The organism is Halobacillus sp. HZG1 (assembly GCF_035818575.1).
Lineage (GTDB): Bacteria > Bacillota > Bacilli > Bacillales > Halobacillaceae > Halobacillus > Halobacillus litoralis.
The window spans coordinates 1-57050 of record NZ_JAYLVQ010000066.1 but is presented as its reverse complement, the minus strand read 5'-3'; the positions used below and the strand labels follow the sequence as shown (position 1 = coordinate 57050).

69 protein-coding genes and 1 pseudogene (1 of these 70 running past the window's edge) are annotated in these 57050 nt (G+C 39.1%); 53 read left to right on the top strand and 17 right to left on the bottom strand.

Annotation, left to right across the window (positions count from 1 at the left end):
• The 7 genes from VKA52_RS12840 to VKA52_RS12810 all read right to left on the bottom strand — a co-directional run.
• On the bottom strand, nt 1-47 hold the 5' portion of the coding sequence (locus VKA52_RS12840; protein ID WP_326315929.1) for a tyrosine-type recombinase/integrase. 1120 nt of this gene lie to the left of the window's left edge; the window shows 47 of its 1167 coding nt (coding positions 1-47); the start codon lies at nt 45-47; its stop codon lies beyond the left edge, outside the window.
• A gap of 23 nt (nt 48-70) precedes the next feature.
• Entirely contained in the window at nt 71-568 is a 498-nt protein-coding gene (locus VKA52_RS12835; protein ID WP_220585428.1) for an ImmA/IrrE family metallo-endopeptidase, read from the bottom strand.
• A 100-nt stretch (nt 569-668) separates the two neighbouring features.
• Nucleotides 669-923: a DUF3006 domain-containing protein gene (locus VKA52_RS12830; RefSeq protein ID WP_326315928.1), complete on the bottom strand. Its 255-nt coding sequence runs from the start codon at nt 921-923 to the stop codon at nt 669-671.
• Complete coding sequence (locus tag VKA52_RS12825; protein ID WP_326315927.1) at nt 907-3033, bottom strand: cell wall-binding repeat-containing protein; 2127 nt, start codon at nt 3031-3033, stop codon at nt 907-909. The genes VKA52_RS12830 and VKA52_RS12825 overlap by 17 nt, the downstream gene beginning before the upstream one ends.
• Before the next feature lie 33 nt (nt 3034-3066).
• On the bottom strand, nt 3067-4617 hold the full coding sequence (locus tag VKA52_RS12820) for an ATP-dependent helicase (protein WP_326315926.1): 1551 nt from the start codon (nt 4615-4617) through the stop codon (nt 3067-3069).
• Nucleotides 4605-6335: an ATP-dependent nuclease gene (locus tag VKA52_RS12815; RefSeq protein ID WP_326315925.1), complete on the bottom strand. Its 1731-nt coding sequence runs from the start codon at nt 6333-6335 to the stop codon at nt 4605-4607. The genes VKA52_RS12820 and VKA52_RS12815 overlap by 13 nt, the downstream gene beginning before the upstream one ends.
• A 93-nt stretch (nt 6336-6428) precedes the next feature.
• Nucleotides 6429-6809, bottom strand: a complete 381-nt coding sequence (locus VKA52_RS12810; RefSeq protein ID WP_326315924.1) for a helix-turn-helix domain-containing protein — start codon at nt 6807-6809, stop codon at nt 6429-6431.
• A gap of 151 nt (nt 6810-6960) precedes the next feature.
• On the opposite strand from VKA52_RS12810, the gene VKA52_RS12805 reads away from it, so the two are divergent.
• The 11 genes from VKA52_RS12805 to VKA52_RS12755 all read left to right on the top strand — a co-directional run bounded on the left by VKA52_RS12805 (nt 6961) and on the right by VKA52_RS12755 (nt 12448).
• Complete coding sequence (locus VKA52_RS12805) at nt 6961-7209, top strand: helix-turn-helix domain-containing protein (RefSeq protein ID WP_326315923.1); 249 nt, start codon at nt 6961-6963, stop codon at nt 7207-7209.
• The gene (locus VKA52_RS12800) at nt 7210-7407 is read left to right on the top strand and encodes a helix-turn-helix domain-containing protein (RefSeq protein ID WP_326315922.1); all 198 of its coding nucleotides are present in this window, start codon (nt 7210-7212) and stop codon (nt 7405-7407) included.
• Nucleotides 7408-7480: 73 nt separating this feature from the next.
• A complete protein-coding gene (locus tag VKA52_RS12795) occupies nt 7481-8002 on the top strand; it encodes a helix-turn-helix domain-containing protein (protein WP_326315921.1) in 522 nt (173 codons plus the stop codon).
• Entirely contained in the window at nt 7999-8271 is a 273-nt protein-coding gene (locus VKA52_RS12790) for a hypothetical protein (RefSeq protein ID WP_326315920.1), read from the top strand. Before VKA52_RS12795 ends, VKA52_RS12790 begins: the two co-directional genes overlap by 4 nt.
• Nucleotides 8272-8377: 106 nt before the next feature.
• A complete protein-coding gene (locus VKA52_RS12785; RefSeq protein WP_326315919.1) occupies nt 8378-8635 on the top strand; it encodes an AbrB/MazE/SpoVT family DNA-binding domain-containing protein in 258 nt (85 codons plus the stop codon).
• A gap of 218 nt (nt 8636-8853) precedes the next feature.
• On the top strand, nt 8854-9066 hold the full coding sequence (locus VKA52_RS12780; protein ID WP_326315918.1) for a hypothetical protein: 213 nt from the start codon (nt 8854-8856) through the stop codon (nt 9064-9066).
• A gap of 78 nt (nt 9067-9144) precedes the next feature.
• Nucleotides 9145-10095, top strand: a complete 951-nt coding sequence (locus VKA52_RS12775) for a YqaJ viral recombinase family nuclease (RefSeq protein WP_326315917.1) — start codon at nt 9145-9147, stop codon at nt 10093-10095.
• Nucleotides 10095-10973: a recombination protein RecT gene (recT, locus tag VKA52_RS12770; protein ID WP_326315916.1), complete on the top strand. Its 879-nt coding sequence runs from the start codon at nt 10095-10097 to the stop codon at nt 10971-10973. The genes VKA52_RS12775 and recT overlap by 1 nt, the downstream gene beginning before the upstream one ends.
• Entirely contained in the window at nt 10973-11155 is a 183-nt protein-coding gene (locus VKA52_RS12765; RefSeq protein WP_326315915.1) for a hypothetical protein, read from the top strand. Before recT ends, VKA52_RS12765 begins: the two co-directional genes overlap by 1 nt.
• A gap of 4 nt (nt 11156-11159) precedes the next feature.
• Nucleotides 11160-12251 carry a Lin1244/Lin1753 domain-containing protein gene (locus VKA52_RS12760; protein ID WP_326315914.1) on the top strand — a complete coding sequence of 364 codons (1092 nt, stop codon included), beginning with the start codon at nt 11160-11162 and terminating at the stop codon, nt 12249-12251.
• Nucleotides 12252-12262: 11 nt separating this feature from the next.
• Nucleotides 12263-12448, top strand: a complete 186-nt coding sequence (locus VKA52_RS12755) for a hypothetical protein (protein WP_326315913.1) — start codon at nt 12263-12265, stop codon at nt 12446-12448.
• A 38-nt stretch (nt 12449-12486) separates the two neighbouring features.
• Here VKA52_RS12755 and VKA52_RS12750 read toward each other — a convergent pair whose 3' ends face one another.
• The 3 genes from VKA52_RS12750 to VKA52_RS12745 form a co-directional block, all read right to left on the bottom strand.
• A complete protein-coding gene (locus tag VKA52_RS12750) occupies nt 12487-12732 on the bottom strand; it encodes a DUF2164 domain-containing protein (protein ID WP_326315912.1) in 246 nt (81 codons plus the stop codon).
• Nucleotides 12733-13120: 388 nt separating this feature from the next.
• Nucleotides 13121-13252: an aspartyl-phosphate phosphatase Spo0E family protein gene (locus VKA52_RS20795; protein WP_442788849.1), complete on the bottom strand. Its 132-nt coding sequence runs from the start codon at nt 13250-13252 to the stop codon at nt 13121-13123.
• Nucleotides 13253-13450: 198 nt separating this feature from the next.
• Nucleotides 13451-13807, bottom strand: coding sequence for a response regulator (locus VKA52_RS12745; RefSeq protein ID WP_326315911.1), 357 nt, complete (start codon nt 13805-13807; stop codon nt 13451-13453).
• A gap of 169 nt (nt 13808-13976) precedes the next feature.
• Here VKA52_RS12745 and VKA52_RS12740 point away from each other — a divergent pair, with 169 nt between their 5' ends.
• The 33 genes and pseudogenes from VKA52_RS12740 (at nt 13977) to VKA52_RS12580 (ending at nt 40265) form a co-directional block, all read left to right on the top strand.
• The gene (locus VKA52_RS12740) at nt 13977-14183 is read left to right on the top strand and encodes an XtrA/YqaO family protein (RefSeq protein ID WP_326315910.1); all 207 of its coding nucleotides are present in this window, start codon (nt 13977-13979) and stop codon (nt 14181-14183) included.
• Complete coding sequence (locus tag VKA52_RS12735; RefSeq protein WP_326315909.1) at nt 14180-14995, top strand: HNH endonuclease; 816 nt, start codon at nt 14180-14182, stop codon at nt 14993-14995. The genes VKA52_RS12740 and VKA52_RS12735 overlap by 4 nt, the downstream gene beginning before the upstream one ends.
• Nucleotides 14988-15656 carry a hypothetical protein gene (locus VKA52_RS12730; RefSeq protein ID WP_326315908.1) on the top strand — a complete coding sequence of 223 codons (669 nt, stop codon included), beginning with the start codon at nt 14988-14990 and terminating at the stop codon, nt 15654-15656. Before VKA52_RS12735 ends, VKA52_RS12730 begins: the two co-directional genes overlap by 8 nt.
• A 118-nt stretch (nt 15657-15774) precedes the next feature.
• The gene (locus tag VKA52_RS12725) at nt 15775-16494 is read left to right on the top strand and encodes a hypothetical protein (RefSeq protein WP_326315907.1); all 720 of its coding nucleotides are present in this window, start codon (nt 15775-15777) and stop codon (nt 16492-16494) included.
• 222 nt (nt 16495-16716) lie between these two features.
• Entirely contained in the window at nt 16717-17148 is a 432-nt protein-coding gene (locus VKA52_RS12720; protein WP_326315906.1) for a helix-turn-helix transcriptional regulator, read from the top strand.
• A 501-nt stretch (nt 17149-17649) separates the two neighbouring features.
• Nucleotides 17650-18636, top strand: coding sequence for a cell wall-binding repeat-containing protein (locus VKA52_RS12715; protein WP_326315905.1), 987 nt, complete (start codon nt 17650-17652; stop codon nt 18634-18636).
• Nucleotides 18637-18721: 85 nt separating this feature from the next.
• Nucleotides 18722-19174 carry a terminase small subunit gene (locus VKA52_RS12710; protein ID WP_326315940.1) on the top strand — a complete coding sequence of 151 codons (453 nt, stop codon included), beginning with the start codon at nt 18722-18724 and terminating at the stop codon, nt 19172-19174.
• A complete protein-coding gene (locus tag VKA52_RS12705) occupies nt 19164-20453 on the top strand; it encodes a PBSX family phage terminase large subunit (RefSeq protein ID WP_326315904.1) in 1290 nt (429 codons plus the stop codon). The genes VKA52_RS12710 and VKA52_RS12705 overlap by 11 nt, the downstream gene beginning before the upstream one ends.
• 11 nt (nt 20454-20464) lie before the next feature.
• Entirely contained in the window at nt 20465-21901 is a 1437-nt protein-coding gene (locus VKA52_RS12700; RefSeq protein ID WP_326315903.1) for a phage portal protein, read from the top strand.
• 9 nt (nt 21902-21910) lie between these two features.
• A complete protein-coding gene (locus VKA52_RS12695) occupies nt 21911-22864 on the top strand; it encodes a minor capsid protein (protein ID WP_326315902.1) in 954 nt (317 codons plus the stop codon).
• Nucleotides 22865-23048: 184 nt separating this feature from the next.
• The gene (locus tag VKA52_RS12690; protein WP_326315901.1) at nt 23049-23669 is read left to right on the top strand and encodes a DUF4355 domain-containing protein; all 621 of its coding nucleotides are present in this window, start codon (nt 23049-23051) and stop codon (nt 23667-23669) included.
• A 20-nt stretch (nt 23670-23689) separates the two neighbouring features.
• The gene (locus VKA52_RS12685) at nt 23690-24631 is read left to right on the top strand and encodes a phage major capsid protein (RefSeq protein WP_326315900.1); all 942 of its coding nucleotides are present in this window, start codon (nt 23690-23692) and stop codon (nt 24629-24631) included.
• Nucleotides 24632-24651: 20 nt separating this feature from the next.
• Entirely contained in the window at nt 24652-24969 is a 318-nt protein-coding gene (locus VKA52_RS12680) for a hypothetical protein (RefSeq protein ID WP_326315899.1), read from the top strand.
• 4 nt (nt 24970-24973) lie between these two features.
• On the top strand, nt 24974-25309 hold the full coding sequence (locus VKA52_RS12675; protein ID WP_326315898.1) for a phage head-tail connector protein: 336 nt from the start codon (nt 24974-24976) through the stop codon (nt 25307-25309).
• Nucleotides 25309-25620: a hypothetical protein gene (locus VKA52_RS12670; RefSeq protein WP_326315897.1), complete on the top strand. Its 312-nt coding sequence runs from the start codon at nt 25309-25311 to the stop codon at nt 25618-25620. The genes VKA52_RS12675 and VKA52_RS12670 overlap by 1 nt, the downstream gene beginning before the upstream one ends.
• Nucleotides 25611-25958 (top strand): HK97-gp10 family putative phage morphogenesis protein, encoded by a 348-nt coding sequence (locus VKA52_RS12665; RefSeq protein ID WP_326315896.1) that lies wholly within the window; start codon nt 25611-25613, stop codon nt 25956-25958. Before VKA52_RS12670 ends, VKA52_RS12665 begins: the two co-directional genes overlap by 10 nt.
• 8 nt (nt 25959-25966) lie before the next feature.
• Nucleotides 25967-26356, top strand: coding sequence for a hypothetical protein (locus VKA52_RS12660; protein WP_326315895.1), 390 nt, complete (start codon nt 25967-25969; stop codon nt 26354-26356).
• 11 nt (nt 26357-26367) lie between these two features.
• Nucleotides 26368-26916 (top strand): phage major tail protein, TP901-1 family, encoded by a 549-nt coding sequence (locus tag VKA52_RS12655; protein ID WP_326315894.1) that lies wholly within the window; start codon nt 26368-26370, stop codon nt 26914-26916.
• A 61-nt stretch (nt 26917-26977) separates the two neighbouring features.
• A complete protein-coding gene (locus VKA52_RS12650) occupies nt 26978-27367 on the top strand; it encodes a tail assembly chaperone (RefSeq protein WP_326315893.1) in 390 nt (129 codons plus the stop codon).
• 41 nt (nt 27368-27408) lie between these two features.
• The gene (locus VKA52_RS12645; RefSeq protein WP_326315892.1) at nt 27409-27732 is read left to right on the top strand and encodes a hypothetical protein; all 324 of its coding nucleotides are present in this window, start codon (nt 27409-27411) and stop codon (nt 27730-27732) included.
• 4 nt (nt 27733-27736) lie between these two features.
• A complete protein-coding gene (locus tag VKA52_RS12640) occupies nt 27737-30355 on the top strand; it encodes a phage tail protein (protein WP_326315891.1) in 2619 nt (872 codons plus the stop codon).
• 13 nt (nt 30356-30368) lie between these two features.
• Nucleotides 30369-31868 carry a distal tail protein Dit gene (locus VKA52_RS12635; protein ID WP_326315890.1) on the top strand — a complete coding sequence of 500 codons (1500 nt, stop codon included), beginning with the start codon at nt 30369-30371 and terminating at the stop codon, nt 31866-31868.
• 106 nt (nt 31869-31974) lie between these two features.
• The gene (locus VKA52_RS12630; RefSeq protein ID WP_326315889.1) at nt 31975-32211 is read left to right on the top strand and encodes a hypothetical protein; all 237 of its coding nucleotides are present in this window, start codon (nt 31975-31977) and stop codon (nt 32209-32211) included.
• A gap of 204 nt (nt 32212-32415) precedes the next feature.
• Nucleotides 32416-33084, top strand: a complete 669-nt coding sequence (locus VKA52_RS12625; RefSeq protein WP_326315888.1) for a hypothetical protein — start codon at nt 32416-32418, stop codon at nt 33082-33084.
• Between the two features lie 11 nt (nt 33085-33095).
• Nucleotides 33096-33245, top strand: coding sequence for a hypothetical protein (locus VKA52_RS12620; RefSeq protein ID WP_326315887.1), 150 nt, complete (start codon nt 33096-33098; stop codon nt 33243-33245).
• A gap of 89 nt (nt 33246-33334) precedes the next feature.
• Nucleotides 33335-34396: pseudogene (locus tag VKA52_RS12615) on the top strand (phage tail spike protein); the annotation flags it as partial.
• Nucleotides 34397-35713: 1317 nt separating this feature from the next.
• Nucleotides 35714-37321: a tail fiber domain-containing protein gene (locus VKA52_RS12610; protein ID WP_326315939.1), complete on the top strand. Its 1608-nt coding sequence runs from the start codon at nt 35714-35716 to the stop codon at nt 37319-37321.
• Nucleotides 37322-37351: 30 nt separating this feature from the next.
• Nucleotides 37352-37504, top strand: coding sequence for a hypothetical protein (locus VKA52_RS12605; RefSeq protein WP_326315886.1), 153 nt, complete (start codon nt 37352-37354; stop codon nt 37502-37504).
• A gap of 214 nt (nt 37505-37718) precedes the next feature.
• Nucleotides 37719-38063, top strand: coding sequence for a hypothetical protein (locus tag VKA52_RS12600; RefSeq protein WP_326315885.1), 345 nt, complete (start codon nt 37719-37721; stop codon nt 38061-38063).
• Nucleotides 38064-38065: 2 nt separating this feature from the next.
• Entirely contained in the window at nt 38066-38311 is a 246-nt protein-coding gene (locus VKA52_RS12595) for a phage holin (protein ID WP_326315884.1), read from the top strand.
• Nucleotides 38312-39451, top strand: a complete 1140-nt coding sequence (locus tag VKA52_RS12590) for an N-acetylmuramoyl-L-alanine amidase (protein ID WP_326315883.1) — start codon at nt 38312-38314, stop codon at nt 39449-39451. It abuts the gene before it with no gap.
• A 155-nt stretch (nt 39452-39606) separates the two neighbouring features.
• Nucleotides 39607-39804 (top strand): helix-turn-helix transcriptional regulator, encoded by a 198-nt coding sequence (locus VKA52_RS12585; RefSeq protein ID WP_326315938.1) that lies wholly within the window; start codon nt 39607-39609, stop codon nt 39802-39804.
• Complete coding sequence (locus VKA52_RS12580; protein ID WP_326315882.1) at nt 39804-40265, top strand: hypothetical protein; 462 nt, start codon at nt 39804-39806, stop codon at nt 40263-40265. Before VKA52_RS12585 ends, VKA52_RS12580 begins: the two co-directional genes overlap by 1 nt.
• Before the next feature lie 64 nt (nt 40266-40329).
• Here VKA52_RS12580 and VKA52_RS12575 read toward each other — a convergent pair whose 3' ends face one another.
• The 6 genes from VKA52_RS12575 to VKA52_RS12550 form a co-directional block, all read right to left on the bottom strand.
• Nucleotides 40330-40929 (bottom strand): hypothetical protein, encoded by a 600-nt coding sequence (locus tag VKA52_RS12575; protein ID WP_326315881.1) that lies wholly within the window; start codon nt 40927-40929, stop codon nt 40330-40332.
• Nucleotides 40930-41534: 605 nt separating this feature from the next.
• Complete coding sequence (locus VKA52_RS12570) at nt 41535-41747, bottom strand: hypothetical protein (RefSeq protein ID WP_326315880.1); 213 nt, start codon at nt 41745-41747, stop codon at nt 41535-41537.
• Nucleotides 41748-42644: 897 nt separating this feature from the next.
• Entirely contained in the window at nt 42645-43037 is a 393-nt protein-coding gene (locus VKA52_RS12565) for a (deoxy)nucleoside triphosphate pyrophosphohydrolase (protein WP_326315879.1), read from the bottom strand.
• Between the two features lie 54 nt (nt 43038-43091).
• Nucleotides 43092-44216 carry an HNH endonuclease gene (locus VKA52_RS12560; protein WP_326315878.1) on the bottom strand — a complete coding sequence of 375 codons (1125 nt, stop codon included), beginning with the start codon at nt 44214-44216 and terminating at the stop codon, nt 43092-43094.
• A gap of 383 nt (nt 44217-44599) precedes the next feature.
• On the bottom strand, nt 44600-44785 hold the full coding sequence (locus VKA52_RS12555) for an aspartyl-phosphate phosphatase Spo0E family protein (protein ID WP_326315877.1): 186 nt from the start codon (nt 44783-44785) through the stop codon (nt 44600-44602).
• 482 nt (nt 44786-45267) lie between these two features.
• Nucleotides 45268-45657, bottom strand: coding sequence for a thiol-disulfide oxidoreductase DCC family protein (locus VKA52_RS12550; protein ID WP_326315876.1), 390 nt, complete (start codon nt 45655-45657; stop codon nt 45268-45270).
• A 374-nt stretch (nt 45658-46031) separates the two neighbouring features.
• On the opposite strand from VKA52_RS12550, the gene VKA52_RS12545 reads away from it, so the two are divergent.
• Complete coding sequence (locus VKA52_RS12545) at nt 46032-46205, top strand: hypothetical protein (protein WP_326315941.1); 174 nt, start codon at nt 46032-46034, stop codon at nt 46203-46205.
• Nucleotides 46206-46287: 82 nt separating this feature from the next.
• Here VKA52_RS12545 and sda read toward each other — a convergent pair whose 3' ends face one another.
• Nucleotides 46288-46434 carry a sporulation histidine kinase inhibitor Sda gene (gene sda / locus VKA52_RS12540; protein WP_202412530.1) on the bottom strand — a complete coding sequence of 49 codons (147 nt, stop codon included), beginning with the start codon at nt 46432-46434 and terminating at the stop codon, nt 46288-46290.
• Between the two features lie 352 nt (nt 46435-46786).
• On the opposite strand from sda, the gene VKA52_RS12535 reads away from it, so the two are divergent.
• The 8 genes from VKA52_RS12535 (at nt 46787) to VKA52_RS12500 (ending at nt 56568) form a co-directional block, all read left to right on the top strand.
• A complete protein-coding gene (locus tag VKA52_RS12535) occupies nt 46787-47767 on the top strand; it encodes a tetratricopeptide repeat protein (RefSeq protein WP_326315875.1) in 981 nt (326 codons plus the stop codon).
• 146 nt (nt 47768-47913) lie between these two features.
• A complete protein-coding gene (gene tig, locus VKA52_RS12530; RefSeq protein WP_206945841.1) occupies nt 47914-49200 on the top strand; it encodes a trigger factor in 1287 nt (428 codons plus the stop codon).
• A 334-nt stretch (nt 49201-49534) separates the two neighbouring features.
• A complete protein-coding gene (gene clpX, locus VKA52_RS12525) occupies nt 49535-50812 on the top strand; it encodes an ATP-dependent protease ATP-binding subunit ClpX (protein WP_089652698.1) in 1278 nt (425 codons plus the stop codon).
• A gap of 257 nt (nt 50813-51069) precedes the next feature.
• Nucleotides 51070-53400: an endopeptidase La gene (gene lon, locus VKA52_RS12520; protein WP_326315874.1), complete on the top strand. Its 2331-nt coding sequence runs from the start codon at nt 51070-51072 to the stop codon at nt 53398-53400.
• Nucleotides 53390-53977, top strand: coding sequence for a ribosome biogenesis GTP-binding protein YihA/YsxC (yihA, locus tag VKA52_RS12515; RefSeq protein ID WP_160915500.1), 588 nt, complete (start codon nt 53390-53392; stop codon nt 53975-53977). The genes lon and yihA overlap by 11 nt, the downstream gene beginning before the upstream one ends.
• A gap of 256 nt (nt 53978-54233) precedes the next feature.
• The gene (locus VKA52_RS12510; protein ID WP_326315873.1) at nt 54234-55064 is read left to right on the top strand and encodes a transporter substrate-binding domain-containing protein; all 831 of its coding nucleotides are present in this window, start codon (nt 54234-54236) and stop codon (nt 55062-55064) included.
• Nucleotides 55065-55201: 137 nt separating this feature from the next.
• Complete coding sequence (locus VKA52_RS12505) at nt 55202-55816, top strand: amino acid ABC transporter permease (RefSeq protein WP_326315937.1); 615 nt, start codon at nt 55202-55204, stop codon at nt 55814-55816.
• Between the two features lie 29 nt (nt 55817-55845).
• The gene (locus VKA52_RS12500) at nt 55846-56568 is read left to right on the top strand and encodes an amino acid ABC transporter ATP-binding protein (protein WP_160915610.1); all 723 of its coding nucleotides are present in this window, start codon (nt 55846-55848) and stop codon (nt 56566-56568) included.
• Nucleotides 56569-57050 lie beyond the last annotated feature (482 nt).

Here is a 57050-nt window from a genome sequence, read left to right as displayed (position 1 = left end):
ACGGAGAGTCTAAATGATCCTTTACCTCGCTTTTCAATGCTACCCATAGATACCACCTCCATATTTTATTTTAATAGCTGACATAAAACTGGTTGGTACAATTTGAACGTCGTTTTATTTGGTCAAGTCTTTCCTCGCATAGCTCATAAGACACCTTAAAATCATGAGACCACCGGTCCAGGATTTCAGGATCATCAAGATCATATCGTCTAATCATGTGATAGGGGAGAGCAGCGTATAGCGTAAAATGCCTTGCATCACGTTCTTGCAATTCTCGGAATGCTTCCGGCATCATAGATTGTTTTCCAACATGCCTCATAGCATGACAGAATTCATGAAAGAACTGTTCGCGTTGTTGTAAGGGGTCCAATGAAGTATTGAGAACGATTTCCTTATACCGTCCAAAGCGGACGTAGCCACTTTGCATGGGTTTGTAGTGAATAAAGATTTCGTATTTCATGGCTATTTTTTTTAGTTTTAGGTCTATTGGATATTGGAATTTGTGCTTTATGTACCAATTAGATACCCAATCTTCAAGTGCAGTTGTAGTGTATTGTGGGAACTTCATACTATCACCATCCTCGACAGTATTATACGAACAAATGTTCTTGTTTTCAATTCATAAACACAAAAAAAGAAGTGCCTGGAATTATCCAGACACTTTTTTGTCACTTTTTATTTCGTAATTTGTTTAAAAGGTTTTCTGCTTTCTCTCTAGCTTTCTTTGTTTCATCTTCTAGAATGGTTGCATCTTTCAGCGAACCATCTTTTGCAAACTGCACGTCTAAGATGTCGCCTTCTTTAGCATTAGCTGGCAAGTTATCTTTTTCGGCATTTACAATGACTGTTTCATCAGGTCTATACAAAAGTACAGCATAATTTCCCTCGAATCGATCGAGTGTGTATTTACCGTTTGAACTCATCAATTAATCCCCCTTGAGGATCATAAAGTCTAGCAGTATCACCATTATTATCCCAAAGATAAGCTCGAGACCACTGCAATACGCTTGGTCGATTCTCATATGAGCTTCTTCCGGAGGTCACTGTGACACTAGCGCCTTCCTTCAGTGTGTAATCGCTAGGGAAGTTAAACGTTTGGTTGCCATCGACACTTACTAATCTCCAACCATCCATGGAAATATCTCGATTATCAATATTCTTAATCTTAACCGTTTCTGCATCAAGATCTAAGTTAGTAATATCAAGCTTTCCTGTCGTTGGTTCAGGGTCTGGTTCTGGATCAGGCTCAGGAGTAGGTTCATCCGTACCGCAAGCTGAAGGAGAGGAACTTGCTGAAAGTGATGAATCTCCTTTATTAGTAAATACCACATCTTCACCATTTAGCTCCCATATCATATAGTCGCTAACTCCAGCCCTCTTAAGCCTGTTAATTACTTCACTATCCGGGTGGCCATATTGGTTATCAATACCGGCAGAAATAACCGCGAAGTCCGGAGAAACTTCATCTAAGAATACTTGAGTAGAGCTAGAGTCTGAACCGTGGTGTCCAACTTTGTACACTTCGGATTGTAGATCAAAGTTTTGAACCATATTCATTTCTGCTTCTGCAGCGGCATCTCCAGTTAGAAGGTAATCATTCTCACCATAAGAGACTTTTAACGCTACGGAAGCGTTGTTGTTATCTGAATATCCATCCCCATTATTCAGTACTTGGATATCCACAAGAGGATCTACATTAAGATAGGATCCCACTTCAGGAACATCGAATGGAATATCCTTTTGATCTACAAGGTTAAGATAATCCATGTAAGTTTGAGATGTATGTGATTTTCCACTGTCTATAACCTGTTTCACAGGGAACTCATTCATTACATCAATTAAGCCGCCGATATGGTCAGCATCTGGATGTGTAGCGACTACCATGTCTAAAGATTCCACTCCGTGATCTTCTAAATAACAAATCACATCATCACCAGCACTACGTTTACCAGCATCAATAAGAATGTTTTTTCCATTCGGGGTTTGAATTAAAGTGCTATCCCCTTGACCTACATAGATGAAATGTACCTTCATATCTCCAATAGTAAGGAGGTTAGTGACAACTTTTTGAGAAATAGCGTTGGTGCCACCCAAGATTACTGCTTTACCATCTACAGTCGAAAGGTATTCTTTAGTTTCTAAGATTGTAGAAGTAGGGTGGGACAAAACAATGTCCATACCAAGCTTATTAGCAAGTCCAGAAGCAGCAACTGCATCTGGGTAATCTTCAGTAGACTTACTTACAGATGTTCCTCGAACAAGAATGAAGTCATCGCTTGAAGTATTTAACTCCTTAGCAGCCTGAATGTTTGTAGTATAGCGGTTCTTGCCAGATATACGTTCAACTGTAATTCCCTTTTGTTTAAGGGAAGTCTCAATACTAGGGCTTACTACACCTGTACCACCATAGATTGTTACCTTGTCGATATTACTAGGCAAACTCGCTGGGATTTTGTCTTTAGTAGATAAGTAGATTGGGACTTCATTAATAGCTGAATTACTGGATGCAGATAATGCGTCAGCTACAGTTAACCCGTTAACAAGAATTGCTTCTGAGTTGTTATTTGTTCCTGCTTCTTCATTGATAGCAGAAGCCGTTTCGAAGCGGTTCTTTCCACTTACGCGTTCCACGGAATACCCTTTCACCTTTAAATCGGAAATGACTCCGTTGCTGATGGCGTTGGTTCCACCAAGAGCATAGACCTTTTCTGCTCCAAGTCTTTTTAGCTCATTATGTACAGAACTAGGAAGACTGTTGGTACTTGTGAGCAAAATCGGTGCATCTTTAACACCTGCAAGGCTTGCAGAGGCTAAGGCGTCAGCTGGGTTATCAGCTCTGGCTAAAACAACAGCTTTTTCACTAGTTTCTAAGCCATTAGGCCATCCTTTCTTTGATATAGCAATAGCTGTTTCATATCGGTTGTCACCTTTTACACGTTCAGAACCATTAGCTGCGTCAACAGTAGAAGGAGATTGATACACTAATGATAAAGATAGTAGGAAAATAGTTAAAAAACTAAAAATATTTTTCATCAAAAAAACCTCCCTAATATATCTATACTATATTTACAAACCTTTTGGTTTTAACCTTTTAATAACATCATTTAATTCAATGTTAAAACCAACAGCATTGGTTTGTTTAAGAGAATTATTAAGCTCGTTGTAGTACCTTTGATGATCACCATTGAACAAGAGTATCAATAATCTTGTTTTTGGACGTGAAACTGCTACGTAATGTAAATACCTATCATCTTCACTTGAAAAGTTATAATCATTACCAACTATTATGACTTGATCAAATTCTAACCCTTTAGAAGAATGTATGGTAGAAACTGTGTAGTTATATTTTCCCGAGTTGTAAAAAGGTACATATTGTTCATCATTTATAACATCAAAGAGTAGAGCTAATTCTTCAACTATATTTTCGCTGTTTTGATATCCTAGATAATCATATAAGTCTTTTGCTTTTTCTATGAAGAGCTTTTTATTACTTCTATTTTCTGATAAATTATTTAAATGATCTTGGATAACCTTAAATTTAAATGCTTCAGGAAAAGGTATTTCTGAATATACATCATACTCGTTGTACCTTTCTTCCAAGAAGAAAGATGCTATTAGTCTTGCTATCCATATATGTTCGCTCTCATGCTCACTAAATTCTAGAGGTGAAGGAGGGATGTACACAAATTGTAATCCGTCATTATTTAAAAGTGCGCTCCATTCTTGAGCACTAGCTCTTCTATAGTTTAGGAATGAGCAAGTTAATTCTTCATTTAACCAACTTTTTATATAATTTGTAGCTTGTCCTTCATCATCAAATCTATAAGAAGTCACTTCATCCGAAAACTCTGTTTCTTGAAAATATTTTCTCGCATTCTCCATGAAGATATTTGAATAGTTTTGGATAGGTTTATTAGACCTGAAATTGTGAAAAAGCTCAAAGCTATTAAAGTCATCACTACCAATTAATTCGTTAAACCCTTCACTATAGGCCCCCCTCCATCTATATATTGACTGCTTTGTGTCTCCTACAATAAACAGAGGAATATTTAGGACTAAACATATATATTTAAATAATTTATGCATGTCTTGGTCACTGTCTTGATATTCATCTATGTATATACGAAAGTACTTAGATTTTAAATATCTTCTTGCCGCTTTTGAATTTTTCACAATTTCATGTGCTAATTCAAAAGCGAAATTTCTTCTTATGTTTCTATACTTGCAAACACTATCTAATTCTAGTAGTTTATTTAAACCCTCTTGAAAGTCATCAATAGCATTCTCATTGCTGAAGTCTTGTTTGAAATCTCTTTTATATTCTCTTCCATAGACATCTTTTATGAAGGGATTAATAATCTCCATTAGAACAAAAGTGTCATTAGTACCAATGAAGCTATCTGAAGTGACGAATCCTATTCTTTCTTTTATTTCTTTAGCTGCTTTTCTTGTGAAAGTTATAGCAGCAAATGTTTGGTGGGTGTTGATTTTTTCTAAGTCCTTGTTTATTCGTTTTACAGTAGTATAAGTTTTACCAGTTCCAGCGCTTGCACTAATTGAGATATTTCCTTCTGTTTCCAAGATTTCTTCTCTAATAGAGTTATCTAATGGGAACACGATTCTACCAACTCCTTAATGCCTTTAAACAAATGATGATTAAGTATTTTTTCACAGTCCTCTGAGTCAAGCATATTACAAAGTTTAATCATGTTAATTAACTTGGATGTTTGTAAATAATCAATACCGTTTTTGGAACTTCCATTGTCTAATGCAACTTGATCCATTTTTTCAGAAATTACGCAGTAAAGATCGTTTTCTAAATCAACTCTAGATAGATATACATTATTTTCTTGTAAAGTATTCACCTCATCATTATAAGTTGTATCGAAGATTTCCTTTTGGAGGTTAATTTTATATTCATTTTCGCCTTTATATTCTTTAATATCGATATTAGGGAGGTTACTTCGCATATCTTCATTAATTAGTCTTAAACCTCTATTAAGTCCCAGCAAATTCACTTCTTTTTTACCTTCATTCAGCTTTAAATCGTTATCAGTTTTAATTATCACTTTAATCCCTAGGTTTTTCAAAACACTGTTATAGGTTTTAAAATCAATACCATCAACCTCTAGCATATAACCTCCTTGACTTTCATACTTTTTGTGTTTTTCAAATAAAATTCTTTCGAACAAAGTCTTTTCCGATGGACCTTCAATTAGTAAGACAGTATCCGCAAAAATAGCTTCTGCTAACTTTTCATTTAGTTTTTGTTTTAGTTTTTTGTATTCTAAAGGGACTATATAATTATAAGATTTTCCTGTTATTTTTTCATCTTTGAACAGTTTTATTAAGTTTACATTATCCATTTGGCTAACAATCAGAGAAGAGTGTGTAGTAATGAAAAGGTGCTTAAATATTTCGTCCCCAAACAATTGGTATGAAAGGGCAATTTGCATTGATCGATGGAGATGATTCTCAAGCTCCTCAACCAAGAAGATATTAATCTTCTTTTCTTCCAATTCTCGATTCTCCAAAGTCATTATTGTATAAGCTAGTATCTTTTTTCTTCCATCCCCTGAGGTAGGGTAAATGCCTGAATCCCCATTTAATATATATGGGGTTAGTTTTGTGTGTAGGTTGTTCAATTCGATCTCTGATCTTACTGATATCTTTAAATCATTCTCATCTCTAAAGTTTTTATATTCAGTTACTAAGTCATTCTCAAAATTCTTTATGTTTTCCAAGTCACCGACTTTTTGATTTAATTCGTCTATAATAGTGTTAACTGAATCCCTCTCAATTTCACTTAAACTAGTGTTACCACGAAGGATATCTTTAGTGTACCTTTTAAATTCATTTTCCAAGCTAATGGAGGAATCTATATAAATGACATTGAATAACTTGTCTATCTCAAAGAACGTTTGACTGCTTGGTATTTCCTCTAAATCCTCTTCATTTGTACCCCAAAATAATTCAGGTTCCCCCATAAGAGTAACATCATTATATTTAGATATTAGTCTGATATGTATGTTTTTGGCGTCACTGGAAATAGCGCCTTTCATTCTTGAGTAAATTTTTTTATTGTCTTCATCATTCTCATCCTCAATATTAATAGTTAAGGTTATTGAAATTGTTGATTGTATATTTCTATTATAAAAATCAGTATCAATAAAACCTTTCATCCTAAATCTTCTATCTAACAAAAATCTTAGTGCACATAATAAGTTGGTTTTACCAATATCGTTTAAACCGAAAATTATGTTTTTATTAGTTAAGTCTATGTCTATCTCTTCAAAGTTCCTAAAATTACTGATATGTAACGATTTTAAAATCATCTTATTCCCTCCGCTTTTCTACAATTTATATAATAAGTAAAATATTACCTCAACATTCAAAAAAGAATACGCTGCTATATCAGCGTACTTTTTTTATTTCTTTGATTTTTGGATTAAATACTGAAAGTAACTTTCTAGTTCTTTAATTTGCTCGGGGCTCATTGACTTCCACTTATCAATATCGAAGAAAGCCATATCATCGATTTCGTACTTATCAAGTAATCTATTTATTTCTGCGATAGAACCATTTGTGCTTTCTGGCTGAGAACTGGGTATATTAGATCTTCCTAATAAGTAATCTGTAGTGACATCGAAGTAGTCAGACATCTTATCTAGGGTTTTAAAATCAGGTTCTCTTGTACCACTCTCATACTTGGAAATAGTGGAATAGGAAACTCCTATGGTCTGTGCTAACTGTTCTCTGCTAAGTTTATGTCTATTTCTAAGTTGCTTTAATCTGTCACTAAAAGCCATATACACCCCTCCATATGTTTATATTTTATACTATTTGTCCAATTACTAATATATTTTTGGACGAAAAGGGTAATTACATGTTGACTTTGGACGTATCGTCCACTATTATTTAATTGTAAGGACGAAGTGTCCAAGTATTGGAGGTGAAAATATGAGAACCAATTTGAGAAATGTAAGAATCGAGAAAGGGTTTAAAGACGTAGATGAACTGGCTGATTTATTGGGAATTTCTGCATCTTATTACTATAAAATTGAGCAAGGAAAAAGGACACCGAGTATTAATCTTGCCAAAAGTATAGCCGACGAGCTTAATCATACTGTGGATGAACTTTTTTTTAACAATAAATTGGACGAATCGTCCAGGAGTCAGGACCGATCTACCACTAAGGAGGTGATCTAAATGAATAGAAGAACAATGACAGTCAACGAAGCAGCCGAATATCTGGGTGTATGCAAGGACACCATCTACACGATGGTACGGACTAATGAGATCCCGCATTTTAGATTGCGCCGTAGGATTTTCTTTTCACAAGAGACCATCGACGCTTGGATTAATGAACAAGAACAAAACCTAATGCAAGAATCAGAAGCTATGTGATATATCAACTTTAGATTAGCACCATGACAACTAAATAATGGTACCTCTTTAGGTACAAAAGGAGTGCTAGGAAATGAACAAGAGCAAAGCTGCTCGGATGATGAAGGAAGCCAGAGTTCAGAGTGGGAAGACACAGCAACAACTTTCCATGGACATGTTCCAGTCACGTGAGTATGTAGCTAAACAGGAGAACGGAGAGAGGAAGCTCACTCCTTCAACAGTTCAACATTTCACAGAGTCAAATAACTATCCATGGATAGCGTTAGAAGCAGCATTTGAATACACAGGATGGGGAGTGACTCGCTTGGATGGTCCGGCAGTTGATCTCCACCGATCAGCGGTTAGGGAGAAAGCGCTGGAAGAGTTAAGGGAGGCTATCGATGCTATGGAAAAAGTGAAACTTACGAAAAATCCTTCCTTTACTCAGTCATTTGAGCTTCAGGATATTGAACGATCTGCAAGAGAACACATTGATGTTATTGGAGCTTCCATTATTTACGTTGCCACACTTTGTGAAGAGTATGGCTTGAGCTGGAATCAGCTTTGGGAAGATCACCATCGAAAACTACAATCAAGGGGGTACGTTACGTCATGAATAATCTAGATAACTACTTAGAGCAGGACACCGGTAAAGCAGCTAAAGAGCTCCGTTGCTTATATGACCTTAAGAAAAAGCAGGAAGAGTCAATCGCTCAAGGCGACTTTTCAAAAGCAAAACTATTGGGCGTCGATATCCTTAACAGTCTTAACGAATTGGAGTTTTTGCGTGAGAGAAAGAAGAATCACGATAACTTGAGGAAAGTTGCCATTGATCTTGAAAATCACGGCTTGATGGTTGCTGTGGTGAGACATGGTTATGAGTAGAAGATACACCAGACTAGATGTAACGTACATCATACTTTTTATTATCGCTTTTGGAATACTTTACACATCATTTATCAGCTATTAACTATACGAAAGGGAGATTGCAATGAAAGCACTTGGAATCGTAAGGAAATTGGATGAATTAGGACGAGTTGTTGTACCAAAGGAAGTCAGAGATTCACAAGGTTGGAGACATGGGCAGCCACTTGAAATGTTCATGAATGATGACTCTCTGGTTATTCGACCTTATGGAAAAGAAGAAGAGAAGCAGATTGTTCTTGAAGAATTAAATCAGATTAAGAATGAACTGTCTAAAGAATCGCAGGAGACAATACAAAAGGTGATAGATTATGTGGAGAAATAAAAATAGTCACCTGGATGGCGGTCCAGATGACTTAATAAATAAGCGCTTAGATTTAAGCTGTTTCCAATATATCATGCTTATTGAGTACTAGCAACGTGTTTGAAAGACGGCAGGTTCAGCCTGTCGTTGAGGCTAGGAACAATACCCCTCTTAAAATGGTTCGTTCATATTTGTTCCTGGCTTCAACGATGCGCTGGCATCAGAAAGGTGGTGTGAATATGAATCATCCTGTAATAGATCAAATAGAAAGGACCGGTTATCCAGTAGGTGTACCTGAGCCTGATCATTATGGTTTAGATGGTCTTGGTAATGAAGTGTTTTCCGGTGATGAAATTTATGTATTGAATGATGAGTTTTTCTTGAAAGAAACGCTCATGCAGGAATCCCGAGAGGTTTTAGAGACTCTTAGCGCAGAAGAAAAGAAGGCATGAAAAAAATCCGCACGGCAATGCGGATACTTAAGAAAGTTCTTTGACAACATTATATCAGAAATCTTGAGGAGGTCCAATATGGGAGTAAAAGCACAGGTTCTTCAAAGTACGGCTGACATGGAAGAAAAAGAATGGTTGGAGTCTCGACGGAAGGGAATCGGTGGATCTGATGCAGCTGCAATTGCTGGCTTTAATAAGTGGAAATCTCCAGTGGTAGTTTATATGGAGAAGATCGGTGAAGTGAAGTCAGAGTCCTCTAATGCAGAAGCAGCTTACTGGGGAAATGTGATGGAGACAACTGTTGCTCAAGAGTTTAGTAAGCGAACAAGTTTGAAAGTCCGGAAAAGGAACGCGATACTTCAACACCCTGAACATGAATGGATGCTCGCAAACGTTGATCGTCTTATCGTTGGGCACAACGAAGGCTTAGAGTGCAAGACGGCTAGTGAGTACCTCAAGGACGAATGGGACGGGGAAGAAATCCCTATGGCTTACTTACTCCAATGTCAGCATTACATGGCTGTTACTGGCGCTGATGCTTGGTGGATTGCGGTTCTTATTGGAGGTAACAAATTCGTCCATAAGAAGGTGGAAAGAGACGAAGACTTGATCAAGAATCTCATTGCTCTTGAAAAAGAATTCTGGGAAGAGAATGTCTTAGCGGAGAATCCACCTGACATTGATGGATCAGATGCTTCCGTCGATTTTATAAAAGCTATGTATCCTGATGCGGATCCTGACAGTGAAACGGAATTGGATGCAGAGTCGGATAAACTACTGGAAGCTCTGGAGCAGATAAAAGCTGAAGAGAAAGATTTGAAAACAAAAAAGAACGAATATGAGAATCGCTTGAAGCAAAAACTAGCAACCTATGAAAAAGGGTTTACCAATCAATATGTCGTTACCTTTAAGAATCAGCAAAGACGTTCGGTCGATTCCAAACGTTTGAAAGCAGAGAGACCGGAATTGTACGAAGAGTATTGCAAGGTGAGTACTTCCCGACCACTGAAGTTCAAGGAGGTTAAATAATGGCGACGAACAGCACCGCAAAGAACCAGTTAGCTAATAAGAAAAATAAAAGCAACTCTCCGCAACAATCAGGTAACCAAGTGAACACCATACAAGCTTATCTCAAGAAAATGGGCCCGGAGTTCGAACGGGCCCTTCCAAAACACATGGACGCGGATCGACTTGGTCGCATTGCGATGACAACGATTCGCCAGAATCCTAAGCTGCTTGAATGTTCTATTCCTTCCTTAATGGGTGCTGTGATGCAAGCAGCACAACTGGGACTCGAGCCAGGGTTGATTGGTCACTGTTACTTGGTACCTTTTTACAACGGAAAGATGAAAGAAACAGATGTCCAGTTCATTATCGGATATAAAGGGATGATTGACCTTGCTCGTCGTTCAGGTCACATTGAGAGTATTTATGCTCATACAGTCCATGAGAATGATGAGTTTGAATATGAGCTGGGACTACACCCGAAACTCGTTCACAAGCCTTCTACAGGCGAGAGGGGTAACATGAACTTTGTTTACTCAGTAGCTCATTTCAAAGATGGAGGCTATCAATTTGAAGTCTTCAGTCGTAATGACGTAGACAAGGTGAAGGAACGATCTAAAGCAGGTAAGTTTGGTCCGTGGCAGACGGATTATGAAGAGATGGCAAAGAAGACGGTCATTCGTCGGATGTTCAAATACTTGCCTATCAGTGTGGAAATCCAGAATCAAGCTACGCATGATGAAACAGTACGAAAAGACGTTACAGAGGACGCTGAGTCTGTTTATGAGCAAGAGTTCATAGATATCCCTTCTAATGAAGATGATGAATCACAGAAGGATGAACAATCTCCTGAAGACCGCTCGGATCTATCAGCAGAGCAAGCTGCTATGGAACTGAAGTAATGGAAAGAAAAATAGCCATCCCGCATTTTTATGTGTGGATGGCTCAAGTCAATGAAGATCCAAAGGAGTTATTCCGGTCTTATGTAGCCAGTTATGTCCGTAACACATCTCCAGGCTGGAGTCTGGTTCGCATAGAGAAGATGTACGTAGTGATTTCACGTAAAAAACATGAGAGGCGGTGACAGCATGGTTCGACCATACAAAGAAGGCATTGATTACTTCCCATTAGATATTGATATGGATCAGGATGATAAAGTCGCAATCATTGAAGCAAAGCATGGCATTGAAGGGTTCGGTGTCTTAGTGAAGCTGTTAATGAAGATTTATAAAGAAGGATACTATTACGAGTGGAATGATCGTGAACAATTACTCTTCTCGAAGCGAGTTAATGTCAACATTAACCTCGTTCAAGAGATAGTAAATGATTGCATTGAGGAAGGTTTATTCGACAAGAACCTCTTTAATGAGTACAGAGTGTTAACTAGCAAGGGCATTCAACGCCGTTATTTGGAAGCAGTAAAGCGTAGAAAAGAGGTTCGGTTCATTGCTGACTTCTTCTTGATCCAGGACGTGAAATCGGTCCTTGGAAACTCCAAAACGGCTGTTTTATTGGTTCATGATGACGGAAACGAAGTTAATGTTAACAATAACTCCAATAATGTCAGCAATAGTACACAAAGGAAAGTAAAGAAAAGAGAAAGTAAAGAAAAGGATAGTAAAGAATATCAGAGTAAAGAACTTGGCCCTGAAAAATCATCTGATGCTGATAACGATGCCTTAGTATTCTACCAGCAAAATTTTGGACTTCTACGACCGAACATGTCTGAAAAGATCTTGGCATGGATTGAAGACCTTGGTGATGCCATGGTGATCAAAGCTATGGAGAAGACGCTTGAGCAAAACAAGAGTAATTGGGCATATACAGAATCCATACTCAAGAACTGGTCATCGAAAGGAATCACCACTCTTGAGCAAGTAGAGGCTGAGGGTGTCCAATTCCAGAATCAAAATAAGTCTAACGGCAATAAAAACCATGAAGTCATACCAACCTGGTTTAACCAGCAGCAGTCTGAGAGTCAGCCGAAACCAAGCATAGACTCTGATGCGCAAGCTCTCGATCTCGGAATCCGATTGAATCGATCTCTTGATGATCTACTTACTGGGTCAATGGAACGCTATGGTCTTACCGGTGAAGAGGTTGAAACTGTGAAGAATGGGGACATGACTGCCCTAGAATTGCTGCAATCAAAGTCAAAACTTAGAGCTGTTGGAAATTAGGAGGGGAGCTGATGTGTATGTCACTGACAGAAAAACAGAGAGTGAGAGAGGTTGCTGATCGTAAGGAGGACTTGAAGAATTACCTCTACCGTCGAGGTCTTACTGAAGCTCCTGATGGTCGCGATATTGAGCAATTGAGCTTGTTCTCTCTGGAGCATGTGGTAATTACTGTTAGGGCAAATACGCTAAAAGGCTGAATGAAAAAGAGTGAACCGTAAAGGTTCACTCATGGTATTTACCAACTCATTGGGCGCTCTAAGGTGCGTACTTCTTCTTCGATTGAGGAATACTGAGTTTGCAGAACGCTTATGGCATCGTTTACCGCATTATTATAAAAGTGGGAGGCTAGTGAGTCCTTAAAGAACTCCAAGATGCTTTCAGCTGCAAACTCGGATAGTTCTTCTCCTCTTTCATTTAGGAAGAAATACTGGATTTCTTCAATCATCACTTGTCTCTGTTCTTTGGTTAATTGATATTTCATATGATCACTCCTTAAATTAAGCAACAGGAGCATTATACAATGCAGGACTAACGCACGGTAGTCTTTAAATTATGAATTTTTTATGTACAACGTTCTTTGGTGCTAGACATGAATATGTTGCAACGATCATTCCAGTTACTTATTTCTAAAAACGAAATAGAGAAGAGCTCCTAATAGTATCATTATGGAAATTAACATTATGGTAACCAGGTGGTCTTCCATACCAAACACCTTTCTTATGGTAATTCTGGATTCTATTTGTTGTATAAAGTAAAAGACCAGAGATAAACTCTGGTCCACCGTAGGTGATCAGTGCACCACCTTTTAAAGAGTGAGTTTCAAAGTAGTATGTGGGCACTTAAGTTATTATAAACATCTTTGAGTTTATTCATTCGAAACTTTGACACAGCTTTCTATATTTATTAAGCATATTATCTAATTTCTGAGATTTTATTAGGGCTTCTGAGTAATTGTTTTTCACCATATATGCATAGTACATTTCTTTTCTTTTAGCTTCCATCCTATTTCGTAATTTATTGCAATTCATAGTGGTGCTCCCCTTTTTTAATGCGCTGTATCCGTATGAATAATGAATAACTACCAAGTAATTGATTTGTTGAAAAAATGTCACATGAAAAGAAATTTATTCTTAAACTAAGTCAAAGTTTTTACAAAAGAAAAGCCCGAGCAATATTAATGCTCAGGCAGGTAGGGTGATTTAGTTATTCTCTATTTTATCTAATGCTGAAGAGAGTCTATGAAGAAGTGGTTTTTGAATGAAATCAATAACTCCTAAATAAGCACATCGATCAAGTAGCCGGATATCGCTAAGCTCTGAACAAACTATTACCTTTGCTTTTGGATAATTGTTATGTAGATCCTCTAAGCATTCTAAGCCTTGCATATCTGACATGGAGACATCAATGAGAACTAGGTCTGGATGGTAGCGCTTGTACAGTGAGAGGACTTCCATACAATCTTCAGTTTCCGCCAAAACTTTATAGGAATGTCTCACTAATATTTCTCTTAACCTAGCTTTATGTCGTGAATTATCTACCAATATTGCTGTAGGCATAACATCTTCCTTACATCGAATGGTCTCCCTAACCCATCTTTATACCTGTGTATATTTTCACCCTTAGCAATATCATAGCAGAATGGGTTCTTGGATAATAGAAAAAGCCGAGGGCAATGTGCCCCCGACTCGAATCTGACAATTCAATTATATCACGGAGGTCTCCTTTATGCGATTGCATCAATTACCGATAGAAATAGAGAATGGAAAAATTAATATAGAATTGGATATTAAGGAAGGAGATACGCCGATTTGTGTCGTATATTGCGGTGGTAAGGCAAAAATGACTACTCTACCAGATCATGGTGAGACAAAAGTCATTACGCATCAAGGTAAGGTTAAGAGGGTTAAATATGACGAGGGGGAAGAGTTTTGATTCAATTAAGTCCAGGGGATGTAATAGATAATAAAGAACTAACTGATATTTTTAAGTGTTCACCTCAAGGAGGGATGAGACGTGGGAAACGAACTAACACGCTTGTAATCGTTTCGAACCATGTTAAGTCCCTTTACGGGGATCGTTGGGAAGGGGATGTCCTTCATTACATTGGTATGGGAATGAATGGACAACAATCTTTTGATTATATGCAGAACAAAACTTTATTTCACTCTCAAAGCAACGGAGTAGAAGTTCACTTGTTTGAAGTGTTTAAAGAGAAAGAATATACATATCAAGGGCAAGTTCAACTGATTGAAGAGCCTTATGTGAAGCAAGAACCCGATGAAGGCGGCCAATTAAGAAATGTCTGTGTATTTCCTGTAGGGCAAGTTTCCAATCATGGCATTAAAGTAGAAGAGGGCACTTTGGAGGAGTTAGAAGAGAAAGCTAGAAGTAAGGCATCAAAGTTAAGCAAGAATGAGTTGTATGAAAGGGCAAAGGCCAGCGAAGGTAGACCAGGTTATAGAGAATCTAAAACGACTCATCATCAGAGAAACCCTTATGTTATCGAGTATGCTAAGAAATGGGCTGATGGGATATGCCAGTTGTGTGAGCAGCCAGCTCCATTTTTTAGCAAAGACGGTTCACCTTATTTAGAGACTCATCATATTGAGTGGTTAGCAAGAGGCGGGAAAGATACGGTTGAAAATACAGTGGCTCTTTGTCCGAACTGCCATAAGAAAATGCACATTTTAGACGCTTCAGTTGATGTGATAACTCTTAAAGAGAAGGTAACTGGAAATGTTTAAAAGATTTTTTGTTGATAAAACTATAATTGCAATTTTTCTTATGGCAATTATATCTATTGTTGCGTATGGGTTTACGAGTATTAATCTATTACTAGATATTTTTATATTATTAATAGGTTTTTTATTGTTTTTAATGATAACGGTATGGATGTTAAGCTCTACAGAAAAAGAGATAAAAAAATATGGTTCCAAAGATAGCCCAAACCTATATGATTGGGCTCAGAATTTAGAAGGTTCGCACCACCTTTTGAATAGACTATTAAAGGATATAAAAAGTGAGAGCATATTATCCAATATGCACACAATAAAAAATCAATTAGAGCGATATGTTAACCACAATTTAGAAAACACAAGAATGCTTAGGGCATATTTTATTGCAGTCGATAACCATAATTTAAGACAATTGTATTTTGGTAGTCTAAGTGCGCTTCTGACAGCAGTAATAAGTCTCTTAGTAAGATCGATCCTTAGTGGAACAGGAAATGAAAAAATTCTGAATATAATTAATATGTTGGGGCCATTCACATTAATACTCTTTTGTATTCTTACTATAGTGTTTCTTGTGTATAATATTTCCGCTGGTAGATTTAGAGTGAAATTAATTATTAATATATTGGATCAAATAATAGAAACTAGAACTAAAGATAAGAAAAAAATATAATGATCCTTAAAAAACTAAATTAGTCTTACCAAAAGAAATAAGATACTGTACTGTTTGTATTTGAACATTGGTGAAATGAAAGGGTTAAGAGAGCGATGTTTAAGGAGGTGGAGAGTATTTGAATCAGTATATACCGGCTATTATTACTGCCTCTGTAGCTTTACTGGCTGCTATAGGTGCGCAATTTTTGTCACATTTCCTTAATTCTAAGAGAGAGAAGAATAAAGAAAAAAGTGAAGTATATCAAGAATTTATTTACCCTTTTTTACCGGAAGTTCTATTGTATTATCATACTGAAACCAATTTTAGAAAAGGTCATGACGTAGAAAAAGAGGTAAGTCTAAATTCTCTTTTAGAAAAAATATCTTTAAAGGTAAGTTATGGGAACATGAAGCTTTTGACTTACTATTATGAAGCAAGAAAATATGAATATTTCTTTGATGGTAGAGGTTGGTCTAAAGAAAGAAATTTATTAAGGTTTTTATTTTGGTTTTTAGATTATTCGGCTAATATTCTTAAGGGTATGAAACCGAGAGAAGAAGAGATGTATAAAGAGGTAATTAAAACTCAAAAGCTTTATGGAATTTGGGTATTAGTTTCAGAGGAATTAGAGTTTGATAATTCCATTGAATTCATGAAATATGATTTCTTGTTAAGCGATCAATTTTTGAAAGAAATAAATTTAAAAAGATTAAAAAAACTAGTTGATAATGATTTTCCACAAGATGATGACCGAATAAGACTCTTAAAAGAAATTATTTCTGTTTTTGAAGAAGAAGATATTGGGACCTTTCCAATATTGGATGAATTGAAAGAACATATCGAACGAAATCACTAAATAGGTTCTACCAGCAAACTGGAGGACGCAGATTGAGCGTATCAAGCGCTTGGTTTGTGTCCTTTTTTATTTGCTAAAAAAGGGGAGAGGAAATGAAAAGTCAAAAACATCGTCTGATTTGACGGGTTCATAACCACAGAAGAGATAAAAGAAGTGGAGCACTAAGGTCAGTTAAAAGAAGCGAATATATGAACGAATTGATGGAAGGGGCGAGATTTAAAGATGGACAAGAAGCAGATTGAGAATACATTGCGTGATTATAACTGGATGATTAACGAGATTAAGAGACAGAGAAATTTGTTAGAGGATGCAGGAACGAATCTTGTTGCTCAGTCCGGAATAGAATCGACCCTCCCAAAAGCGCAGGGAGAGTCGGGAGACCCAGTGGCTCGTGAAGTTGTCCGTCGTGATAAGAAGTACATTTGGATTCATAAGCTGGAAGTTAAGGTTTCATTCATCCAGGAGCGTATGGCTGTGATTGAAGGGGAGAGAGAAAAAGCTGTTCTTGAGTGTTTACTTGATGGCATGAGTATGGTTGCAATTAGCAGACATATGGGTTTATCTAGAAGGCATATATATAATCTGAGAGAAAAAATAGTTGATAAAATATCAAAAAAACCCAAATACTCACAACCAAAGGCTAATTGTTCATGATTACATTCGTTGGTATAATGTTCCTCTATATCCAATTTATATAATGGGAGGATACTATGAGATTTAATACGCTGTTTTTTAACGAGAAAAGAGTAGATATTACAGGACAGTATTCTCAAAGAATAGACGGATCAGTAGTATTACAGTTAGACAAGATGATGCCGACTAGAGAAATGTGTAGGTTGACCACAGAGGGGGTCTCATATATAGGCCTAGTGGATCCTGGAGCGGGAAAGTGGATAGTTCGTAAAGGGCCTTTCTCCTTGTGTGAAAAGTTGGGAGTTATTGTACTTTCACCTGATAAATGATTTCACGTATTGCACACATTACTCAAAAGGTGACGATTCTGGTTTAGGGTGTGTAAACTTAATGGCAGGAAGGAAAATCAATTAGTATAGTCAGATAACACTAGAACAATTTTGGTGGTAGTCTTTTAACACTAGTAATATTGATGTAGACTTGGGTTGGGTGTTTACTTAATTCTACATAAGAGGTGTTAATTTGAAGAAATTTGTTGTACTTTTAATTGTAATTAGTTCAATTTTTGTATTTTCCGTCCAAGCTTATGCTACAGAGAGGTTAAGTGGAATTAATAGAACTGATACAGCTGTTGAAGTTTCTAAAAAAGGATGGGAAAACGGTGCTGATACGGTTGTGTTAGCAAGAAATGATGAATTCCCTGATGCTCTTTCAGGGTCGGTTTTGGCATATCAAAAAAATGCTCCAATTCTTTTAACACAGGGTGATGAACTATCCAGTGTTACATCTAAAGAGGTTAAAAGGTTAAATCCGTCTGAAGTAATTATTCTCGGAGGAGAAAATGCTATTTCAGAATCAGTTTTATTTGAAATTAAAGACATACTTAGTGAAGTAACATTTGACCGAATAGCCGGTAAAAACCGTTATGAGACAGCGGTAGAAATAGCAGATAGCCTTGATCCACATAAAAGTGAGTATTCAAAAATGATTTCTGTTTTGGTTAATGGACGTAACTTTCCTGATGCTATCTCAGTAGCATCTTATGCAGCTCAAAAAGGGATGCCTATTCTATTAACGAAAAAAGACAGTTTACCTGGAGTTACTAAAGATTATTATGAAAATGGTGGATTGAAGAAGAAGTTATATATTATTGGTGGAACCGGAGTAGTAAGTAATGAAGTAAAGAATGAAGTATATCATTTCTATCTACAAGACAAGATCAGATTAGCTGGAAAAGATAGATATGAAACGAACTATGAAGTTAATTCTTACTTTGAAGAAGAATATAATCAAGCATTTTTCGCTACTGGAACAAAATACCCGGATGCTTTGACAGGAAGTGTACTCGCAGCGAAATCAAATGCACCTATTATTCTATCTGAACCAAATGAGAAGCCTGAATCCATTGAGCCCTTGTTACCTAAATATAAAGAGTTTACTATTTTAGGTGGATATGGAGCTATTAGTGAGAATATTGAACAGAGTCTAGATTATCATGAGAATAATTAAGAATATATGTATAGAAAAAGCATCTCTATTGTGATGCTTTTTTTCTGTTATAAAAGGGTTAGCGCAAGAGGGGGAGGGTTTTGTGATAGTAAAAATAACAGAGAAGCAACGACGGTTTGCTGACGAATATATAAAGACAGGGAATATTTCACAATCCTATAAGTCTGCATATCCCAATGTGAAGAAAGACTCAGCAGCGAGAGCTTCTGGAAGTCGACTGCTAACAAAGGCTAACGTTAAATCATATATTGATGAACGCTTAGAGGAGCTAAAAAAAGAATCCATTGCTGATCAAGATGAAATTCTCCAGTACCTCACATCAGTTATGCGAGGTGAGGTTAGTGATGAGCAGTTACTAGTCATAGGTGATGGTGAGCTTGGTTCAGAAGTCGAACGGCATAATAAACGGTCCGATACAAGTGATAGAACGAAAGCAGCTGAGCTGCTCGGGAAACGCTATGTCATGTGGACAGACAAGAACCAGGTTGAAAACATCACCCCTGAGTTTATTGAGGACGTGCCGGACGATGACGACTAAGCAACGCTCGAGAATATCAGTCAGCAAAATAATAGGGAAAGGTTACAACCGGTTTTGGAACAATAAACAGTTTTACCGGGTGGTTAAAGGTTCGCGTGGCAGTAAGAAATCAAAAACTACTGCTCTAAACTATGTTCATCGCATTATGAAGTACCCTTGGGCCAATCTGTTAGTGGTCCGCCGTTACTCTAATACAAATAAACAATCAACCTATACAGACTTAAAATGGGCAGCTTCCATGTTGGGAGTTGCTCATTTGTTTAAGTTCAATGAATCAATGCCGGAGATCACTTACAAGCCCACTGGACAAAAGATATTGTTTCGAGGCTTAGATGATGAGTTGAAGATCACATCGATTACTGTTGATGTTGGAATATTATCCTGGGCATGGTTCGAGGAAGCATATCAGATTGAAATGGAAGACAAATTTCGTACAGTTGTAGAATCGATTCGTGGTATGTATGATGCTTCAGACTTTTTTAAGCAAATCACAGTTACCTTTAACCCATGGTCTGAGAGACATTGGCTTAAGAAAGTCTTCTTTGATGAAGAGACCAGGGAGAAGGACACTTTTGCTACTACAACGACCTTCAGAGTCAATGAATGGCTCGATGATGTCGACAGGCAAAGGTACCTAGATTTATATCGTACTAATCCTAGGCGTGCTCGCATCGTTGCTGATGGAGAGTGGGGAGTCGCTGAGGGTCTTGTTTTTGAGAACTTTGAAGTCAGGGACTTTGATATCCAAGGAAAGATTAAGGAGATTCAGGAAACAGCTCACGGAATGGACTTTGGTTTTACAAATGATCCGACTACTGAGGTTAGCTCAATTGTGGATTTGGAAAACAAAGAGCTGTGGATCTACGATGAGCATTATGAGAAGGCCATGCTTACCGAGGATATATTCGAGATGTTGGTTGATAAAGAACTTAAAGAGACTCCGATCACTGCAGATTCAGCTGAGAGAAGATTGATTCAGGAGCTCATCAATAAAGGAATCCGACGTATGAGAGGGTCACTTAAAGGTTCTGGAAGTATTAATCAGGGAATTCTTTTCATTCAAGGATTCAAAGTGTTCATCCATCCTCGATGCGAAAATACGATTGAAGAATTCAACACTTACACCTTCGACCAGGATAAAGAAGGCAAATGGTTGAATACACCGATTGATGCTAATAACCATATCATTGATGCTCTCAGATATAGTCTGGAGCAATACCATTTAGGCGTCGAGAAGAAAGCCAATACCTACAAAGCGCTGCAGAACTTAGGGTTATAGGAGGTGGGAATGTGCCAAGTGCAAAAGATTTCGAACGGGCATTAAACGGTGTGGAAAATACTAAAAGACGATTTAGTCGGGAGGCTAACATTCAATACACGTATGAGTCATTAGAAGAGTTACTCAATAACACGAATGACTTATCTGCTATGATCAAGCATCACATTGAACACCAGCAGCCAAGATTAAATGAATTAGATGATTACTATAAAGGCAACAATACTGCGATTTCAGTAATGAATAGGCGAAAGGAAGATGACAAGGCCGATCATAGAGCAAGACACAACTATGCGAAGTATGTCTCGAACTTTATGCAGGGCTTTCTTGTAGGTGTTCCAATTGTCATGACTCATTCACAGGATGCTGCTCAAAAGAGGATTGATGAGGTTAATAAGGCGATTGAGAGCGATGCATTAAATGCTGACTTGATTTTAGATATGTCCATCTATGGTCGAGCATATGAGCTTGTTCATCGTAACCAGAGTGATGAAACCAAAGTTTACTTATCATCGCCTTTAGAGACATTCTTAATCTATGATAATACGATTGAAAAGAACATTGTAGCTGGTGTGAGGTACTTCATCGTAGGTTATGGCCACGATAAAAAAGTGAAGGTACTTCTCTACACGCCTACCAAGATCCATACGTATTACACAACAAATTTCGGTGATTACAACCTCACCTTTGAGGACACCAACGATCATCCATTTGGAGATGTGCCTTTAAACGAGCATTCCAATAACCGGTTTAGACAAGGGGATTTTGAAAATGTGTTAGATCTCATTGACCTATATGATTCAGCTCAATCCGATACGGCCAACTACATGACCGATTTAAATGACGCTATGTTAAAAATCGTGGGGAATGTGGATTTGGATCCAGAAGAAGCCAAGAAAATGAAACAGAGTAACATTATCTTCTTAAAACCCTCTTCCAATAATGCTGATGGTAAAGAAGGCTCTGTTGATGCTGATTACATCTACAAACAGTATGATGTTGCCGGAGCAGAGTCCTACAAGGATAGGCTGCAAACGGACGTCCATAAGTTTACGAATACTCCCGATCTTACTGATATTAATTTCAGCGGCCAGCAAACAGGCGAAGCTATGAAGTACAAGCTCTTTGGTCTGGAACAAATCCGTATTAATAAGGAGCGTCTTTTTATACGATCACTCAACCGTAGGTATCAGTTAATTGGAAATGTCATGAGTCTTGCCAGTGAAGCGAAGAAAGAGGAGTTCACCGGAATCACTTATAAGTTTACTCCAAACCTTCCGAAATCAACGAAAGAAGCAGTAGAGATGTTTAATGCTCTTGGTGGTGAACTTTCTCAGAAGACTAAGCTCAAGACAATACCGATGATTGTAGAAAATCCTGAGGAAGAAGAGCAACAGATCCAAGAAGAGCGAAGTAAGCAACGCCAGGCATCTAGTTATATGGAGAATTGAGGTGGTTAGGTGGCTGACAGTAAGGATTACTGGATAGAGCGCGAGCGGGACAACATTACAAGAGAACAAATGAAGGATGCTGAGGTAGCTGAGCGATTAAAGAAGATCATTAATCAAGCTCTTAGAGAAGCAGAGAAAGAAATTTACTCATTCTATGCTAAATATGCTGATAAAAATGAGATTAGCAAGACAGAGGCTAAGAAGCGCGTTTCTGAGATGGATGTACAAGCATTTGAAGAAACTGCTGCACGATACGTGAGAGAAAAGAACTTTAGTGAGAAGGCAAACCGTGAGCTAATGACTTACAACACGAAAATGCGCATTAACCGACAAGAGCTTCTCATGATGCAGGTAAACGCTCACTTGGTGGCTATGGCCAATGATCAAATTAATGTGTTCCAAAATTATCTAGAACAGGCCGGCGTTTATGAGGTAGCAAGACAAGCTGGTATTATTGGAGCTAACATCGTAATATCTCAGGAAACGCTCCTATCGATTGTGGGAGCTTCTTTTTATGGGGCTAAATGGTCCGACCGAATTTGGAGTGATATGAAAGCACTTAGAGAAGAACTTGAAGTTGTCATCAACAGTTCTATCACTCGAGGGGTCCATCCTCAACGATCCATAGCAAAGATCAGAGAGCGTTTTGATGTCACTACATTTGAGGCTCGTAGGTTATTGATCACTGAAACAGCTCGAGTTCAGACGGATGCTCAGAAACTTTCTTTCGAGGCACTAGCTGAAAGTGATGAGGAACAGGAATATGAGTTTGTAGCAAAGCGCGATAAAAAGACCTCAGAAACGTGTGAGAACCTTGATGGAAAACGATTTAAGGTGATTGACATGATGCCAGGAGTAAACGCTCCACCCATGCATCCTTTCTGCCGATCTGGCACGATGTTGGTCTTGGGAGAGTGGAGGGATAAACTCTTTGGTGACGAGAAAGAGAAGTATATCCTTTGAATTTGTCTTTGAGCAATAGACGTTAAACAGGCTTACAAATTACTATACTATCTGGGCTTGTAGCAATAACTGAATAGTTCTAATTAGGATAAGCACTAAACGGGACGTCATGGACTGTAAGGGGCTTTTTTTTATGGAATTAAAAGATATTTGTTAGGGACTGGATGGGATAAGGAGAATGGAAATGACTGAATTGCAAAGTAAGTTATATCGATTAAACCTACAGTTCTTCGCAGAAGATGCCTCGGACAATAATATCGACACAGAAAATCCAACATCTAATGACGGCGATGACAATTCTGATAACGACAAAGACCAGACCTTTACTCAGTCAGAAGTTGACTCGGCCATCAGTAAAGCTGTAGACACGGCGATCAACAACAAGCGTAAAGAGTTTGAAAAGGAAAAAGAGAAAGCCGTGGCAGATGCAAAGAATGATGCTAAAGCATACGCCAAAATGACCAAAGCTGAACAAGAGGAAGCTGAATATCAAAAACGATTACAAGACTTAGAAGATCGAGAGCGTCAACTAAACCTTAAGCAACTTCACACAGAGGTGGAGAGTGACCTTAAAGAAGAAGGTCTCCCTACTGACTTTGCAGCTTCATTAGTTGCAATGGATGATAACGAAAAGATCAAAGAATCTATCTCTAATATCAAGAAAGTATTTGATGAAGCAGTTAATGACGCTGTAAAAGAAAAGTTGCGACAGGATCCACCGGAAGGTAGTCAGTCATTTAAGGAGCGTCAATCATCTAGTAACAAATCACGTGCTGAGATGGCCAAGAATGCACGGATCATTTAACTAATAGGAGGAATGCTGAAATGACTACAAAGAAACCATATCTAAAATTGAATCTGCAGCACTTCGCAGAACAAACATTTAACCCAGACAACGTAATGATGAGCGATTCTAAAGACGGTACTGTACCAAAAGAATACGGATCGTTAATCATGAACGACATGATGCAGAATTCTAAAATCATGCAGTTGGGTGTCTACGAGGAAATGAACAAACAAGAGAAAGAGTTCGATTACTTTGCCGAAGGGCCAGGGGCATACTGGGTCAATGAAGGTGAGCGTATTCAGACATCCAAAGCTAAATGGCTGAAGATAACGATGAAAGCTAAGAAACTTGGGGTTATCCTTCCAGTCTCCCGTGAGTTCCTGCAATATAGCATGTCTGACTTCTTTGAGCAGATGCGCCCGAAAATCAGCGAAGCGTTTTATAAAAAATTCGATGAAGCGGGTATCTTGAATGTATCGAACCCGTTCTCTCAATCCATCGAACAATCCGTAACAGCTGCAGATCACGTTGTTGAAGGTGATATTACAGGAGACAATATTTTGGTTTTGGAGGATCAATTACTCGATGACGATTTCGAGGCCAATGCTTTTATATCAAAAGCTCAGAACGCGACAGCTTTGCGTCAAGCGACGATCGGAGAAGGGAACTTGCAACAATCCATTTACGATCGGTCTAATAACCGGATTGATGGACTTCCTGCAGTAAACTTCAAATCATCGAACCTTCCGAAAGGGACCCTTTATGCTGGAGACTTTGATCATCTCCACTATGGTATTCCTTTTGATATTTCTTACAAGATTGCTGAAGAAGGAACCATTTCAACAATCGTGGACCAAGATGGTGAACCAATCAACTTATTTGAACGTGAAATGGTTGCTCTACGTGCCACGATGGATGTGGCGATGATGATTGTTAAAGATGATGCCTTTGCTAAGTTGATGCCGGCTCCTACAGTTTAATAAAGAAAGGGTGAACGTAAATGCCTTACAAAGTAACTAGAGGATTCAAGGATAAGAATACTCAAATCCATTACCGACAGGGAGTGTTTTATCCAGGAGGTAGTGTATCTGATGAACGTCTCAAAGAGTTGATGTCTGAAGATAATGCTGTGAAGACTCCCGTATTGGAAAAGGTGAAAGAAGTACCAAGGACTAAAGAAGAATCACCGGAAGAAGAAAAGCAACCACAAGAAAATGAGTTTCCTAAACACAAGGGAGGACCCTGGTATGAACTTTCAAACGGTGAAAAGATTCAGGGTAAAGAAGAGGCTGTTCAAGCTGAAGAAGAATTGAAGTGATTTCATGGACTCTATTAAACAAAATGTAAAAGCAATCTTGGGGATCGATGATGACCTTCAAGACCAAGTCATAACTATCCTTATTAACAATACACAGTCTCACTTGAAGCTGTGGTTGAAAAAACATGCCGGACTGGATGAGATACCGGCTGAGCTTACTTTTATTATTGAGGAAATGACTATCAACCGTTTCCAGAAGCTCGGAAGCGAAGGAATGAAGTCCGAAGCTATTGAGGGCAGATCTGTCACCTATCGTGAGGACGATTTTAAATCGTATTTGTCTATTTTAGAGCCTTACATTCCAAAGCAAGATGGGTCTGGGAAGGTGATGTTTTTCTGATGAGATATGCAGATCGTGTGACTTTACACAAGACAGTCGGTAGTGGATATAACCCCGAAACAGGGAAGAACGAAGTTCAAGTCGATACCGGAGTCATTCTACCTTGTAATACTTCACCTTTGAGCTTGGAAAGAGTGAAGACGATATTTGGTTCTATAAATAAAGAAGTTGCTTCAGTAAGGCTTCAACGTCCCTTTAAAGGAAATCCAGATAAGGCCATGATCGGTGGTAACAGATATAACGTTCTTCGCCATGTAAGACATCGGTCGGAGAGCGTTTTTTATTTGGAAGAGGTGAGCGTATGGAGTTAGACGGTTTAGATGCACTGCTCGCCAAACTGGAACGAATGGAAGAAGACATTGAGGACGATGTGAATACAATCGTAAAAAATAACACTATCGAGATGACTGGAGAGGCCATACAGAATGGGCGGGCACGTTTCAATAAAGGTTACTGGACAGGACATACCGTGAGAAATACAAGGACTCAAAAGCTAGGGAGCTTACACTATCGAACCTTTGTAGATTCTGAATATGCAGGGTATCTCAATTTTGGTACTCGTTATATGGACCCGACGTGGTTTCTTAGAGATGCTTATTACAAGCAAAAAGATAAGTTTAAAGAAGATCTTGATCGACTCGTAAAGTAGGTGGATGAATGTTATCACCACAAATTCAATTATTTAACGCGATATTCGCCGCATCTTTAAATCTTGGATATAAGACTATTGATTACTCTCCAACGAGTGATGACAGTCTGCCTTATCCATTCGTGTTTGTTGCAGAAACTAATAGCGATGACGTGATCAATAATAAAGATGTCATTACAGGGAGAGTCAGGCAAACTGTGCATGTGTGGGGGTATGCTCATGACCGCGCCACGTTCACTGATATAGTCTATCAATTGGAAATGAAATTGAGACATTTAACAAGACTTAAAAACTACCGCTTGGAAATTACCGAGTTAAATTCCAACCAGATATTCGATAACACTACTACGGATAATTTGCTCCATGGAACAATTGAAGCAGAGTACAAATTAAGTTAGGAGGAACATGCATGAGTGAAATTGCGAAAGGCGTACACAAGGTCTTGTACTTCCGTAAGCTTGGAGAAGCTGCCGAAGGTGCAAAGCTTGTATTTCAAACGGAACACTCGAAGTCTTACTCTCGTGAGCGCGAAAAAACAGAAACCAAAGACGGTTCGGTTTCTGGATCATCCACACTGGAAGATGAAGTGAGTATCTCAGCACTTCAATCTACAGACGATCCAACATTCAGTATGCTAGAAGATTCTATTGTTGATGACTTTCCTGTGGAAATGTGGGAGGTCGATTTAGCCACGAAAACAGTAGACGATAGCGGGACTGAACCTGTAACAAAATTCGATGCTGAGTATCGCCAAGGCTATATTACAGAGTGGGAACCTACGAACCCAGCTGAAGGAGATGCGGAAGTTGAAGGAACATTTATGACTGAGGGAAAACGTCAGAAAGGTCAAGTGACCTTACCGGATGGAGATCTCCAAACATTATCATATGTATTCCATGATCTATTGTCCGATGATGTAGCTAACGATGGTTTGGCACCAGAAGAACCTGCTGTATAAGGGAGAGGGAGAACCTCTCTCTTTTTCTATGGAAATTTTTAAATGAAGGTGGAATTGAAATATGCATATTAACTTTAACGGAAGAGAAATTCAACTTGTTTTCGGACTGCGGACATTAACAGAAATTGATCGTGAACTAGGCTTTGAAATTGAAGGAGCAAGCCTTGGAGAGGGACTGGAGATGCTCATTCCCAAACTGCAAACAGGTAATATCGTTGGTCTATCTAAGATTATTAAAGCAGCCACATCACATGATAAAAAATCCCCCGAAACGTTTGATCAGTTGGAAGAGGTATTGAATGATATTGCGGAAGAAACAGGGTTTGAAGCGTTCGGTGAACAAGTTATTGAAGAACTGGGAAAGCGACCTATGACCCGAAGTCTTCTTCCAGACGATCTAAAGGAAACTCAAGAGAGCAAGGAGAAACCAACCAATCTAGAAACGGTTTAACCTACGATGAAATTGTGATCTATGCTTTGAGGAAATTGGGCATGGAGCGCTTACGAGATGTGGAACAAATGACATTATCGGAGTTTCACTATAAATACTACGCTCAGGAATACAAAGAAATCGACAATGAATACGAGCTTCATAAAATGGCATTCTTAATTCGCAATGCTAAAGCAACAAAGAATGTCGGGACGGATAAGAATCCGAAAGAAGAATATGTGTTCAAGGAGTTCGAGGACTTTTTTGATTATGAAAAGGCATTGAAGCTCATTGACGAGCCATTTGAAGAAAAGAAAGAGGATGTAGCAACAGCTAAGCTGTCACCTGCTCAATTAGCAGCTCAACATAACAGTCGAAAGGGGTGAAATTATGGCTGAGTATTCAATTGAAGCTGAATTAAAGGCGAATGCTAGTAAGTATAAGCGGGCAATTCAATCTGCAAAACGCGTAACGGAAAAGTTCAAACGGGAGTCTGAAACCATCAAAGAAGCTAGGCTTGGAGCTGATACATCGCCTTTGAAGCGGAATTTAAAGAGAGCTCGTAACATGATGAAGTTGTTTGCGCGTAATAAGACTAAAGCAGAAGTTGATGTTGGCGTCGATGATTCAGAAGCTAAACGTAAAATGGGCCTGCTCATTGCTGTTAAACAAGCTCTAAGCCGAAGAATTGTTATCCCGGTGGAAGCAAGAATTGATAAATTCCAGAAGACCATGGGGCGCATAGCTAATTCCATACAAGCCTTTGATACGGTTGCGGGCAACACTTTCAGAGGTTTAGGTCTTATGGTGTCATCAAGTCTTGTACCAATAATCGCCTCCATGATTCCGGCTATCATGGCTGTTGGTAATGCATTAGGAGTGGTTGGATCAGGAGCAGTTGCTTTAGCTGCTGCGTTCGGGTTAGCTGGTAGTGCGGCCATTGCTTATGGCGCGGCTGCGGCCCCTACGATCCAATCCATTATTGATGGAACGGCTGAGTCTACAAAAGAAAACATCAAAGCAGCTAAGCAGTTAGGTTCTCTTAAAAACGCTTGGAGACAAGTCCAGGAAGCCCTTGCACCTGAAGTTGCTGTAGCTTTCGGTAATGCAATGGAAGGAATAGAGACGGTCATTCAGTCTTTAAATCCAATGTTCACCAATATAGCAGACACTGTCGCCAGACTCTCAGAAAGTTTCAAAACGTTCTTTGAGTCATCATCAGCTCAAAGTTTCTTTAATTATTTAAATGGAAGTGCAGCCCCTATCCTTGAAAAGATAGTTAATGGAATTACCGGTTTCATAGAAGGTCTTATGAACCTCACGGTCGCTTTCGGTCCATTAACTGATTTCATGGCTCAAGGCTTCGAAGATATGGGCGGATCATTCGCTAGCTTTACAGAGAAAGTAGCTAAATCGAAAAAGCTCCAACAATTCATCCAATACATCAAGGAAAACTTGCCGGTAATCAGACAAATCTTTGGTGATGTGTTCAAAGGAATTATCAACTTACTCGTAGCGTTCAACGATAACAGCGCATTAATCTTTACGTCATTATCCACTATGGCTGCCAGGTTTAGAGAGTGGTCAGCTGCCATATCGGAATCGGATGGCTTTCAAAAGTTTATTCAATACGTCCAAGAGAACGGCCCGAAGGTCATATCTCTTATTGGAAACGTTATATCATTCATCATCAACCTGGGAATTGCATTAGCTCCATTAGGATCTAAAGTGATGGAGATTGCGAATAGTATTCTGAGCTGGACAAACTCCATGTTGGAAAATTATCCGGTAATCGGGAAAATCGTTGCAATTGCTACTTTACTTGGTGGGGCGCTAATTGCATTAATTCCTAACATCGTAGCAATAGCTAGTCTTTTTTCAGGACTTGGAGCCAAATTAGTTTCCTTGTTCACGAGGGTGAATGGCGTTCTACCTTTAATGACGAAGCTGCGCACGGCCTTTTTAGCCGTAACAGGCCCTGTTGGTATAGCTATTGCGGTATTCACTGGCTTAATCGCTTTATTTGTGATGATGTACAATCGGTTTAATTGGTTCCGCCAAATGGTTCATCAAACTTGGGCTGCTATCCAGTCTTCATTTTCGACCGCGCTGTCCTTTATACAACAAGTCGTGACTTCGGTTGTATCTGCGGTCGTTACTTTTGTAGGTTCTCAGCTGAAAAAATTCCGTGGTTTTTGGGATGAAAACGGCGCTCAAATTTCTAGCTTAACAAAAAAATATTTTCAATTAGTCCTATCGGTGATTCAAACGGTAATGTCCGCCATTCTTGGGGTCTTTCAAGCAATCTGGCCCATATTGTCTAACACTGTGAAGGTAACATGGTCCCTTATAAAAACCATTGTTTCAACAGGGATAGACATTTTACTAGGTCTCTTTGAGGCAGGACTAGCTATACTGCGAGGTGACTGGTCAGGCGCCTGGCAAGCAATAGAACAAATCGGAAAGAATATCTGGCGTAACATCGAGTCTTTTTTCTCTAACATTGATCTTACACAAATGGGTAGAGATATTATTCAAGGATTGCTTAATGGTATTAGTTCCATGTTTGGTTCGATTAAGAGGATGATTTCAAGAGCAGCGGACTTAGTTCCTAATTGGCTCAAGAAAAAATTAGGAATTGCTTCTCCTTCCAAAGTTACGACTCGATTAGGCGAGTTCACAGGGGAAGGGATGGTCGTAGGTGCTGGAAAGATGCTTCCTAAAATCGCTAAGAGGGCGAAGGAAATGGCTGGAGCGATTACACCTAAAGAGAAGGACATGACTATAACTCCTACACTTCAAACAACAAAAATCTCATCAAGTTTGAGGAAGCTAAAGAAGAACAGCGCATCTAAAGTTAAAAGTGCCGTTAGTGCTAGTGTGGAGTATCGCGATAAACAACCTGCTAATATCCAATTAACAATTGGCAGAAGTAGCTACCGAGCTTTTGTTGAAGACATCACCAATGAACAGGAATTGAGAGAAGAGTTAAATCGGAATTTCGCATAGAGGAGGCACAGTATTGTATGAATTTGTAGATTTATCAGAGAGAGGTACAAGAAGTGCCTCTTCTTCTATACAAACAATCTTTAATGGTGCTAATTTAGATCAAATGCTAACTAATGAGACTGGAAGCTTTCAAACACTCACTGTCAAAGGAAGGTCTAATGTTAACAACCGAATTAATACTCAAGAAGTGGCTGGTATGGATGGGTTATTGGAAACTGAAGGTACTACATTAAGCGAGAGGACACTAGAAGTTAAGTATCAAATTGAGGATAAAACAAATGAAGGTTTGAGAAATAGATATAATGATTTAAATCAATTGTTGCAAGGGTATCAGAAACAGTTGATATTTACGGATGAGGATAAGTACTTTTATGCCACATTAAGTGTGCATGATGTCCCTGAAGAAGATAGTAATACTTTAATTGGTAAGATTACTTTTTTATGTTCTAACCCTGTTAAATACGGAGAAGAGGACGAAGCTTATTTATCTAGTACAGATGCAACGACAGTGTTTATTGAAGGAACCGCCAATACAAAACCTATCTTCGAATTGGAAGTATTGAATAAACTCACATATGCCCTGGTTGCTAAAGACGATAGCGAGTATATGATGATAGGACAGCCATACGATATAGAAAACCAAGAGTATGAAAAGTATGAGAATGTCTTGTTTGAAGATGCATCGAGCTTGACTGGGTGGGCATCGGCAAATGCAGGTGAAGTCAACGGCACAATTGCTGGAGAAATGAAAAGCAATGGCTATCGCTTTCAAACTGTTGATTATGGTGTAGGTTCTTCTTGGCATGGTCCAGCAATTAAGCAAGGCCTAAGTAACGCAATTACCGATTTTCGGGTAGAAGCCAAAGTGACATTTAGAAATACAGAGGCAAAGGACATCGGACGACTCGAAATTTATGGTTTAGATGTTCATGGAAATCAGCTCTTCAAACTGGCGATGAAAGACATCCTTGGAGGTAAGAAACAATCTTTTGGTGAAGTAAGAGCGGGTGGAGGATCCACAAACCATTTTTTAATTGCAGAAGCAGGTGATAAAGGGTGGGAGTGGAATGATTTCGAGGGCGTTCTTCGAATTGAAAGGGATGGCAAGCACTGGACGGCCTATATTGCTCGTATGAATGATGAAGGGCTACACACTGCGAGTCGAACTAGAGAATGGGATGACAATGAAGGAAAGTTCACAGCTGACTTAGCACAAATTGTCCTCCATACTTCGCAGAATGGAACATATCAAGCCCCCATGCAAGGTATTGATTCAGTTAGAGTGGAGAAAATTAATCAACAGTCTACAGGGGTTCCTTATATTGCTGGGCCGGGCGACAAAATTGTCTTCAACCATAGAACTAAAGAAATCTTCATTAATGGGGAGATTCGCAAGGATCTAAAGAACTTAGGGGCTCGCCATTTTTCTTTGCCACCAGGATACAACATCGTATCCGTGCTCCCGAAAGGAGATGTCAAAGGAGTTGTGAAGTGGAATCCTACTTATCGATAAATGAGGTGATGGAGATGCAGGGATTTTAAAATTCACAGTAGACTGACATTTATATAGGTTTATGCGTATCATTTGATATACTAAAAATAAAAAGGTGGTATATTAAATGATAGAAGTTCTAATGGATCACTCTTACGAAGACGATTATTTTATGATTTCTGATGTAACAGTAAACTTGAAAGATGCTCAGGAAAAAGATCGAGTTGAGAAATTAGTTGAGAAACACAATCTTGTAGGTCGGCTGGTGGATGTGGATAGAGGTCTATCGAGAAGAATAGCCAGTCTCTTAAATGTAGATGATAAATTAATTGATTTGGATACTAATGAAATAGACATGATCTAATACTCGACAAACGGACATCGTCACTTAGATATGGAAAGCCACCTTTTGGGTGGTTTTTTTTTGAATGGAGGGGTGGAAAATACCTCAGATTATCAAAAGGGATCCAGATCTGTCTTTTGCTGAAATAAATGTAAAAAATAACTAAACATATGACAGGAAAGAACCCCTTCTTGTCGAATGATAACGTCAGGAGGAGGTTTAACTATGTCGAGAGAAGTTAGTGTTCATTTTCAAAGATCTAACCATCAATTTAGAGTTCCCACCTATCCAAGTGAGTGTGGACATTGTCACAAGGATATCGATCCTGTATTTATATCCGGGGCATTTATACGGGGAGACGGAAAAACTTTAAACCTTGAGTTAGTGTTTCAATGTACAAATGTAAAATGTAACAGGTTAATTATAGGTTACTATGAGAGGCAAACCCCGCAAGATGTATTTGAACTTGCAAAAATAGCGCCAGTCACTCCAATAGGGAAGGAGTTTAGCGATGAGATTAAAGAGGTCTCTCAGAATTTTATTAATATATATAATCAAGCTTTTCAAGCAGAACAAAATAATCTTGAGCTTATAGCGGGGATAGGTTATAGAAAAGCGATTGAATTTTTAATAAAAGACTACCTTGTTTTTTTAGAAGAGGAAGATGCAGAAAGAATATTAAACATGCCCCTGAATCAATGTATAAATAAGCTGGATAATCAAAATATTAAAGAAATTTCTCGAAGAGCTACTTGGATAGGTAATGACGAGGCCCATTATACAAGAAAATGGGAAGATAAGGACGTGAAGGACTTAAAGAAGCTCATTGATGTTACGGTATATTTTATTTCCATGGATATAGCGGGGAAAAAATATTTAAGTGAAATGAGTTAGGAGGGTGTGTGTTGGAAAGCTCCAATTGTAAACAAGCGCAATTTGTAGAACTAATAAAAGTGATTGTGGTTGAGGGAGATGGAAGAGGAGTTCCTTTCAAGGAAGTAACGCAGTATTGGAGCAAGGAAGGTGAACTTCTCTTTAAAGAATTACATGAATAAAGGAAATCTTCCCATTAGGAAGGCTCCTTTTTAAGTTCCTACATGAAATATATCAGTGCTTTTAGAGCCCTTTTCAGGGCTCTTTTTTAATGGAGGTGAAGTTTATGAGCCAAACACAGACACCCAAGGACAAGCAAGAGGATCGATATCGATATGAAACAATCATCCATATATTTGACTGCCAATCAGGAAAGTTGCTTGATTACTTGGGTGAGGATGAGTACTGGGGTGACGAGCGAATCCGTCATTTGAAAAATCAGCAGGATACTTGGGATTTCGAAACCTTTTCCGACCGGTCCTATTCTCAACACCTGCGAGATCGTAACCTTATCCTGATTCCAAACAAGAAGAGTCCAGGTTATTCAGAATTCATAGTAGAAGAAAACAAACCTTATATGGGCACTGATGGATCTCATAAACTCATCGCTTATACATCGGCCAGTTATGTTGAGATTAAAAAGCAAAAAATCATTGATCCACAGGTTACGGGGGCACTTACTGCAGAACAACATGCGAATGCATCCGTTGTAGGGACAGAGTGGAAGATAGGTCAGGTTGACTTCGACGGTGTGCGATCTTTTACTTTTGAAGAACACACAAACCCCCTCCATTACCTACGGAAAATAGCGAATGAATTCAAGTTAGAATTGAATTTCAGAGTTGAGACTGATGGATTAAAGGTCATTGGTCGTTATGTTGACTTAGTTAAGCATATTGGATCCTGGGAAGGGTATGAAGCTACTCTTGGACATAACCTTCAAGGAATTGAGAGACATGAGAACAAGCGAGGGATTGTAACAGCTCTTGTTGGAGTTGCTCCAGCAGATGAAGAAGGGAATCGAAAGACGATATTCTTGAGTGATGATGATGCTCTACAGCGATGGGGTAATCGAGGGAATCACTTAATTGAAGCTTATTATCCAGAATCAACGGATCAGAATATGACTGAAGAAAGATTAATTGAACTGACTGAAAATGAGCTTGAAAGACGAGTAAACAGTAACGTTAAGTATTCAGCAAAAATTGAAGCTCTCGCCAAAAGTTCTGGAGTAGAAGCAGTAGACTTACATTTTGGTGATACTATCCGAATTAAGGATGAGAAATTCAGCCCTCCTCTTTATTTGGAAGCACGTGTGTACATTATGAAAGAATCCGTAAAACAGGATGGTCCTGTTGAGGTTGAAGTTGGTGAGTATATTGAGTACACCCAAGATCAAGTCTTTTCGATTTGGAGGCAGTTACAAAAAGAAGTATCCAAGAAAGTTACTGATGAAAAGCTCCGACAATACGCAGAACCCAAGAAAATCCGGTCAAACACTCCACCTTCAGACAAGAATGCTGTTTGGATCAACACCTCTGGTGAAGAAGATGTATGGTATTCCTATGATTTTGAAGCAGAAGAGTGGAAGCCGGGTCCGAGTGGACCTCAGGGTGTACCGGGGCCGCCAGGGGAAGACGGTCAAACATTATATACTTGGATTAAATTTGCTGATGATGTGTACGGCAACGGACTATCTGAAACTCCTGAAGGAAAAAAGTTCATCGGCATCGCTTATAATAAGCTGACATCCGGCGAATCCAATGATCCATCGTACTACACCTTTTCTCAATGGGAAGGTGACCAGGGGGTACAAGGGCCGCCTGGTGAGGATGGTAGAGAAAAGTACACCTGGATAAAGTACGCGGACGACGCAATAGGTACTAATATGTCCGACGACCCGACCGGTAAAGAATATATAGGACTAGGATACAATAAAAGCACACCTGCAGAGGGGGCGGACCCGGTAGCCTACACCTGGGCGAAAATCAAAGGTGAAAAAGGTGATCAAGGCCCTCAGGGTTCACAAGGTGAAAGAGGGCTACAAGGTCCACAAGGTGATCAAGGTATTCAAGGTCCTCCCGGTGAGGATGGGCAGCCATCTTATACACACATTGCCTACGCGGACAGCACAGACGGAACGAGTAACTTTTCTGTATCGAACTCGGACCGAGATTATATAGGGATGTATGTAGATAGCAACCCTACAGACTCAACTAACCCGTCTGTTTATAATTGGACAAAAGTAAAGGGATTGCAAGGGAATCAAGGTGTGCCAGGACCCACGGGGGATGATGGTAGAACGTCTTATCTTCATGTGGCGTATGCTAACAATTCGACCGGGACAAGTGGTTTCAGCACAACAGATTCAACAGGAAAGTTGTATATAGGCCAGTACACCGATTTCACACAGGCTGACTCAACAAGTCCACCTGCTTATAAGTGGACGAAAATAAAAGGCGAGACTGGCCCACAAGGCCCTCAAGGGAACACAGGTTCAACAGGTCCCAAAGGTGACACGGGTCCAACGGGTCCCAAAGGTGACCGGGGTCCAACAGGTCCCCAGGGTCCAACGGGGCCAGAAGGACCGGAAGGCTCTCAAGGTCCGAACGAAGTAAATTCAGGCACGACATTTGGTGCGGAATTTAGAATGATAAGTAAAAACTATTACCAGTACGCCGTGATACCGTCATCGGAAACAGGAGCATGGTATAGAGTAGCAATGAACACAGGAAATAGAGCTTTCGGTAAATTCCTTTTGAAAGACACAACGAGCAGCCACCATCAAACCGTATCCTTTGAAGCGGCTGTTCATTATGGGAACAACCCTTTTGTCGCTGTAACGACAGCTGCTGTATATTCTCGATATTCATTCGATAGATTAAGAATTTTATACAATGGAACTTATGACGAGGTTTACCTGGAAGTATATGTGCCCTACACAGAAAGAAACCCGGAGGTCCATCTGTATATAACCGACAATATTCAAGACAGCGGGTGGGTAGGCGTTGACTGGCGAAAAACAACCGCCATACCTACGGGTTACGGAGTATATGAGCGTAGCTGCCAGCTAAATACTACAGTACAAGACATTGCAGATAGAGCCGCGGCCAGCACGGAGTTATGGCAGTATCCGAACTCGACACTGATAAACGGCGGAAAAATATACACAAACAGCATTACAGCCAATCAAATCAGTGTAGCGTCACTTTCTGCCTTGTCTGCCAACCTGGGAGACGTGACCGCAGGTAATATCAAAACAGATACCTTTATAAATGTTGGTACGAACCTCGGGGTAGGGGAAGCGATATTCATCGGTGATCCTGGGGATTCGGCAAGCACGAAGAGGATCATCTTCGAACCGGAACAAGACCCGGATCCATATGGTATGCCTAATCTTATTGGGTATAACATATCCGGAGGAGGATCATCAGGCATAGGTGAAATTTATTTAGGAGATACGCTTAGGCTTTCGGCAGGCCGCTTGGAGCTAGGGCTAGGTGTTACAGACTTTTGGATTGAGAATGACGAATTCGGTTCAGGGGATGTGAAGATATCCTTTGATGACGCTAACCCTTCATACAACGGAACATCTTACGGAAGTGAATTTTCTTTTTATGGCGACGGAGCGGTTTCCAAGTCATTAGTAAACATTGGAGGTTTAAGAGTCCATTCTCCCAAGATACACTTCACCAACGGCCCGTATATCAATACGGAAGGGGGATTTTTTAGAGCAATTACAAACACATCCAACTACTTGAAGATAAACACAACATCTACAGAAATCTATAATGCTGGAGAGCTTGCATTTAGTTTGAAAGTCGACACAACCGATAACAACCACCGAGTTATTGATGCAGGTCCAAGGACGTCTGTGAAATTGTTAAATGGTTCATCTAGTAGCACTCCGCAGGTACAAGCAAGAAACGGCTCAGACACCGGGTACGGGATATTTGTAGGCTCTGACTTTGTCGTTGGATCAAGTGAAGAAATAAAAGACAATATCGTCCCGGCTTCAAGCGTAACGGAAAAGCTCATGGCCTTAGAAGTGGTTAACTTTAACTATATCGATGCAGAGACGGATGAGAAAATAGGATTGGTTTATGAACAAGCAAAGGAAGTCTTCCCAGAAATAACAAGAGCTGCCGATGAAGGCTTCAGTGGTGGCATTAATCAATCGAACTACCTGAATGCGATAGGGAAAGGCTTTCAAGAGCTTGTAGCGAGAATTGAAAAAATAGAGCAAGCAAATAAATAACATGGCTGCTTTTTATTTAGGAGGGGTAATTTGAAGGGGTTACAATTCAACCAGAGTGAAGTGAATGCACATCTCAGTGGGCGGATTGCAGTTCTGGAGCACGAGAAAGCTATTCTCTTAGCTGAGAAGAATGCTTTGTTGCGGAGAGTAAATGAATTAGAAGGAGAAGAAAACGCCAATTAGGCGTATTTTTTTGTGAAAAAAAGGAGTGACCTACCCAAGAAAGTCACTCCACCAAGGCTCAGACACAAGAAGATTCCAACTTCCACACAGCAGGGCTGAGCTAAATTGATTATGCACGAAGTAGTTAAATATTACCACTACTTTATATCGTTATTTACAAAATATTTACACAAATAAAGTTTTATCGTATGTGTTCATTAGAAGGGGGACAAGCATGACAGAGCAGAAGGAAGTGGAGGACATGGAAAAATTCATGAATGTACTCATGGATGTGAAAGTGGCTTTAGCTAAGCAAACGGAAAAGCTAGACAATGTCCTCGATATGAAGCAGAAGGTGGATGCGGCACACGACACTGCCAAAGAAGCAGATGCAAGATCTACTAGAAATGAAAAAGCTATTAAAGATTGGAACAACAAAATGGATACAAAAGCAGATCAGGATGATGTAGAACGCATCATTAAAGAAAAGGATAATTGGCAACGGAACCTTCCAGCATGGATTGCCGTGGTTATTTCAATCATTGTATTCCTATCTAACTACATCTCAATAGGAGGATAACTATGAAAGAGAGTATTAAAGAAGTAGCCACCCTAGTAGGTGGCTTTTTAACTGCCATTATGGGTTTTCTAGCAACATTGAATATTAAGTATGCCTGGCTCACGGAAGCAAGTATCAACGCTTTCGTAACCGTCATTATTGCAGGGGGGATGTTGTCTATAGGTATTTATTCTGTTTGGAAGAACACTTATGTTAGCAAGAAAGGGAAAGAGCAGAAAGAGGAACTTCAAAGGAAGGGGCTAAAATAAATGGCTAAGTTGATAAAACCGGAAGGCTCTTGGAATGGAAAGCTTGTGGCATTAGACGATGGTCATGGGATGCAAACTTCAGGTAAACGAACGCCCTATATCTCGCAACTTGGTAGAGCTATTCGGGAGAATGAGTTCAATCGCAAAGTAGTTGGCTTTCTATCCGATCTTCTGTTATCAAATGGCTTCAGAGTGTTGTTAGTCGCTCCTACAGATGTAGACACTCCTCTTAGTTATCGTACTAATTACGCGAATGATTATGGGGCAGACATTTATGTGTCTGTCCATTTTAATGCGATGAGTTTTGAATTTGATTACTCAACGGCTAGTGGAATAAGCCTACATGTATATCTTGATAACATGAGGTATGAATCTGGCAAGTTAGCTAGAGCGGTAGGTAAATACCTACAACGGGGAACTAAACAAAATTGGCGAGGTTATAAAGAGAACAACTTTCACGTCCTACGTGAAACCAATATGCCAGCCATTCTCACCGAGAATGGTTTTATGGATGATCGGAAGGAAGCACTTTTGATGTTAAAAGAAGAATTTCAAAAAGAGGTCGCTATTGAACACGCACAAGGGATATGCGAATACTTCGGCAATGTTTATAAAGGTACAGGATCACTTTGGGATAAAGGTTACTTAGAGAAAGGTGATTCAGGCGTACAAGTTAAACAGTTGCAAGAAGATTTGCTTCTACTTGATTATGATCTTAGGGGCTATGGTGCGGATGGTTCTTTCGGTCCGGCTACAGAAAAATCTTTGAAGCAATTTCAGGAAGATGAGGGATTGAGTCCGGATGGTCTTTATGGTCCCAATACACAACGGGCCATGGACAAAGCTATTGCAAATTATGAACAAAACCTTGAGGAGGTATTAACTATGGAAAAGAATATTTTTGTAGCGAATAATGAAGTGGACGCAATTAACGCATATAAAGCGGTTGTGCGCTCTGGAGGAGTAATTAAGTTCCGGGCGAATGCAGAGAGAGAGAAAGTTTATGCGGAAGAGACAATTTATGTGATTGGTGGAGGAAAAGAAGGAATTAAAGTCGGTCATGGCAAGGTTATAGATCTTTCAGGAGCAACCGCAGAGGAAACATCTCTCCATCTATATAAGTATTTCGATTTGGTTTAAGACAGAAAGTACTTTAAGGAGAGCTTTAATTAACTAATTTTTGGTTAAAAAGTAATAAATTCCACATTTAACGTTGACGACTTCACATGAATTATGTAATATATAAATTGCATCATGTAATTTATATTTTGCATTCAAGAGAAGGTGGAGGATATTTGGATAATAATGTAAAGGTGACCAGAGTTTCTATAGGTATGACTCAAGAAGATTTAGCGAAAGAAGTAAAAGTTACTAGACAGACTATAGGGTTGATAGAAAAAGGAAGGTATAACCCTACCTTAAAGTTATGTATAAGTATTGCGTTAGTCCTGAACAAAACTCTTGATGAATTATTCTGGAAAGGAATTGAGTAATGAGAGAATCTTGGATAAAAAGGTTGTTACCAGATGACGAATATAAACGTGATCAGTCCCTTTATTTCTTAGCAGAATCAGCAATTTTGGCCATTGTTCTATCTATGATACTTCTATTAATAAATTACACATCTTCCTCATGGTCATTTGGAGGCGAGCTATACCTAGTTGTTTTTCCAGTGACTATTGTAATCTATGTATTTTTAAGGTATGTATTTTCAGGGATAGAATATGCGGATGTCTTTACTGGAAAGGAGTACAGATACAAAATGAAAAATATACTTTTTCAATCTACAATGTTTTTTGTCTTTTTCTTAGTGCTTTACACCTTATATACAGGTATTCCAAGTGAAAGTGAAGGTTGGTTTGACATACTAGGTGTATCACTACTTGGTTTTGTGCTAATGTTTATATTCAATCTAGTCTCACTAAAAATTTCTCATAAGAAAAATAATTCTTAATCTAAAAGTAAGGCTGTAGAAACTAGTATATCTCAACTATTTCTACAGCCATTTTTTATATTATTTAAGCACAGCGGACGCTATACCAAGCTAGACTAGCGGAAAAACCAACGATGCCACCTTTAATAGCATTTTTTCCTGCCACTTTCGCCAGTTCATATGCTAATTTCTTCCATGCTTTTCTTTCAATTAGCTTCCACATGCCTCCACTAATAAAGCCGATTCCAGTAGCGTCAATGACCTTCTGTCCTACACATTCACTCCAAGAATCTCCTGATGCAGCAGCCATTACGATTCCTTTGCTGGCCACGGTAGAAGAAGGGTTCTCCACCCCTGAAAGGTCTCCTGCTGTTACCTCTTCGCCATTGGTAATTTTAATGAATACTTCCAAAGATGGAACGTTTTCTGCACCAAATTTATCTGCAGCTTTCTGTTTGTCAAGTATGTACTTTCCATCTTCTAGAGTAGTAGCTTCGTTAAAAATAAACTCTAAGTCTCCCGCCATTTGGTCCACAGCTTCTTGATCACTTGCAAGCTCTGCTGGAATTTGTGGCGACATGGTTGGTGATTTTTCAGCTGCAGAAACATTGTGAAATGATGAACCAATACCCCCGGTGAAAATTACTGCTGCTAGAGTGCCGACTAAAACTTTGTTTTTAAACATTTTTTCCTCTCCCTTTTCTTTTTGGATTACTTACAAGTGATAGTTTACAATATTGTATATTTTTGTAAACACTTCCGAAAAATAATATTTAATTCAGAATTTTCATTTTTTATAGCGGGAGACCAATGAAATTATATTCTTAAAAAGCACATTAAAATTTGCAAAGCATTTGGTTGACTAGAAATGCTTATATATCAAGTCATAGCGCTATAATAATTTAAGTGGTTAATACATTTATTATCATCACATGGGAAACCTCGCCGGAAATATAGCTGCTTAAGGTCCATTGGTTAATAGAAGTTTCCCAACCTAATTATCATTGCGAATGAGGGATTAAGGAAGACTATGTTTATAACCCTAGAGTATCTGACTGGCCCCGTTTAAGGATATTCGTAGGTTTTATCACGATTATTTTACAATAAACCAACTTAGGCTATGGGCGTTTCATTAGTGCTCAAGTATGTAAATTCTCATCCATAAGATAAGTAAAGCCCTGGCAAATGCCAGGGCTTTTATTACTAGAGTTTATCATTGTCTATATAAATTCCATTCTTAGTTATTGGTGTCATATTCTGCGAAATATATTGAATTTTATGTAAGCGTGATTACTCTTCACTTTTAAGCTCGAAGTCCTCAACATCCTCACTGAATTCCACTGGTATTCCCATAAAATTCATGGACATCATGAGTGGGTCTCCTTGATCATCTAGAACTGGTCTATTTCTTATCTGTTCTCCAAGCCATTCCTCATTCACTTTTATCTTAGTAGTATGGTCATTGTAAAAGATGGCCATTTCTAAATCCCTAAATAATCTCATTTTAAAGACCTCCATTTTACAGTATATTTCTCGAAAAATTGAGATATAATATACATTAACAGAACAAACGTTCTTATTCAATTCTATTTATCCCGAAGTCAAAATCATTTCTATAGATTCTAATACCTATCAGATAAGCTTGCTACTGTGAAGGATATCTGCAAAAAGCAGACCCCAATTGGATAGGCTACTGTTATATTAGAAATATATTATTTACTTTTTTTCTTCTTAATGTAACTGATATAAATAGCAATTAATCCACCTAATGTAAAAGCAAGTACGGTAAAAGCGGATATCTGGGTACTAGAAAGGTCCCTGTTAAAAATATTGAAGAGTGATATAGCTGCTATCAAAAGTAAACCTATTAGACTTAGAGTTAATTTCAACTTGAAAACCTCCTAACAAGAAATCTTTTATCTCCCTATACAACAGAATATTTTACACTACATTTCCTGGTTTGAGCATGGGTTACTGTCATGACTTTTCTGACGGTACAGGAGATGCTAGGTCTTCTACTATGAGAGAGTGGAATGTTGATTTACTCAACCAAGATTTCGACCGATTTACAAGAGAAATTGATGCTATGAGAAGTCTCGAGGGCTCGTTTATCTAAGACCCTACCTTTATAGGAGCAGCACAATCCTTAATTGATGTTGTACGAGGAAAACTTAGTCTATCATGGGGTGTAGAGAGGGATATTATGCGTAATTCTGCAATCCCTCTTAATGTGGCATAAAGCATGTATAAATGGATTATAAACTATGATGAAGCTGTAAATGCATTTTACGGAATTCGTCCTGGATCTAGTGATAGTGTTAGGTATTAATTCGATGAGAAAAAACCGACATCGATTTTGATGACGTTTTTTTGCATATTGATAATCCTTAAGCTTACATTTCATATTTCATGAGTTAAACGAGTAACAGTTGGTATATCGGCAGGTGCCCATTTAAGAGTACTAAGTTCTCCAATATTCACCCAACGTAATTCTTCATGTTCAATAGCCTCAGGGTTCCCCGCAATGATCTTAGCCTGATATGTAGAAAGATTTATTATGTTGGAGTCACTTTCATGAGTGGTTTCTGCAACTTTCGAATGGATTACAATGTCACAATTAAGCTCTTCTTTTATTTCTCTTTTCAATGCTTCCTTTGGCGTTTCGTTGTTTTTAATTTTCCCTCCTGGGAACTCCCAATGGAGTGAAAGTGACATCTTTGCACTTCTTAAAGCGCAAAGGATATAACCATTACTAATAATAACTGCACCCACCACATTAATTATTGGCTTCAATACTAATCCCTCCTAGTTGCTCACCCCAGTATGCATTTTTTTAGATCTTAAAGCTTATTCACTTATTTTATTAGTTAGTGAATTTTCTTTATCTGATATTAATTCAATAATATACTTGTTGAATTCTTTGGCATCCTTACTGTAATGTGCTCTTCGATGACAATTAGGACATATAGCAGCTACGTTTTCAGGGTGATCAGGGCCCCCATCCGAAAGTCTTTTCAGGTGATGTACTTCAAGAAATGGACTTCCATCTTGTGTTTGAAAGGGAGCCTCTTCTATACATGCTTCACAAATTCCGTTAGCCCTTTTTAGAGCATATTTTTTAATTGCTGCAGCTCTCTTTCGGATGATTGTTTTACGTTGTTGGTAGGTTGAACTTTGGTAGTCATCTGAATTTTTTAGAGCCATATTACGCAAGTCATTTAGATCATTAAAAGCTGTTGTGGATTCTGTGCTATTGCTATCATTATTTATTTTCTGTGTGGTCTCAAACTCAAAGACAATCATCTTTCTATGATTTCCTTCTTTATCGTTACCTGTAATAGTATGATATCCAATGTTAGTAAGTTGGTCTTTAAATTCATACATTCCAGAAGGGGCTGCATCTGTCTTCTCGAATAAATAAACATCTTTCCCGTTCTTAATATGATCTCTTAGTGCTTTGTTTCCCTCTTTAAAAACTTGGTGCCCAGATTGTCCTTCCCCTGTATAAAAGAAGGTATTGGCATCTTGCCAGCCATCTTTATAACCGTAGTCTTCTCCAGATTTGCCAGAAAAAATAAATATCATTGGATGATTCCTGCAGGCTGATATTCCTCTCTGTCTATTACCTCCAAATTCATCATGGATATCAGAGCGTTTATATACTTGGCCTGTGATAAATGGATAAATGTTATTAGGTTCTTTATAATTTCGTAGTCCCCACTTTCCTGATCCTTTTTCATCCGTTGCGTATATTAAGTCAGTTTCATCACCGGGAGTACCACGAAAAATTTCACAATCACTTGAGTGCAGGTAAAGGTTTTTCCTGATTTGTGCTTTCCAGTCTGTATATGTATTTAATTTGATTGTTCTTCCATTTTCTACCTCTTCATATATCTCATTCAGTGATCCTTTACCGCCCAGATTATTTAAGGCTGTAATAACTGCTTTTATCCATTTATTTTGTTGTGACATGTTACTCTCTCCTTTCATTTTATTTAGCAATACATAAATTGTATGGGTAAGTGACACGAAATGACAACAGTATAATGAAGAAACTCGATTAATGTTAATCAAGTTGGGGCAGAAAATGGGGCAGAATTTCATTATTATTGCCCCATTTTTATTTTGAAATATCAATTTATATCCTAAAGAACGTTGATTTAATAGTGCTCTGCAATAGTTCATCTTGTTCGATCATACCTACTCCAACAGCCTTCTAAGCTGTGGGTCGGGAGTTCGAATCTCTCCTGGGACGCTAAATAAAAAACTGTTTCTTTTGTTAAAAGCAAAAGAAACAGTTTTTTTGTGCTTAACATGCTCAAGTACTTTAGAGATATAGTACATCCCACTCCTATTCAAAGTATTAATACGGACATAGCGATAACAAAGGGTTTTTGACATAGCCTTCTGAATTTATTTAGCATAGCATCAAGCTCCTGAGATTTAGTAAGAGCGTTATTGTAATTTTGGTCGATCAGAAAGGCTCGGTACATTTCTCTTCTCTTATTTTCAATTTCATTTTTCAATTTTTCACAATCCATAAAAATTCCCCTTTTTACTATGATTTTACCTTATGTAATTGACTAGGAGTTAAAATTTAAAACTATTTTGAAAAAATGTCAAAATTAACAAATTATTTTTTGCTTTAAAGTAATAAATGAAAAAAGGCGATAAGTAATTTTCTTACACTTAGCGTCATTTATATCAATGCTTTAGTAAAGATAGTAGGAAAGCATTCATTCAATCTAGGAAACTCATGGTTATCTACTGAATCTATGAGGATGTTTTTAAAGGAAGTAATAACCATCATGGGATTTTTGGTTGAGGAAATAAAGAATAGAAGGTGGCGGTGAGAGTATGACTAGGGAAAGCTATATTAAGCAGGATCCAAAAACCTTCCCGTTAGCAAAAAAAGTAAGAGTTTTAATGAAAAGTATTTGCCTTGTAAAGTTATAAGTGATCGTCTTTTAGGAAACGAAAGAAGCGTCCTATCATTAGACGCTTCATTTTCGTGTAAAGGAGTTTACAAAAAGCGCCTCCTAATTTCTGGGGAGGGAAGTGGGCAGGCTTCCTCTCTACCGAACCATTTGTAACGATTCTTAGACAAGAATTTGTACGCTCCATCCCTTATCCGTTTAGGAACAATAATCATGGCAAAACCAATCTTCCAAACACCCTTCAAATGCTTACATACTCTTAACGCAGCTGAAGAACGAAGGTATGACTTTGAACCATCAATAAGGACAATACTATCCACTTCCTTGGAAATTTCATGTTGTCTCATCAATGATTGTCCAGCGTGGCTTTGTTGAGAAGCGAATTTAAAATGTCCTTCGGGATCTCTTTTTATAATGAATTGCACACTTTGATTGCAAAAATGACATTCCCCGTCAAAAAGGATAATTCGTTCCATATTCCATCACCTCTACGATCATTTTACCATGTTTTACATCAGGAGGTTCTTAAAAAGGTTTGCATTAGGTGGGGCACATATCACGTATTCTTCATACGCTATGATGTAGAGGAGTGATTCGTTTGATAGCCTTCACTTACATGCTGATTGGTATGTTTTTTTGCTTCCAGCAACAAGAACCAGTAAACCAGAGTAGAGAAGAGAAGTCCATATACATGTTCGTGTTATTAGGGTGGGTCATTCTTTGGCCGCTATTCTTAATTCGTGTATTACTTAAAGGTAAATAAAGGGTAAAGAAGATGGTTTTAACTCACATACATGCTCCTTCTCCCGGTAACAATAGTAATGGCTATAAAAGCCAAGCGATTTGAGGAGTGATCAGGATGGAGAAGAAGAATGTTCAGTGGTTGCCGATTGTCGCTTCTATCGGAATCGGTGCTGCCACCTACAGCATGATGACTGGTCAGGCAGGGCAGTTGCAGAACGTTATCCCGAGCATTGCTAAAATGTCAGGGCAACGTCAGAGCAACCCAACCTCTAATCAATAAAAGAAAGGGTGTGCTACTTAGCACACCCTTTCTCATTTCCTCTATAGAAACGTTCTCGATAAGGAGAGCGTTCGATGTCGATTCATGTAAGTTGGAGATTTCCTTTAGGCAATTCCATAGATCGCTTATCAATTTCTTTCGTCAATAAGTGGACGAATTCATCATCTAATTGAAGTTTCACGGATTCTATGTAAGTTTCCAGCAATGTTTGATCATCTAGCAATGACAAAACGATACATCCCCTTAAATTTTATGATTCGGTGAAATTTTATTCACATTCACTTATTTTAGCAAAAAAAGCGGAATCTTCATGAGTATAAAGTCCTGTTTTTTGCTAATATCAAACATTTTCAGATAATTTACTAAGATGAGGTTTTTGAATAGTGAAATCGTTTGTCTTTCTTTGTATTTACTTAACGAATAGTGACGGATCGGAAACGGATTTCAGATGGGGATGTGTATTCTTTGTGTTTCTTATGAATATACTTTAGTATATCCTAATAAGCTAAATGAATAGAGGTTTGAAAAACATAGGATAAGGATAGAATGTGGAAGTATAAACTCTTAGGGAAGGGTGTCTTATGGAAAATAAAAACGGGAACTTAGTGATGTTCCCAAAATGGAAAACCGCTCTGGAACGTAAAGGGCTGGACGCGTTAAAGGAAAAAAGATATAAAGATGCTTCAGAAGCTTTGGAGCCCCTTGTGGAGTATGGTGTTGCAAATGGGGATGTGATTACAGGACTTCTGATGAGTTGGATTGAACTTGGGTTGTATGATGAAGCGGAAGAATTGTGTCAAAAACAAATGAAGGAAGACTATGAACAGTACTACCATTATTTACATATCTATATCACCATCTTATTTCAGAGTAACCAGTATGAAGAAATCATAAATCTCTTGGAAGAAGTGTTCGAATCAGAAGACATACCCCATCAGAGTCGTACACAACTTTGGCAGATGTTTGAAGTGAGCAGGAAACTTCTCGAAGATCGTCATAAAGAGGAAGGTACGAAGTTTTTTGATGAATTTAAATACGCCCTGGATTCTGATGATATACATAAGCAATGGCAAGCGGTTGACCAATTAAAAAAACAGTCTCCTGACCTTTTTGCGGATGAGTTTCAACGGGTTTTAATAAATGAGACAGTCCACCCGATTATTAAATCCTCCATTTTAGAATGGTTCCGGGATGCTGGTTGGACGGAGGAGTTGACCATTAAGAAATTTGGGCAGACATCAACCGTCGTCCCTTCGGAATTAACACAGCTTCATTCCGATTACATCATTAAACAGATACAAATGAGACTCGGTCAAATTGAACAAAACAACCCGACCATGTATGAAATGATCAATCGTCTTTTATATCATTATTGCTATGTGCGTTATCCAATATTTCCTAATGAAAAGGAAGTCCCGATTCTAGTCGAAGCCCTTAAACAATTAGGGCATGATTATTTACAACTTCCAATGTCTGTGAATGAGGAGTTGGAAAACGTGGACAAATACAAATCTGAAATCGAACTATGTGAACAGCATTACGTATTGATCGTAGGTGAATAAATGAACAGCTCACGGCTTGAAAGGCTGTAGGATTATGTTATAATGTAGTGGTTGCAAACGAGATTCGTATGTAAAAAGAGTCATAGAATCGTCAGATCATCGTCTTCGGACGAAAATGAATGAATAGATGTTGGAGGGAATTTTTTATGTCAGCAAAATGGGAAAAGCAAGAAGGCAATCAGGGGACTTTGACAGTAGAAGTACCTGCAAGTGAGTTCGACAAAGCACTTGATCAAGCCTTCAAAAAAGTAGTTCAACAGGTACAAGTACCTGGGTTCCGTAAAGGTAAAGTACCTCGTAAACTTTTTGAACAGCGTTTCGGAGTGGAGTCTCTTTATCAGGATGCCCTTGATATTGTTCTTCCACAAGCTTACACAGAAGCTGTTGAAGAAACTGGGATTGAGCCAGTCGATCGTCCGGAAGTAGACGTTAAACAGATTGAAAAAGGCCAGGATCTTGTATTTACTGCTGAGGTTACAGTGAAGCCTGAAGTGAAACTGGGCGATTACAAAGGACTTGTCGTAGAAGAGCAGGATACTGAAGTATCAGATGAAGATGTTGAAAACGAACTGAAGCAGATGCAGGAGCGTCAAGCAGAGCTAGTTGTTAAAGAAGATGCTGCGGTTGAAAATGGCGACACAGTCGTTATGGATTTCGAAGGTTTCGTTGATGGCGAAGCGTTCGAAGGTGGACAGGCAGACAACTACTCTCTAGAAGTAGGCTCCGGTTCCTTTATCCCAGGTTTCGAAGAACAGCTGGTTGGTAAGAAAGCAGGAGAAGAAACAGACGTTGAAGTAACTTTCCCTGAAGAATACCACGCAGAAGATCTAGCTGGTAAGTCTGCGACATTCAAAGTTAAACTTCATGAAGTAAAAGGAAAAGAACTTCCTGAGCTTGATGATGAGTTTGCGAAAGATGTCGACGAAGAGGTCGAGTCTCTTGATGAACTGAAGAAGAAAACTCGTGAGCGTCTTGAAGAGCAGAAGAAAACAGACGCTGAAAACAGCAAGCGTGACACGCTTGTAACACAAGCTTCTGAAAATGCTGAAGTTGAAATTCCGGATGCTATGGTGGATACAGAGCTTGACCGCATGGTACAGGAATTCGAACAGCGTCTGCAAATGCAAGGCATGACAAAAGACATGTACTTCCAATTCACTGGTCAAGACGAAGATGCCCTTCGTGAGCAGATGAAAGAAGATGCAGCGAAGCGCGTGAAAACGAACCTAACTCTTGAAGCGATCGCAGAAGCGGAAAATGTCGAAGCTTCTGAAGAAGATGTGAACGCTGAACTTGAAAACATGGCTTCCATGTACCAAACAGATGTTGCTCAATTGACGCAAATGCTTGGTGGGAATACGGACATGATCAAAGAAGATCTTAAAGTCCGCAAAGCCATTGACGTTCTAGTTGCAAATTCTAAAGCTGAATAATAAACTAAGAAGACAAGGTGCATCATCGCACCTTGTCTTCTCATATATTTCTATATTAAAGAGTATAGAGGTAGAGAATAATGGGGAAGATAGTTGATACTTCTCCAGCTGTTTACATACAATAGTACTGGTGCTCCATCGTTTGACTTATCTGCAGTTGAATTACATAATGAGGATGGTGCAGAAAAAGTTGCGCACACCTCTGAAAAGGTATTGCTTTTTTGTTTGAAGTTAATCTGATATGATGAGCAAAAGAAGTGAAGTGGGAACGTAAGCGTCGTATCATGAAACTTCAGTCGCAACGATTGCGTCATTATAATAAGGGGTGAAACGAATGTTTAAATTTAACGATGAAAAAGGACAGTTGAAATGTTCTTTCTGCGGTAAAAGTCAGGAACAAGTCCGTAAGCTCGTAGCAGGACCTGGCGTATATATATGTGATGAATGTATTGAACTTTGTACAGAAATCGTTGAAGAAGAGCTGGGTAATGAAGAAGAAGTAGAATTCAAAGAGGTACCGAAGCCTCAAGAAATTCGTGAAATTCTAAGCGATTACGTCATTGGCCAGGATCAAGCCAAAAAGAACCTGTCTGTAGCCGTTTATAACCATTATAAGCGTATCAATGCAGGTGTGAAAAATGATGATGTAGAACTTGCGAAAAGTAACATCCTCATGCTTGGGCCTACAGGTAGCGGTAAAACCCTACTCGCTCAAACGTTGGCACGTATTCTGAACGTCCCATTTGCCATTGCTGATGCTACTTCCTTAACAGAAGCTGGTTACGTAGGTGAAGATGTTGAGAACATTCTGTTGAAGTTGATCCAAGCAGCAGATTATGATGTGGAGAAAGCGGAAAAGGGAATCATTTATATCGATGAAATCGATAAAGTGGCCCGTAAATCAGAGAACCCTTCCATTACAAGAGATGTCTCTGGTGAAGGTGTACAGCAGGCGTTACTGAAAATACTTGAAGGAACTCAAGCGAGTGTACCGCCACAAGGTGGACGTAAACATCCTCATCAAGAGTTCATCCAAATCGATACAACCAATGTATTGTTTATCGTAGGAGGAGCTTTTGACGGTATTGATCAGATCATCAAACGTCGTCTAGGACGTAAAGTGATTGGCTTCGGTTCTGAACAAGCAGCTGATGAAGCAGAGAAAAAAGAGTTGCTCACAAAAGTGCTTCCAGAGGATTTGTTGAGCTATGGTCTAATTCCGGAATTCATCGGTCGTCTACCAGTCATCGGCAGCCTGGAGCAGCTTGATGAAGATGCGCTTGTTGAAATTCTCACAAAACCGAAAAATGCGCTTGTGAAGCAGTATCAAAAACTCTTCCAAATCGACCATGTGGAGTTGGAGATGGAAGAAGATGCGCTTCGTGAAATCGCACGTCTAGCTATAGAACGTAAGACAGGTGCTCGTGGATTGCGCTCGATCATTGAAGGAATCATGCTGGACGTCATGTATGAACTTCCTTCCCGTGATGACATTGAGAAATGCATCATTACCAAAGAGACAGTCACTGCTAAAAATGGACGTCCTAAGCTAGTCTTGACAGATGGCACTGTTGAAGATGAGAATAAGCAATCTCCGAAAGAGAGTGCGTAAACCTTAAGGAATAAAATCCAAGAAGCCGTGCTACGAATATGATGTAGCACGGCTTCTGTATTATTAAAACGACTAAGAGCTACATAAGCATGAAAGGCTGGTTTCTGTTCATAATAAAGTATTAGAGGAGTGAGCCCCTTGACAGTAGTTGGTTAGGGGATTTCGGTGTTGGAATCATCTGGGGCCGTTTCGTTTACTTTCCAAGTACATTTCTATATGATAAAAATACGTAGCTGCAATAATCGGAGGTGCAAGAAATGACGGACAAACAGAGAAAAAAGATACCTCTACTTCCTCTCAGAGGGCTGCTTGTGTACCCTTCTATGGTCCTTCACCTGGATGTGGGGCGTGAAAAGTCGGTACAAGCGTTGGAACAGTCCATGATGGATGATAATGAAATTTTACTTGTGTCACAAAAAGAAGTGAATATTGATGAACCCTCAAAAGATGACCTGTATGAGATTGGAACGATTGCCCGGGTAAAACAGATGGTTAAATTACCTAATGGCACCAATCGAGTCCTTGTAGAAGGTTTATATAGAGCCCATGTCGATCAATTGGTCGATGATGAGGACTTTTATTATGCGAATATCACTAAAATTGAGGATGAGCATGTAGGAGAAAATGAAGAAGAAGCCCTCATGCGAACGTTGATGGATCAATTTGAGAAATTCGTAAAAGTATCTAAAAAAGTAAGTCAGGAAACCTTTAATACCGTATCCGATATTGATGAGCCGAGTCACATGGCTGACATGATTGCTTCCCATTTGCCTGTGAAACTAAAAGAGAAGCAGTCTATTCTTGAAACAGTGAATGTGAAAGAACGGCTTCAAAAGCTTGTCGACATGATTGGCAATGAACGTGAAGTCCTGCAAATTGAACAAAAGATCGGTAAAAGGGTAAAGAAATCCATGGAAAAAACGCAAAAGGAATATTACTTGCGTGAACAAATGAAAGCGATCCAAAATGAACTTGGTGATAAGGATGGAAAATCAGGAGAGGTCGCTCAACTTAAAGAAAAAATAGAGCAGGCCGATATGCCTGAGCGAGTAGAGGAAATCGCTTATAAAGAACTTGGTAGATATGAAAAAGTCCCACAAAGCTCCGCAGAAAGTTCTGTAATCCGTAATTATATTGAATGGCTTGTGGCTCTGCCATGGTCGAATGAGACGGAAGATAACCTGGATGTGAATCGTGCAGAGAAGATTTTGGACGAAGATCATTATGGTTTGGAGAAGGTTAAGGAGCGCGTTCTTGAATACTTAGCCGTTCAAAAGCTGACTCAAACGATCAAAGGACCGATCTTGTGTCTGGCTGGACCTCCTGGGGTCGGAAAAACTTCTCTTGCCAAGTCCATCGCTCGTTCCATCAATCGAAAATTTGTTAGAATCTCTTTAGGTGGCATCCGTGATGAAGCCGAAATCCGTGGTCATCGTAGGACTTATATCGGGGCTATGCCCGGACGTATTATTCAAGGGATGAAACGTGCAGAAACCGTGAACCCTGTATTTTTACTTGATGAAATTGATAAAATGGCAAGTGATTTCAGAGGGGATCCTTCTTCAGCGATGTTGGAAGTCCTTGACCCGGAACAAAACGGGACGTTTAGTGACCATTTCATTGAGGAGAACTACGATTTATCTAAGGTTATGTTTGTCGCTACAGCCAATAATATTTCAAACATACCTGGCCCATTGCGTGACAGAATGGAGATTATAACCATTGCTGGTTATACGGAAGTTGAGAAAGTTCATATTGCTAAAGAGCATCTGCTTCCTAAGCAAGTCAAGGAAAATGGATTGAAGAAAGGCCAGTTGCAATTACGTGATGATGCGCTTTTGAAATTGATCCGTCGGTATACAAGAGAAGCGGGTGTTCGTGGTTTGGAGCGTGAATTGGCGAGTTTATGCAGAAAAGCTGCTAAAATCATCGTTTCTGGTGATAAACAACGGGTAGTAGTGACTGAAAAGCAGTTGGAGGAGCTTCTTGGCCGTCCGAAATTCCGTTATGGACGTGCTGAACTGGAAGATCAAATTGGAGCTGCTACCGGTCTTGCATACACAACTGCAGGTGGAGATACTTTATCCATTGAAGTTTCCATATATCCTGGAAAAGGTAACCTTACATTAACAGGGAAACTTGGAGATGTGATGAAAGAATCCGCACAAGCTGCATTCAGCTATATCCGCTCAAGAGCGAACGAACTGAACATCGACCCTGAGTTTGTGGAAAAGAACGACATCCATATTCACGTACCTGAGGGCGCGACCCCTAAAGACGGCCCATCAGCAGGTATAACGATGGCGACTGCCCTCGTATCGGCCCTGACAGGTCGCCCTGTCCGTAAAGAAGTAGGTATGACAGGTGAAATTACATTAAGAGGACGCGTGTTGCCTATTGGCGGATTAAAGGAAAAATCCTTGAGTGCCCACCGTGCAGGATTAACGAAAATTATCATCCCGGATCAGAACGAAAAAGACTTGGAAGATATTCCTGACAGCATTAAGGAAGGTTTAACTTTTGTCCCTGTGAAGCATTTGGATGAAGTATTAGAACAAGCATTAACGGAGGCAGTACATGAAAGTTAACACGGCAGACATCGTCATCAGTGCGGCGAGCAAAAAGCAGTACCCAAAAGCACCGATTCCTGAGATTGCACTGGCAGGAAGATCGAATGTTGGTAAATCATCATTTATCAATCGTATGATTCAACGAAAGAATTTAGCTAGAACTTCATCGAAACCTGGTAAAACTCAAACGTTGAATTTCTACATCATCAATGATAAATTTCACTTCGTCGATGTACCTGGATATGGGTATGCAAAGGTTTCTAAAAAGGAACGCGCGAAGTGGGGAGAAATGATGGAAGAATATTTTGCTGAGCGTGAGCAATTGAAAGCGACAGCTTTAATTATCGACATCCGTCATAAACCAACAGAAGATGATCAACTGATGTACAATTATTTGAAACACTTCGAGCACCCTGTTATGGTCATCGCGACAAAGCTTGATAAAATCAAAAAAGGCCAACGACAGAAACAGCTTAAAATGATTTATGATGTGTTGGAAATGGAAGAGGAGGATGCGTTAATTCCTTTCTCATCCGAAACGGGCGAAGGTAAGGATGTTGCGTGGAAAACCATGCTTTCGCACTTGAATTTATAATAAAAAACGACTTCCCTCATTAGGGGAGTCGTTTTTTATGTCCTGTGTATATTCATGCAAATATTTATTATATTAAAGCAAATTCATGCATTTATAAGGAAAGGATTGTATTCCGAAGGTCAGGCTCATCATCAGCAATATTTCGTATTTTTTGGACGATGTACAATTTTGGGAATTGTTTGATAAATAGATATAATTTAAAGTGTCGCTATTATTACAGAAAAATGACAAATTGATGAAGGGGAGAATTTTGGTTATGAGAAAATATTTACTGATGATTACCCTCAGCATCTTCATGATCTTAGCTCTTGCTGCCTGTGGCGGAAGCGAGGATGAAGGAGGAAATTCAGGGGATTCGAATGAAACGGATACTGGTGATTCCTCAGAAGAAACAGCTTATGACCTTGTTGAAGATGGTCAGTTTACGTTTGCTGCTTCTGGTGAATTCCGACCATTTAGTATGACTGATTCCAGTGGGGAAATGACAGGTTTTGATATCGATGTTGCGAATGCCATTGCTGAGGAATTGGGCTTGGAGCCGAATCCTCAAAAACAGAAGTTCGCGAGTATCGTAGAAGGTGTGAAGACCGGTCGTTTTGATGCGGCGGTTGCAAGTCATACCATTACGGAAGAAAGACAGCAGGAAGTAGATTTTTCTACTCCTTACTATTATTCCGGGGCACAAATTTTCACACGTCCAGACAGTGATGTAGAAACGCTTGAAGACTTAGAGGGAATGGAAATCGCCATTTCTAAAGGTTCTACTTATAGCACGTATGCAGAAGAAGTGACAGAAAACATCAAAACATATGACAGTGATGTTGTAGCCTTACAATCGCTCGCAAAAGGTCGTCATGATGCTGTAATCACAGATTTCTTGACTGGGAAGGAAGCTTCAGGAGAAGGCCTTGAGATTGAATCGAAAGAAATGATTGAGCGTAGTGAACAGGCTGTTGCTGTAGCAAAAGAAAACGAAGCCTTACTTGAAGAAATCAATGCAGCTCTAGAAACACTTCGTGAAGATGGAACACTTGCTGAAATTAGTAAAGAATACTTTGGGGAAGATATTACGACTCTGCCAGAGTAAATGCTCGTTTTTCAGTTGAAGACCGAAGTTAAGAAGAGTGCGCAATGAGCGTACTCTTTTTGACATTATAGAGGAGTTGAAGTCAATTGTATTTGTATTCTGCTAACTTTTGGACAGCACTCATCGATAGTCGAGGCATGTTTTTTGAAGCCGCTCAAATGACTCTGGCCCTTACTGCGGTCTCTATTTTAATTGCGATCGTCATCGGGTTAATGTTTGCCTTTATGAAAATATCTAAAATCAAACCATTGGAATGGCTTGCGAATGTGTACATTTATGTGGTGAGGGGAACCCCGCTGATTGTTCAAATCTTCGTGTTTTTTTATGGTTTAACGGAAGTGTGGATGATCAGTGGATTCTGGTCTGTAGCACTAGGTCTTGCCTTCCACAACGGCGCCTATATTGCAGAGATTTTCCGAGGATCCATCCAATCGATTGGAAAGGGTCAGACAGAAGCTGGCCGGTCACTGGGAATGAGCGGTACTTTAACGATGCGACGCATCATCCTGCCTCAGGCTTTTAGACGTGCATTGCCTCCGCTTGGGAATCAGTTTATTATTGGTTTGAAAGATTCATCGTTGGCTGCATTCATCGGTGTATCAGAAATATTTGCTGTAGCCACCACTCAAGGAGCCAATACATTCGACTATATGACCTGGTTGCTCGTAAGTGCTGTATGGTATTTGATTCTCGTATTCCTACTGACGCTAGTTGTCAGTGCAATTGAGAAGAAGATGGCTGTGAGTGACTAACAGAGGAGGAAACACAATTGTCAGAGCAAATGATTCGAGTCAATAAATTGAATAAATCGTTTGGGGATCTCCATGTCTTGAAAGATATTGATTTTCATGTAGAAGAAAGTGAAGTGGTTGTACTCATCGGGGCCAGCGGATCCGGAAAGAGTACAATGCTGCGTTGTTTGAACTTTTTAGAAATGAAGAACAGTGGAGAGCTCTTTATTAAAGGGGAACAAATTGATCCTAAAAAAGATAACTTGAACAAAGTAAGACAACAAGTCGGAATGGTCTTTCAGCATTTTAATCTATTCCCTCATATGACGGTACTAGGAAACGTTATTGAGGCGCCTACTCAAGTCAAAGGAATTTCTAAAAGTCAGGCGAAAAAAGAAGGCCAGGAACTTCTGGAAAAAGTGGGCCTCGGGGATAAAGCCAATGATTATCCATCAAGGCTTTCTGGTGGTCAGAAACAAAGAGTTGCCATTGCTCGGGCACTTGCAATGAAACCTGAAATCATGCTGTTTGATGAGCCGACATCAGCGCTAGACCCCGAACTTGTCGGAGAAGTTCTCGCCACTATGAAAGACCTTGCGAAAGAAGGAATGACAATGGTCGTGGTCACCCACGAAATGGGATTTGCAAGAGAAGTCGCCGACCGTGTCGTTTATATGCATGATGGAAAAATCGTAGAGTCAGGAGCTCCGAAAGATTTGTTCGAAAATCCACAAGAAGAAAGAACCCAAGCGTTCCTAAGCTCCATTTTATAAAACACAAAACCCCCAGAGGTTGCCTCTGGGGGTTTTGTGTTTTGTTCTTATTGAAAAAGGTATTAAGGAAAATGGCAGGATTGTTTAAGACTCAGTTTCGAGACTTTTGTGAGAGTTTAGGGCTCCGGGAAACGGTTCCTTTCCATGGGGCGGGCGGTGAGCCTCTTCAGGCTGACGCCTTCCGGGGTCTCACCTGTCCCACATGTCCCATAGGAGTCTCACCGTTTCCCTCCGCCCCTTTACCATGGAATAGATTCTCGAAACCTACACTAAAAGGGCAGCTCTTATGATTTTGATAGGCGGATTTTAGAACCCCTGCACTTATAAGTAAGGTTCTAATCCTTCCCACCTAGGCAGGCATAATGGGCTTTGTATCAAGCAATTACTCTTTCTAGACGTCCATTGGATAGAGTGCATATTATCCATTTCCTATAAACATATATGCTGATTTTCTAAGTAGTGGTTTCGAGAATCTTCCTTGG

Coding starts and splice junctions, on each gene's coding strand:
- VKA52_RS12570 (WP_326315880.1), bottom strand. CDS start 41,747: ATGAGATTATTTAGGGATTTAGAAATGGCCATCTTTTACAATGACCAT.
- VKA52_RS12645 (WP_326315892.1), top strand. CDS start 27,409: ATGGAGCGCTTACGAGATGTGGAACAAATGACATTATCGGAGTTTCAC.
- VKA52_RS12685 (WP_326315900.1), top strand. CDS start 23,690: ATGACTACAAAGAAACCATATCTAAAATTGAATCTGCAGCACTTCGCA.
- VKA52_RS12825 (WP_326315927.1), bottom strand. CDS start 3,033: ATGAAAAATATTTTTAGTTTTTTAACTATTTTCCTACTATCTTTATCA.
- VKA52_RS12830 (WP_326315928.1), bottom strand. CDS start 923: ATGAGTTCAAACGGTAAATACACACTCGATCGATTCGAGGGAAATTAT.
- VKA52_RS12660 (WP_326315895.1), top strand. CDS start 25,967: ATGTTATCACCACAAATTCAATTATTTAACGCGATATTCGCCGCATCT.
- VKA52_RS12560 (WP_326315878.1), bottom strand. CDS start 44,216: ATGTCACAACAAAATAAATGGATAAAAGCAGTTATTACAGCCTTAAAT.
- VKA52_RS12535 (WP_326315875.1), top strand. CDS start 46,787: ATGGAAAATAAAAACGGGAACTTAGTGATGTTCCCAAAATGGAAAACC.
- VKA52_RS12790 (WP_326315920.1), top strand. CDS start 7,999: ATGAATAATCTAGATAACTACTTAGAGCAGGACACCGGTAAAGCAGCT.
- VKA52_RS12550 (WP_326315876.1), bottom strand. CDS start 45,657: ATGGAACGAATTATCCTTTTTGACGGGGAATGTCATTTTTGCAATCAA.
- VKA52_RS12780 (WP_326315918.1), top strand. CDS start 8,854: ATGAATCATCCTGTAATAGATCAAATAGAAAGGACCGGTTATCCAGTA.
- VKA52_RS12610 (WP_326315939.1), top strand. CDS start 35,714: ATGATAAGTAAAAACTATTACCAGTACGCCGTGATACCGTCATCGGAA.
- VKA52_RS12625 (WP_326315888.1), top strand. CDS start 32,416: ATGTCGAGAGAAGTTAGTGTTCATTTTCAAAGATCTAACCATCAATTT.
- VKA52_RS12805 (WP_326315923.1), top strand. CDS start 6,961: ATGAGAACCAATTTGAGAAATGTAAGAATCGAGAAAGGGTTTAAAGAC.
- tig (WP_206945841.1), top strand. CDS start 47,914: ATGTCAGCAAAATGGGAAAAGCAAGAAGGCAATCAGGGGACTTTGACA.
- VKA52_RS12630 (WP_326315889.1), top strand. CDS start 31,975: ATGATAGAAGTTCTAATGGATCACTCTTACGAAGACGATTATTTTATG.
- VKA52_RS12740 (WP_326315910.1), top strand. CDS start 13,977: ATGCGATTGCATCAATTACCGATAGAAATAGAGAATGGAAAAATTAAT.
- VKA52_RS12640 (WP_326315891.1), top strand. CDS start 27,737: ATGGCTGAGTATTCAATTGAAGCTGAATTAAAGGCGAATGCTAGTAAG.
- VKA52_RS12665 (WP_326315896.1), top strand. CDS start 25,611: ATGGAGTTAGACGGTTTAGATGCACTGCTCGCCAAACTGGAACGAATG.
- VKA52_RS12510 (WP_326315873.1), top strand. CDS start 54,234: ATGAGAAAATATTTACTGATGATTACCCTCAGCATCTTCATGATCTTA.
- VKA52_RS12575 (WP_326315881.1), bottom strand. CDS start 40,929: ATGTTTAAAAACAAAGTTTTAGTCGGCACTCTAGCAGCAGTAATTTTC.
- VKA52_RS12680 (WP_326315899.1), top strand. CDS start 24,652: ATGCCTTACAAAGTAACTAGAGGATTCAAGGATAAGAATACTCAAATC.
- yihA (WP_160915500.1), top strand. CDS start 53,390: ATGAAAGTTAACACGGCAGACATCGTCATCAGTGCGGCGAGCAAAAAG.
- VKA52_RS12500 (WP_160915610.1), top strand. CDS start 55,846: ATGATTCGAGTCAATAAATTGAATAAATCGTTTGGGGATCTCCATGTC.
- VKA52_RS12690 (WP_326315901.1), top strand. CDS start 23,049: ATGACTGAATTGCAAAGTAAGTTATATCGATTAAACCTACAGTTCTTC.
- VKA52_RS12815 (WP_326315925.1), bottom strand. CDS start 6,335: ATGATTTTAAAATCGTTACATATCAGTAATTTTAGGAACTTTGAAGAG.
- VKA52_RS12795 (WP_326315921.1), top strand. CDS start 7,481: ATGAACAAGAGCAAAGCTGCTCGGATGATGAAGGAAGCCAGAGTTCAG.
- VKA52_RS12835 (WP_220585428.1), bottom strand. CDS start 568: ATGAAGTTCCCACAATACACTACAACTGCACTTGAAGATTGGGTATCT.
- VKA52_RS12595 (WP_326315884.1), top strand. CDS start 38,066: ATGAAAGAGAGTATTAAAGAAGTAGCCACCCTAGTAGGTGGCTTTTTA.
- VKA52_RS12590 (WP_326315883.1), top strand. CDS start 38,312: ATGGCTAAGTTGATAAAACCGGAAGGCTCTTGGAATGGAAAGCTTGTG.
- VKA52_RS12785 (WP_326315919.1), top strand. CDS start 8,378: ATGAAAGCACTTGGAATCGTAAGGAAATTGGATGAATTAGGACGAGTT.
- VKA52_RS20795 (WP_442788849.1), bottom strand. CDS start 13,252: ATGGAAGCTAAAAGAAAAGAAATGTACTATGCATATATGGTGAAAAAC.
- lon (WP_326315874.1), top strand. CDS start 51,070: ATGACGGACAAACAGAGAAAAAAGATACCTCTACTTCCTCTCAGAGGG.
- VKA52_RS12810 (WP_326315924.1), bottom strand. CDS start 6,809: ATGGCTTTTAGTGACAGATTAAAGCAACTTAGAAATAGACATAAACTT.
- VKA52_RS12720 (WP_326315906.1), top strand. CDS start 16,717: ATGGACAAGAAGCAGATTGAGAATACATTGCGTGATTATAACTGGATG.
- VKA52_RS12730 (WP_326315908.1), top strand. CDS start 14,988: ATGTTTAAAAGATTTTTTGTTGATAAAACTATAATTGCAATTTTTCTT.
- clpX (WP_089652698.1), top strand. CDS start 49,535: ATGTTTAAATTTAACGATGAAAAAGGACAGTTGAAATGTTCTTTCTGC.
- VKA52_RS12745 (WP_326315911.1), bottom strand. CDS start 13,807: ATGCCTACAGCAATATTGGTAGATAATTCACGACATAAAGCTAGGTTA.
- recT (WP_326315916.1), top strand. CDS start 10,095: ATGGCGACGAACAGCACCGCAAAGAACCAGTTAGCTAATAAGAAAAAT.
- VKA52_RS12555 (WP_326315877.1), bottom strand. CDS start 44,785: ATGGATTGTGAAAAATTGAAAAATGAAATTGAAAATAAGAGAAGAGAA.
- VKA52_RS12650 (WP_326315893.1), top strand. CDS start 26,978: ATGCATATTAACTTTAACGGAAGAGAAATTCAACTTGTTTTCGGACTG.
- VKA52_RS12800 (WP_326315922.1), top strand. CDS start 7,210: ATGAATAGAAGAACAATGACAGTCAACGAAGCAGCCGAATATCTGGGT.
- VKA52_RS12775 (WP_326315917.1), top strand. CDS start 9,145: ATGGGAGTAAAAGCACAGGTTCTTCAAAGTACGGCTGACATGGAAGAA.
- VKA52_RS12760 (WP_326315914.1), top strand. CDS start 11,160: ATGGTTCGACCATACAAAGAAGGCATTGATTACTTCCCATTAGATATT.
- VKA52_RS12755 (WP_326315913.1), top strand. CDS start 12,263: ATGTGTATGTCACTGACAGAAAAACAGAGAGTGAGAGAGGTTGCTGAT.
- VKA52_RS12675 (WP_326315898.1), top strand. CDS start 24,974: ATGGACTCTATTAAACAAAATGTAAAAGCAATCTTGGGGATCGATGAT.
- VKA52_RS12580 (WP_326315882.1), top strand. CDS start 39,804: ATGAGAGAATCTTGGATAAAAAGGTTGTTACCAGATGACGAATATAAA.
- VKA52_RS12505 (WP_326315937.1), top strand. CDS start 55,202: ATGTTTTTTGAAGCCGCTCAAATGACTCTGGCCCTTACTGCGGTCTCT.
- VKA52_RS12670 (WP_326315897.1), top strand. CDS start 25,309: ATGAGATATGCAGATCGTGTGACTTTACACAAGACAGTCGGTAGTGGA.
- VKA52_RS12750 (WP_326315912.1), bottom strand. CDS start 12,732: ATGAAATATCAATTAACCAAAGAACAGAGACAAGTGATGATTGAAGAA.
- VKA52_RS12705 (WP_326315904.1), top strand. CDS start 19,164: ATGACGACTAAGCAACGCTCGAGAATATCAGTCAGCAAAATAATAGGG.
- VKA52_RS12765 (WP_326315915.1), top strand. CDS start 10,973: ATGGAAAGAAAAATAGCCATCCCGCATTTTTATGTGTGGATGGCTCAA.
- VKA52_RS12600 (WP_326315885.1), top strand. CDS start 37,719: ATGACAGAGCAGAAGGAAGTGGAGGACATGGAAAAATTCATGAATGTA.
- VKA52_RS12655 (WP_326315894.1), top strand. CDS start 26,368: ATGAGTGAAATTGCGAAAGGCGTACACAAGGTCTTGTACTTCCGTAAG.